Source organism: Mesorhizobium sp. YR577 (assembly GCF_900116595.1).
Lineage (GTDB): Bacteria > Pseudomonadota > Alphaproteobacteria > Rhizobiales > Rhizobiaceae > Mesorhizobium_M.
Map to the genome: position 1 here is coordinate 109,956 of NZ_FPBI01000007.1, position 54,103 is coordinate 164,058.

A 54,103-nucleotide genomic window follows, 5' to 3' on the forward strand; every position below is an offset into this window, starting at 1 on the left:
TACTCAGCGCTGAAGGCGCGGGGCACCGTGCGTCATATTCTGGCGCGTCATGTCGAGGGCGCTTCGCATATGGCGGAAGGCTATACGCGGACCAAGGCCGGCAACATCGGCCTGTGCATCGGCACGTCCGGCCCGGCCGGCACCGACATGATCACCGGGCTTTATTCGGCCTCGGCGGATTCGATCCCGATCCTCTGCATTACCGGGCAGGCGCCGCGGGCGCGTCTCAACAAGGAGGATTTCCAGGCGGTCGATATCGCAGCGATTGCAGCACCCGTCACCAAATGGGCCGTTACCGTCATGGAACCATACCTGGTGCCGATGGCACTGCAGAAGGCGTTTTTCCTGATGCGCTCGGGCCGTCCGGGGCCGGTTCTGGTCGACCTCCCGATCGACGTTCAGCTTGCCGAGATCGAGTTCGACATCGACACCTACGAGCCGATGGTGCCGCACAAGCCGGCGATCAGCCGCGCCCAGGCCGAAAAGGCGCTTTCCATGCTCAACGAAGCGGAACACCCGCTGATCGTTGCCGGCGGCGGCATCATCAATGCCGATGCGTCCGACCTATTGGTCGAGTTTGCCGAGATCACGGGCGTGCCTGTCATCCCAACGCTGATGGGCTGGGGCACGATCCCTGATGATCACCGGTTGATGGCCGGCATGTGCGGGCTGCAGACATCGCACCGCTACGGCAATGCGACGATGCTGGCGTCCGATTTCGTCATCGGCATCGGCAACCGCTGGGCCAACCGCCACACCGGCTCGGTCGAGAAATACACCGCCGGCCGCAAGTTCGTTCACATCGATATCGAGCCGACGCAGATCGGCCGCGTCTTCGCACCCGACTTCGGCATCGTCTCGGACGCAGGCGCTGCGCTGAAAATGCTGCTCGATGTCGCCACCGAGTGGAAGACTGCCGGAAAACTGCGCGACTGGAGTGGCTGGGCCAGGGAATGCCAGGCGCGCAAGAAGACCATGAAGCGCAAGACGCATTTCGACCAGGTGCCGCTGAAGCCGCAGCGGGTCTATGAGGAGATGAACAAGGCTTTCGGCCGCGACACGACCTATGTCACGACGATCGGTCTTTCCCAGATCGCCGGGGCGCAGTTCCTGCATGTCTACAGGCCGCGCAACTGGATCAATTGCGGGCAGGCCGGCCCACTCGGCTGGACGCTGCCGGCAGCCCTCGGCGTGCGCGCGGCCGATCCTGAGCGCGATATCGTGGCGCTGTCAGGCGACTACGATTTCCAGTTCATGATCGAGGAGCTGGCGGTCGGCGCACAGCACAAGCTGCCCTACATCCATGTCGTCGTGAACAATGCTTATCTCGGCCTGATCCGGCAGGCCCAGCGCGGCTTTTCGATGGATTTCGAGGTCAGCCTGGCTTTTGAGAACATCAACACGGTTGGCCATGCCGAGGTCGGCTACGGTGTCGATCATGTCGCTGTCGCCGAGGCGATGGGCTGCAAGGCGGTGCGGGTTCGCAGGCCGGACGAATTCGCGAAGGGCTTTGCCGAGGCGAAGCGGCTAGTGAAGGAGCATCAGGTGCCGGTCGTGCTCGAATTCATCCTCGAACGGGTGACGAATATTTCGATGGGCATGGAAATCGACAACATCGTCGAATTCGAGGAGCTTGCCGAAAAGAACGAAGACGCGCCGACTGCGATCGCGCTGCTGGATTAACATCGCGACTGGGTGCGTCCTTCGCGGCTCGCTCCGCTCGCACCTCAGGATGAGGGAGGTGGGCACTTTCTTGCCAAGCTCTGGAATGCCTGCGCAACAGAACTTGGGTGAATGACTAAAACCACCCTCATCCTGAGGTGCGAGCGGAGCGAGCCTCGAAGGACGCACCGGAAATAAAAGGAACCACCGATGCCAAAATTTTCCGCCAATCTTTCCATGCTCTTTGGCGAGCATGATTTTCTCGACCGTTTCGACGCAGCGGCGCGCGCCGGATTTCAGGGCATTGAGTATATCGGGCCCTATGACCATGCGCCGGACGTCGTGGCTGCACGCCTGAAGAAGAACGGTCTTTCGCAGGTGCTGTTCAACCTGCCGCCCGGCGATTGGGCAAAGGGCGAACGCGGCATTGCGGTCTTGCCGGAGCGGGTCGAAGAATTCCGCGCAGGCGTGGACAAGGCGATCACCTATGCCAAGGCGCTGGGCTGTCCGCAGGTCAATTGTCTGGCTGGCATTGCGCCTGCAGGCGTAGATCGCGCCACGCTTGAGGACGTGTTCGTCGAGAACTTGAAATACGCTGCATCGCGTTTGAAAGAGGCTGGCATCCGCCTGCTGATCGAACCGATCAACACGCTCGATATTCCCGGTTTTTTCCTGACCAATACGAAGCAGGCGCTCGCGCTTATCGAGAAGGTCAGCTCGGACAATCTCTACCTGCAATACGACATCTATCACATGCAGATCATGGAGGGGGATCTCGCCCGGACGATCGAGGCAAATCTCGGCCGCATCGCGCATATCCAGCTTGCGGACAATCCCGGCCGTCACGAACCGGGGACGGGCGAGATCAACTATCCCTTCCTCTACGAACATCTCGACCGCATCGGCTACGCCGGCTGGGTCGGCGCCGAATACAAGCCCAAGGCCGGCACGGATGAAGGGCTTGGGTGGTTTCGGGAGTTTGCCGGCAAGGCGACCGCAGCAGCCTAGCTGATCAGAACAGGAGACATAAAATGGAAAAGATCGGCTTTATCGGCCTCGGCATCATGGGCGCACCCATGGCAGGACATCTTTTGGACGCGGGCTACGAGGTCGTGACCACCGACCACCGCAGCGCACCGTCGGCCGACCTCGTGGCCAAGGGCCTGAAGGTCGTGACGGGCAATGATGCTGTGGCGCGCGCTGCCGACATCATCATCACCATGGTGCCGGATACGCCGCAGGTCGCTGACGTCCTGTTTGGTGAAAATGGTGTCAGTTCAGGACTTTCCAGGAACAAGCTCGTCATCGACATGAGCTCGATATCGCCCATCGAGACGAAGGAGTTCGCCAGAAAGATCAACGAACTCGGCTGCGATTATCTCGATGCGCCGGTCTCGGGTGGCGAGGTTGGTGCAAAGGCCGCATCGCTGACGATCATGGTCGGCGGTTCGCAGGCGGCGTTCGATCGCGCGACACCGGTTTTCGAAAAGCTCGGCAAGAACATCACGCTGGTTGGACCCAATGGCGTCGGCCAGACCACCAAGGTCGCCAACCAGATCGTCGTTGCGCTGACCATCGAGGCGGTTGCCGAGGCGCTCGTTTTCGCATCCAAGGCGGGTGCGGATCCGGCAAAAGTGCGGCAGGCGCTGATGGGCGGTCTCGCCAATTCGCGCATCCTCGAGGTCCATGGCGAGCGCATGGTCAAGCGCACTTTTGCGCCGGGCTTCCGCATCGAACTGCACCAGAAGGATCTGAACCTGGCACTTCAGGGCGCCAAGGCGCTCGGCGTCTCGCTGCCAAACACGTCGATGACTCAAGAGCTTTTCAACTCATGCGCCGCCAATGGCGGGGCGAAGGAGGATCACTCAGCGTTGGTGCGCGCGCTGGAACGAATGGCGAATTTCGAGGTCGGTACCGAAGTGATCGCCACGAAGAGCGAAGCCGCCTGATCGCGGCTAGCCGACGCGTTACTCGCTGGCCGCCAAGAACTTCCGCGCCGCATAAAGCGATATCGCCGCCGCATTCGACACATTGAGCGAGCGGATCGCGCCCGGCATGTCGAGCCGGGCGAGTGCCGTCACGGTTTCGCGCGTCTTCTGGCGCAGGCCCTTGCCCTCAGCCCCAAGGACAAGGGCTATTTTTTGCGCGTCAAAGGATTTTTCCAGTTCCGCCGGACCTTCCGAATCGAGGCCGATGGTCTGGAAGCCGGCTTCGTGCAGCTGGCCGAGCGCGTCAGACAGATTCTTCACCTCGATCATGTCGATGTGTTCCAGCGCGCCGGAGGCGGACTTTGCCAGTACGCCCGATTCGTGCGGGCTATGGCGCTGCGTGGTGATCAGTGCGCCGGCGCCAAAAGCCACTGCCGATCGAATGATCGCACCGACATTGTGCGGGTCGGTGACCTGGTCAAGCACCAGCACCAAAGGTGTGTCGCCAAGCGCGTTGAGCGCCTTGGGCTTCAGGGGTGCGGTCTCGATCAATACGCCCTGATGCACCGCGTCGCTGCCGGTGATCTTGTCGATATCGCGCGGCTCGACGATTTCAACGGCAAAGGGCAGCGCGTCCGAATCCGCGATCTCCAGCCGTTCCAGCGCATTGCGCGTTACCAGCATCCGGCTGATCTTGCGGCGCGGATTGTCGATCGCTGCACGCACCGTATGCAGCCCGTAGAGCCGCAAGATGCCGTCTGGTGCTGCTTCGCCCGGCGGAACGTTCGGTTTTGGCCGGAAAGCCGGCTGGCCGCCACTCTTCTGGTCGCGATAGGCGCGCCGAAGCTTGGCGTAATGGGTATCTTTCGGTGTCTTGGATTTTTTATCGTCGCTCATAAGCGTTCTATAACGGTGCGTTTTCCTTTTGGATATGGCAGCGGCGTGAGGGCATTGCGAATTTCGTTCTGAAATCTCGGGCAGTGCGGTTGACAGTGTTTTGCCTTGCCGCCATAAGGCGCTTCGCAGGTTGGCGGGCAGGGAGTTACCTGGCTGACAATCCGCAGAATGCCTCGTTGCAAGGCTCCTGGCAGCAGTTTGGAGAGGTGCCCGAGTGGTTAAAGGGGACGGACTGTAAATCCGTTGACTCAGTCTACGTTGGTTCGAATCCAACCCTCTCCACCACTGCCGGCCCGGAAGCCTTGAATATAAGACGCGGGTATAGCTCAATGGTAGAGCAGCAGCCTTCCAAGCTGAATACGCGGGTTCGATTCCCGCTACCCGCTCCAGATAAAAGCCACAAAATATGCCGGTCGTTTGAGCGAATTGTCGGTTTCGCTTCAAACCTTTGCGCGATCACAGTCTCACGGTGCCAAATCATGACGCACCTTGATCGCCAGGTGTTTCATTTCGGGAAGAAAATTCTGGCATCAGTCCTGCTTGGTATTGCTTGCCGGCAATAGCCGGCCCTGATCGTGTCTCGATATTGATCAGGGATGTGAAGGCTCGCCGGGGAGGGGCGGGGGCTCTTACCCCGGCGAGCTTCCCACGCCAGCGCGCTCGGTTCCGCCATTGGCCGGCCGAGCATGGCGATGACCGTTCCTATCTTGCCGCGTGTAATCTGCGCACCATATCTCCTGGAGATGGAAACGCAGGAGATGCTGCCATGTCTGCGAAGACTTTATTTGTTGCCGCCGCAATCGGCATTTCCGGCCTGGCCCTGAGCGGTTGCGTCGACACCGGGGCCTATTACGACGATGGCTATTACGACAGAGGCCCGTATGACGGCGGCGGCTATTACGGCGGCGGCGGGTACTATGGCGGTGGTGTGATCTACGAGGACGGCGGCTATTATCGTCGCGATCATCGCAGGCATCGTCCGCACTACGACAATCCCGGCAGGCCGCGGCCGCCGATGGTCGGCGGCGGGCGCCCGCCGAATGTCGGGGGCGGGAGTGGCGGGCGGCCAGATGTCGGTCCGCGCCCGCCGAGGCCCAATCCGGGCAACGGGAGACCTGATGTCCGGCCAAGCCCGGTGCCCAGCGGCCAGCCAATGCCCGCCGTGCTGCGACCTGACTATCACGGCCGCTAGAACTGGGTGATTTTCGTGGATTGCAGTCCGCGTGCTGAATATTGTCGGCGCGCGGACGGCCACTTGGCAGACGAAACAAGCTACTCGATTACCAAGGCTGCGGCAGATATCCCGAAAAAACCAACAGCTCTCTGCCGCCCTTTGAATTGTGGCAGCGCATACCTATATCGGCGTCAACACTAAAATCGGAGCGGTCGTCCCGGCTAGATCGTTGTGCGTCCATTCGGACGCATAAAGGACGATCTAGGACTTAGAATGAGCATCGGACTATTCCGAAAACCGAATCCACTTTTCGGTCCGATGCTCTGGGCCGGCATCGAAAGGTCAAAAGACTCTTGTGTTTTTTGGCCTTTGTCGCTAATCGCCCCGAATTCGAACCCAAACCGAAGCACAGCCGCCAAGGAAAATATCAATGGCTAAGAGTAAATTTGAGCGCAACAAGCCGCATGTGAACATTGGCACGATTGGTCACGTTGACCATGGCAAGACGTCATTGACGGCTGCGATTACGAAGTATTTTGGCGAGTTCAAGGCGTATGACCAGATCGACGCTGCTCCTGAAGAGAAGGCGCGCGGCATCACGATCTCGACGGCGCATGTCGAGTACGAGACGCCGAACCGTCACTATGCCCACGTCGACTGCCCCGGCCACGCCGACTATGTGAAGAACATGATCACCGGTGCTGCCCAGATGGACGGCGCGATCCTGGTTGTTTCGGCAGCTGACGGCCCGATGCCGCAGACCCGCGAGCACATCCTGCTCGCCCGTCAGGTCGGCGTGCCTTCGATCGTGGTGTTCCTGAACAAGGTCGACCAGGTCGATGACGCCGAGCTGCTCGAGCTGGTTGAGCTGGAAGTTCGCGAGCTTCTGTCGAAGAACGAATTCCCGGGCGACGACATTCCGATCGTCAAGGGTTCGGCTCTGGCTGCTCTTGAAGATTCCGACAAGAAGATCGGCGAAGACGCGATCCGCGAGCTGATGGCAGCGGTCGACGCCTACATCCCGACGCCTGAGCGTCCGATCGACCAGCCGTTCCTGATGCCGATCGAAGACGTGTTCTCGATCTCGGGCCGTGGCACGGTTGTGACCGGCCGCGTCGAGCGCGGCATCGTCAAGGTTGGCGAAGAACTCGAGATCGTCGGCATCCGCGCGACGTCGAAGACGACCTGCACGGGCGTCGAGATGTTCCGCAAGCTGCTCGATCAGGGTCAGGCCGGCGACAACATCGGCGCGCTGCTGCGCGGCGTTGACCGTGAAGGCGTCGAGCGCGGCCAGGTTCTGGCCAAGCCGGGTTCGGTCAAGCCGCACAAGAAGTTCAAGGCTGAAGCCTACATCCTGACAAAGGAAGAGGGTGGCCGTCATACGCCGTTCTTCACCAACTACCGTCCGCAGTTCTATTTCCGCACGACGGACGTGACGGGCATCGTGCAGTTGGCCGAAGGCACTGAAATGGTGATGCCGGGCGACAATGTGACGGTCGATGTCGAACTGATCGTGCCGATCGCGATGGAAGAGAAGCTCCGCTTCGCCATCCGTGAAGGCGGCCGCACCGTCGGTGCCGGCGTCGTCGTCACCATCGTCGAATAAGTAATTAACCGATCTGTCGCGGGCGCGGTAAAAGCCCGCGCCGCGCCAGAACAAGGAAGTGACGCATGAACGGACAGAATATCCGCATCCGCCTGAAGGCGTTTGATCATCGGGTGCTCGACGCCTCGACGCGCGAAATCGTGTCGACGGCAAAGCGCACCGGCGCCAATGTTCGCGGGCCCATTCCGCTGCCGACCCGGATCGAGAAGTTCACTGTGAACCGCTCGCCCCACGTCGACAAGAAGAGCCGCGAGCAGTTCGAGATGCGCACGCACAAGCGTCTGCTGGACATCGTCGATCCGACCCCGCAGACCGTCGATGCTCTGATGAAGCTCGACCTCGCCGCAGGTGTCGACGTCGAAATCAAGCTCTAAGAGCTAACATGAGCCGGGCGAGCAGACCCAAACGGCTCCTCTGAAGGAAAACGAACCGATGCGTTCAGGTGTTATCGCACAGAAGTTGGGCATGACCCGCATCTATAATGATGCTGGCGAGCATGTGCCCGTTACGGTTCTCCGCATGGAGAACTGCCAGGTCGTGGCTCAGCGCACGAAAGAGAAGAATGGCTACACGGCCGTTCAGCTCGGCGTTGGTCTGGCCAAGGTCAAGAACACGTCGAAGGCGATGCGCGGTCATTTCGCTGCCGCCTCCGTCGAGCCGAAGTCGAAGGTTGCCGAATTCCGCGTGTCGGACGACAACATGCTCGACGTCGGCGTCGAAATCACCGTTGAGCATTACGTCCCCGGCCAGAAGGTCGACGTGACGGGCACCTCGACGGGTAAGGGTTTCCAGGGTGTCATGAAGCGCCACAACTTCGGTGGTGGCCGCGCGACCCACGGTAACTCGGTTTCGCACCGTGCACACGGTTCGACCGGTCAGCGTCAGGACCCGGGCAAGGTGTTCAAGGGTAAGAAGATGGCCGGCCACATGGGTGCTACCCGCGTGACCACGCAGAACGTTGAGGTCGTTTCGACCGACACGGACCGCGGCCTGATCCTGATCCGCGGCGCCGTTCCCGGCACCAAGGGCGCCTGGATCCTGGTTCGCGACGCCGCCAAGGAAGCACTGCCGGAAAACGCTCCGAAGCCGGCTGGCATTCGTGCCGGGCAGAAGACTGAAGCTTCCGCCAAAGAAGGAGCTGAATAATGGATCTCAAGATTTCAACGCTTGGCGGCGAAGATGCCGGCAAGGTGAAACTCTCCGAGGAGATTTTCGGCCTTGATCCGCGCGAAGACATTCTGCAGCGCGTCGTGCGCTGGCAGCTTGCCAAGAAGCAGCAGGGCACGCACAAGGCCAAGGGCCGCGCCGAAATCGCGCGTACCGGTGCCAAGATGTACAAGCAGAAGGGTACGGGCCGCGCTCGTCACCATTCGGCTCGCGCTCCGCAGTTCCGCGGCGGCGGCAAGGCCCACGGCCCGGTTGTTCGCAGCCATGAGCACGACCTTCCCAAGAAGGTCCGCGCTCTCGGCCTGAAGCACGCTCTTTCGGCCAAGCTGAAGGCGTCCAACCTGATCATCGTCGATGATCTGGCGATGTCCGAAGCCAAGACGAAGGCCCTGGTGACGAACTTCGCCAAGCTCGGCCTGACCAACGCACTGGTGATCGGCGGTGCCGAGCTTGACGTGAACTTCAAGCGCGCTGCGTCGAACATTCCGAACATCGACGTGCTGCCCATCCAGGGCATCAACGTCTACGACATTCTGCGCCGCGGCACGCTGGTCCTTTCGAAGGCCGCCGTCGAGGCTCTCGAGGAGCGCTTCAAATGACGGATCTCCGCCACTACGACGTGATCGTCTCGCCGGCGATCACCGAAAAGTCGACCATGGCTTCCGAACAGAACCAGGTCGTCTTCAATGTCGCCAAGAAGGCGACGAAGCCGGAAATCAAGGCTGCGATCGAAGCGCTGTTCAGCGTCAAGGTCACGGCGGTCAACACGCTGGTCCGCAAGGGCAAGGTGAAGCGTTTCCGCGGCACGATTGGCCGTCAGAGCGACGTGAAGAAGGCGATTGTGACGCTGGCCGACGGCCAGTCGATCGACGTCGCGACGGGTCTCTGACAGGCGCGAGGACAGAACAATGGCACTCAAGAAATTCAAGCCGGTAACGCCAAGCCTTCGCCAGTTGGTCATCGTCGACCGCTCGGCGCTGTACAAGGGCAAGCCGGTCAAGGGTCTGACCGAAGGCCTGACCAAGTCGGGCGGCCGCAACAACTACGGTCGTATCACGGCTCGCTTCATCGGCGGCGGTCACAAGCGTTCGTATCGCATCATCGACTTCAAGCGCCGCAAGTTCGACGTGTCGGCGACTGTGGAACGCCTCGAGTACGATCCGAACCGCACGGCTTTCATCGCGCTGATCAAGTATGACGATGGCGAGCTGAACTACATCCTGGCGCCGCAGCGCCTCGCCGTTGGCGACAAGGTCATCGCCGGCGAGAGCGTCGACGTGAAGCCGGGCAATGCGATGCCACTGGGTTCGATGCCGGTTGGCACGATCGTCCACAATGTCGAGCTGAAGCCCGGCAAGGGCGGCCAGATCGCACGTTCGGCAGGTGCCTATGCACAGCTCGTCGGCCGCGATCAGGGCATGGCTATCCTTCGCCTGAACTCTGGTGAACAGCGCGTCGTGCACGGTTCGTGCATCGCGACTGTCGGAGCGGTCTCCAATCCGGACCACTCCAACATCAACGACGGCAAGGCAGGTCGCACTGTCTGGCGCGGCAAGCGCCCGCATAACCGCGGCGTCACCATGAACCCGGTCGACCATCCGCACGGCGGTGGTGAAGGCCGCACCTCTGGTGGTCGTAACCCGGTTACCCCGTGGGGCAAGCCGACCAAGGGCAAGAAGACGCGGTCCAACAAGGCGACCGACAAGTTCATCCTGCGCTCGCGCCATCAGCGCAAGAGCTAAAGAGAGGTAGTCTGACGTGACCCGTTCAGTTTGGAAAGGCCCGTTCATCGACGGCTTTCTTCTCAAGAAAGCCGAGAAGGTGCGCGAGGGCGGCCGTAGTGAAGTGATAAAGACCTGGAGCCGTCGCTCCACGGTTCTGCCGCAGTTCGTCGGCTTGACCTTCGGTGTCTACAACGGCCAGAAGCATATCCCGGTCTCCGTGTCTGAAGACATGGTCGGCCACAAGTTGGGCGAATTCGCCCCGACGCGGACCTATTACGGTCACGGCGCGGACAAGAAAGCGAAGAGGAAGTAACATGGGCAAGGCCAAAGCTCCGCGCAGGCTTGCTGACAACGAGGCGCGTGCGGTCCTCCGCACCATCCGCGTCAGCCCGCAGAAGCTGAACCTGGTTGCCGCGCTCATCCGCGGCAAGAAGGTCGCGACCGCGCTTTCGGATCTGGAATTCTCGCGCAAGCGCATCTCCGACACCGTCAAGAAGACGCTGGAGTCGGCGATCGCCAACGCGGAAAACAATCACGACCTCGACGTCGATGCGCTGATCGTTGCTGAAGCCTATGTCGGCAAGTCGATCGTCATGAAGCGCTTCCACGCCCGTGGCCGCGGCCGTGCAAGCCGCATCGAGAAGCCATTTTCGCACCTCACGATCGTTGTTCGTGAAGTCGAAGAGAAAGGGGAGGCCGCCTGATGGGTCAGAAAATCAATCCGATCGGTTTCCGCCTCGGCATTAACCGCACCTGGGACTCCCGCTGGTACGCAAACACCGGCGAGTACGGCCAGCTGCTGCATGAAGACATCAAGATCCGCGAGTATCTTAAGGAAGAGCTCAAGCAGGCTGCGATCTCGAAGGTCGTCATCGAGCGTCCGCACAAGAAGTGCCGCGTCACGATCCACGCTGCCCGTCCTGGCCTGATCATCGGCAAGAAGGGCGCGGACATCGAAAAGCTTCGCAAGAAGCTGATGGAGATGACCAAGTCGGAAACGCACCTCAACATCGTCGAGGTTCGCAAGCCCGAGATCGACGCGACCCTGGTCGCGCAGTCGATCGCACAGCAGCTCGAGCGCCGTATCGCGTTCCGCCGTGCGATGAAGCGCGCTGTCCAGTCGGCCATGCGTCTCGGCGCCGAAGGCATCCGCATCAACTGCTCGGGCCGTCTCGGCGGCGCTGAAATCGCACGTATGGAATGGTATCGCGAAGGTCGCGTGCCGCTGCACACGCTGCGCGCTGACGTTGACTACGGCACGGCCGAAGCCAAGACGGCTTATGGCATCTGCGGCGTCAAGGTCTGGGTGTTCAAGGGCGAAATCCTCGAGCACGACCCGATGGCTTCGGAGCGCCGCGCGACGGAAGGCGAGCACGCACATGCAGGCGAGCGTAACGACCGTGGCGGCCGCCGCCGCGAGAACGCCTGAGAAGCATAGGAATTTGGAGTAAGAACGATGCTGCAGCCAAAGCGCACAAAGTTCCGCAAGCAGTTCAAGGGCCGCATCCACGGCGCCGCCAAGGGCGGCACCGACCTGGATTTTGGTGGCTTCGGACTGAAGGCGCTGGAGCCTAACCGCGTCACCGCACGCGAGATCGAGGCGGCACGCCGCGCGATCACGCGTGAAATGAAGCGCCAGGGCCGTGTGTGGATCCGTATTTTCCCGGACGTTCCGGTGACCTCGAAGCCTACCGAAGTCCGCATGGGCAAGGGCAAGGGCGCGGTCGACTACTGGGCGTGCCGTATCAAGCCGGGCCGTGTGATGTTCGAGATCGACGGCGTGTCGGAAGAAGTGGCGCGTGAAGCGCTGCGTCTCGGCGCTGCCAAGCTCTCCGTCAGAACGCGTTTCGTACAGCGTATAGCTGAATAGAAAGGTCACGAGTCATGAAAGCCGCAGAAGCACGGTCCAAGACCGCCGACCAGTTGAATGACGATCTGGCCTCGCTGAAGAAGGAGCAGTTCAACCTGCGCTTCCAGAAGGCGACAGGCCAGCTCGAGAAGACAGCCCGCGTGAAGGAAGTCCGCAGGGACATCGCGCGCATCAAGACCATCGCCGCCGAAAAATCTTCGGCCAAGAAGGCATAAGGACGAAAATCATGCCAAAGCGCATTCTGCAGGGCACCGTCGTCAGCGACAAGAACGAGAAGACGGTCGTCGTCAAGGTCGAACGGCGCTTCACGCATCCGGTCATGAAGAAGACCGTGCGTATGTCGAAGAAGTACAAGGCGCACGACGAAAACAACGCGTGCAAGGTCGGCGATCAGGTCTTCATCCAGGAGTCGGCGCCGATCTCCAAGGATAAGCGCTGGGTCGTCATCACAGACGCCCAGGCGTCGCAGTAAGTAAATTTTTGGACAGACCGGGTAGGGCGAGGGCTCTTCCCAGGAATGAAGAAGGCGGTCAGTCATGATTCAGATGCAAACAAACCTCGACGTCGCGGACAATTCCGGCGCTCGTCGTGTCATGTGCATCAAGGTGCTGGGCGGCTCGAAGCGGAAATACGCTTCCGTCGGTGACATCATCGTGGTGTCGATCAAGGAAGCCATTCCGCGCGGCCGCGTCAAGAAGGGCGATGTGATGAAGGCGGTCGTGGTTCGCACGGCCAAGGACATTCGTCGTCCGGACGGCAGCGTGATCCGTTTCGACAAGAACGCAGCCGTTCTCGTCGACAACAAGAAAGAGCCGATCGGCACGCGTATCTTTGGACCGGTTCCGCGCGAACTCCGCGCCAAGAACCACATGAAGATCATCTCGCTCGCGCCTGAAGTGCTGTAAGGAGCCGGAAAAATGCAAAAGATTCGCAAAGGCGACAAGGTCGTCGTTCTGGCCGGCAAGGACAAGGGCCGTTCGGGTGAAGTCGTCCGGGTCATGCCCAAGGACGACAAGGCAGTCGTTCGCGGCGTGAACATGATCCGCCGTCATCAGAAGCAGTCCCAGTCCCAAGAGGGCGGGATCATTACCAAGGAAGCGCCGATCCATTTGTCGAACATCGCGCTGGTCGACCCCAAGGACGGAAAGCCGACCCGCGTCGGTTTCCAGGTCCAGAAGGACGGGACCAAGGTGCGCGTGGCAAAGCGCTCGGGAGAAGTGATCAATGGCTAAGGCAGAATATCAGGCCCGCTTGCGCTCGGTCTATGACGAGACCATCCGCAAGGCGCTGCTCGAAGAATTCAAATACGACAACGAGATGGAAGTACCCCGTCTCGACAAGATCGTCCTGAACATGGGTGTCGGTGAAGCGACGTCGGACTCGAAGAAGCCTTCGGTTGCCGCCGCTGACCTGGCGCTGATCGCCGGCCAGAAGCCGGTCATCACCTATGCGCGCAATTCGATCGCCGGCTTCAAGGTCCGCGAGAAGATGCCGCTCGGCGCAAAGGTTACCCTGCGCAAGGACCGCATGTACGAGTTCCTGGACCGTCTGGTCACGATCGCGCTGCCGCGCGTCCGCGACTTCCGCGGCCTGAACCCGAAGAGCTTCGATGGCCGTGGCAACTACGCCATGGGCATCAAGGAACATATCATTTTCCCAGAGATCGCCTATGACAAGGTCGACCAGATCTGGGGTATGGACATCATCGTTTGTACGACTGCGAAGACGGACGACGAAGCCCGGGCACTGCTCAAGGCTTTCAACTTCCCCTTCCGCCAGTAACGGCAGCGAGAAAAGGAAAAATCTGAAATGGCAAAGACCAGCTCAGTCGAGAAAAACAACAGGCGTCGTAAGCTTGTCGAGCAGAACGCTGCAAAGCGTAAGGCTCTCAAGGCGACGATCATGGACAAGAGCCTTCCGATCGAAGATCGTTTCCGGGCGCAGCTGAAGCTTGCGGCAATGCCGCGCAACACGTCCAAGACCCGCATTCGCAACCGTTGCGAGATCACCGGCCGTCCGCGCGCCTATTATCGCAAACTGAAGATGTCGCGTATTGCATTGCGCGAACTTGGCTCGCTGGGCGCTGTCCCGGGCCTGGTCAAGTCGAGCTGGTAAGGAGCACACGACATGTCACTAAGTGATCCTCTCGGCGATATGCTGACCCGCATCCGCAACGCCTATGGCCGTAAGAAGTCGAAGGTTTCGACGCCGGCCTCGCGTCTGCGTGCCCGTGTCCTCGACGTTCTGAAGGCGGAAGGCTACATCCGCGACTACAGCCAGGTCGACTATGACAACGGCAAGTCGGAAATCGAGATCGAACTGAAGTATTTCGACGGCGCACCGGTGATCCGCGAGATCGCCCGCGTGTCGAAGCCCGGCCGCCGCGTTTACGTGTCGGTCAAGTCGATCCCGCAGGTGGCCAACGGCCTCGGCATTTCGATCCTGTCGACGCCGAAGGGCGTGATGGCGGACCATGAAGCGCGCGAACAGAATGTCGGCGGGGAAATCCTCTGCCAGATATTCTGATCGGGCGAGCATAAGACAGAAAGAACGAGGACAACAACATGTCTCGTATTGGCAAGAAACCCGTTCCGTTGCCCCAGGGCGTGACCGCTTCCGTCGACGGCCAGACCGTCACGGCAAAGGGCCCCAAGGGCGAACTGAAGTTCGTGGTCAACGACGAAGTGCTGGTCAAGTTCGAGGACGGCCAGATCGCCGTTCAGCCGCGCGACCAGTCGAAGGTCGCCCGCTCCAAGTGGGGCATGTCGCGCACGCAGATCGTCAACATCCTCAACGGCGTTAAGGATGGCTTCGAGAAGAAGCTCGAGATCAGCGGCGTCGGCTATCGTGCGGCCCTGCAGGGCAAGAACCTGCAGCTCGCGCTTGGCTTCAGCCATGACGTGGTCTACCAGACGCCGGAAGGCATCACGATTACCGTGCCGAAGCCGACCGAAATCGTCGTCACCGGCATCGACAAGCAGGCGGTTGGCCAGGTTGCGGCCGAGATCCGCAAGTATCGCGAACCTGAGCCCTACAAGGGCAAGGGCGTGAAATATGCTGGCGAGAAGATCGTCCGCAAAGAAGGCAAGAAGAAGTAATTATAACGCCGCGGTGCGCGGTCGCGGGAGGCGCATTCGCCTACCGCACATGGCCGCACCCGTCCAAGAAGGCAAGGAACAGACATTATGGCTTCCAAGGAAACCACCCAGCGCCGCGCCGCGCGCGTTCGCCGTCAGATCAAGAAGGTCTCCGGCGACCGTCTGCGTCTGTCGGTCTACCGCTCGTCGAAGAACATCCACGCGCAGATCATCGACGATTCGAAGGGCCACACCGTTGCTGCCGCTTCGACCCTCGAAAAGGACATCAAGGGCTCGCTGAAGACCGGCGCCGATGTCGCCGCTGCTGCCGCCGTCGGCAAGCTGCTTGCCGAACGCGCCTCCAAGGCCGGCGTCAAGGAAGTCGTCTTCGACCGTGGCCCGTACATCTATCACGGCCGCGTCAAGGCGCTTGCCGAAGCCGCCCGCGAGGCCGGCCTGAGCTTCTGATCCGATTTGTTGCGAGGCGCGTGGCGCCTCGTCGCATGATCGACAGTTGAAATAAGTCCGGCTCTGTTATAGACGCCGGACTTCAGTTTTTAACCCCCGTGCTTCCGGAAAAAAACAAGGAACAGGATATGGCACAAGAACGTAGGGATGACCGCAACCGCGGCGGTCGTGACCGTGAAGAGCGCGACAGCGAATTTGTCGACAAGCTCGTCCACATCAACCGCGTCGCCAAGGTCGTCAAGGGCGGCCGGCGCTTCGGTTTTGCGGCACTCGTCGTCGTCGGCGACCAGAAGGGCCGCGTCGGCTTTGGTCACGGCAAGGCGCGCGAAGTGCCTGAGGCTATCCGCAAGGCAACCGAATCGGCAAAGCGCGACCTGATTTTCGTGCCGCTGCGTTCGGGCCGCACGCTTCATCACGACGTCGAAGGCCGCCATGGTGCTGGCCGCGTCCTGCTGCGCTCCGCCAAGGCTGGTACCGGTATCATCGCCGGTGGTCCGATGCGCGCCGTTTTCGAGACGCTCGGCATGCATGACGTCGTCGCCAAGTCGATGGGTTCGTCGAACCCGTACAATATGGTGCGCGCGACGTTCGATGCGCTGAAGAACCAGATGCATCCCAAGGATGTGGCTGCTCAGCGCGGCATCAAGTATTCGACCCTTCAGGCGCGTCGCGGCTCTGCCGTCGCCGCCGAAGAATAGTCGGACGGGCAAGGATTACGACCATGGCTAAGAAAGCTACCAAGACGATCACGGTCGAGCAGATCGGCAGCCCGATCCGCCGCCCGAAGGAACAGCGCGCAACGCTGGTCGGCCTCGGCCTCAACAAGATGCATCGCCAGCGTACCCTCGAGGATACCCCCTCGGTGCGTGGCATGATCGCCGCAGTGCAGCATCTCGTCCGCGTCGTGGACGAGAAATAAGCAGAGCGCAGGAGAAAGATCATGAAACTCAACGAACTGCGTGACAAGGACGGCGCAACCCATTCGAAGAAGCGTCTCGGACGCGGCATTGGTTCGGGTTCGGGCAAGACCGGCGGTCGCGGCGTGAAGGGCCAGAAGGCTCGTTCGGGCGTCGCCATCAACGGCTTCGAGGGTGGTCAGATGCCGCTTTACCGGCGTCTGCCGAAGCGCGGCTTCAACAACATCTTCGCAAAGAGCTTTGCGACGGTGTCGCTGGCCCGCATCCAGACCGCGATCGATGCCAAGAAGCTCGATGCCAAGGAAACCATTACGGCTGACGTGCTGGTCAAGGCCGGCGTCATCCGCCGCGCCAAGGACGGCGTGCGCCTGCTCAGCGATGGTGAACTGAAGAGCAAGGTCTCCTTCGATCTCGCCGGCGCCTCCAAGGCTGCCATCGAGAAGGTCGAAAAGGCCGGTGGCTCGGTGAAGGTGCCTGTAAAGGCAGCCGAGGCTGAGTAACAATATCGGATCAAGCGGCTGCCATCATCGGTGGCCGCTTGCATCTTTGCCGTCCGGAGCCTATCTCGTGGCTTCGTCGACACGTGCCGCCCGGCGCGGGCTTTCGAGCGTGACCAAGCGGAGACTTTTGCATGGCATCGGCTGCTGAACAACTTGCATCGAATCTGAATTTCGCAGCCTTCGCCAAGGCCGAGGATCTCAAGAAACGCATCTGGTTTACCCTGGGCGCGTTGCTGGTCTACCGGCTCGGCACCTACATTCCGCTTCCCGGAATCAATCCGGACGCATTCGCCCAGGCGTTCAATTCGCAGTCCGGCGGCGTTCTTGGCATGTTCAACATGTTTGCCGGTGGCGCAGTCAGCCGCATGGCGATCTTTGCGCTCGGCATCATGCCGTATATTTCCGCCTCCATCATCATGCAGCTCATGACGTCGGTCATTCCGTCGCTCGAAGCTCTGAAGAAGGAAGGCGAGCAGGGCCGCAAGGTCATCAACCAGTACACCCGCTACGGCACCGTGCTTCTCGCTCTCGTCCAGGCCTATGGTATTTCGGTCGGACTTGAGGGCGGCAACGGCATCGTCGCCGATCCGGGCCTGTTCTTCCGCGCCTCAACCGTCATCACGCTCGTCGGCGGCACCATGTTCCTGATGTGGCTCGGCGAGCAGATCACCGCGCGCGGCATCGGCAACGGCATTTCGCTCATCATCTTCGCCGGCATCGTCGCAGGCCTTCCGCATGCCATCAGCGGCACGCTGGAACTCGGCCGTACCGGCGCTCTGTCGACCGGCCTGATTCTGGCGATCATCATTCTGGCCATCGTCGTCATCGCGCTGATCGTCTTCTTCGAGCGTGCCCAGCGCCGCCTGCTGATCCAATATCCGAAGCGCCAGGTCGGGAATCGTATGTTCCAGGGCGATACGTCGCACCTGCCGCTGAAGCTCAACACGGCCGGCGTTATTCCGCCGATCTTCGCCTCGTCGCTGCTGCTCCTGCCGGCGACGGTTGCAGGCTTCTCGGCCACGACCAACATGCCTGCCTGGGCAAGCACGATCCTGGCCGCTCTTGGCCACGGACAGCCGCTTTACATGGCTTTCTATGCCGCAATGATCGTGTTTTTCGCCTTTTTCTACACCGCGATCGTCTTCAATCCGAAGGATACGGCCGACCAGCTCAAGAAGCATTCCGGCTTCATTCCGGGCTATCGCCCAGGCGAGCGCACGGCTGAATATATCGACTACGTGCTGACCCGCATCACGGTCATCGGCGCCGTCTACCTCGTGCTTGTCTGCCTATTGCCCGAATTCCTGATTTCGGCCACTGGCGTTCCATTCTATCTTGGTGGAACATCGCTGCTCATCGTCGTCAGCGTCACGCTCGACACGGTTGCGCAGATCCAGGGTCATTTGATCGCCCATCAGTACGAAGGGCTGATCAAGAAATCCAAGCTTCGGGGAGGGAAGAGAACTAAATGAGGTTGATATTGCTTGGGCCGCCGGGAGCGGGCAAGGGGACACAGGCACAGAGGCTGGTCGAGAAGCACGGCATACCTCAACTTTCCACTGGCGATATGCTGCGCGCAGCAGTGCAGGCCGGCACCGAAGTCGGCAAGCGCGCCAAGGCTGTGATGGATGCCGGCGAACTCGTCTCCGACGCGATCGTCAACGCAATCGTCGCCGAGCGTATCGATCAGGCCGATTGCGCAACAGGTTTCATTCTCGACGGCTATCCGCGCACGCTGGCTCAGGCCGATGCGGTTCAGTCGATGCTGTCGGATCGTGGCTTGGCGCTGAATGCGGTGATCGAGCTTGTCGTCGACGACAAGGCGTTGGTCGGCCGCATTGTAAAGCGCGCTGAAGATGCCAAGGCCGCCGGCCAGCCGGTGCGCAAGGACGACAACCCGGAAGTGTTCGAAGAGCGCCTGCGGGAATATTACAAGAAGACAGCACCGCTCATTGGCTACTATTACGCCAAGGGCATGCTGAAGTCGGTCGACGGCATGGCGGAAGTCGAAACCGTCACTTCGCAGATCGAATCTATCCTTTCCGAAACGGTGAAGAGAAATAAAGTCAGCCAACCTGTTGACTGATTGACTCTTCTGGACTATAGCGGCCCGTCTCCCATTCAGGCGTCAGGTTGGCTTGTCCGTTAGGATGAGGCGCTCGCATTGAACCAGGAACACCCGCAAGGGCCGGTCTCCACCGGACGCGGGTCAACAATAACGCCGGCTTGACCGGCCCACATGGAGAAGAAAATGGCCCGTATAGCTGGCGTCAATATTCCGACCAACAAGCGCGTGATCATCGCGCTGCAGTACATCCACGGCATCGGCAAGAAGTTTGCCGCCGAGATCGTTGAGAAGGTCGGCATTCCGGCCGAGCGCCGCGTCAATCAGCTCACCGACGCTGAAGTTCTGGCGATCCGCGAAACCATCGACCGCGACTATCAGGTCGAGGGCGATCTGCGCCGCGAAGTTTCGATGAACATCAAGCGCCTGATGGACCTCGGCTGCTACCGCGGCCTGCGCCATCGCCGTTCGCTTCCGGTTCGTGGCCAGCGCACGCATACCAATGCGCGCACCCGCAAGGGTCCGGCCAAGGCAATTGCCGGCAAGAAGAAGTAATTTAGGGGATTAAGGGAATAGGGGAGTAAGGCGGTAGGTTTTGGGTTCGTCCCTTTTCCCCTACTGCCTTATTCCCTTACTCCCCTCTCTCCTGGTGTAGCCGCTGGTATTACGGCGGTGACGAGATCAACTGAAAGGACCACTATGGCCAAGGAAGCCGCACGAGTTCGCCGCCGCGAACGCAAGAATATCTCGTCGGGTGTCGCTCACGTCAACTCGACCTTCAACAACACGATGATCACCATCACCGACGCGCAGGGCAACACCATTGCCTGGTCGTCGGCCGGTGCTCAGGGCTTCAAGGGTTCGCGCAAGTCGACGCCGTTCGCTGCCCAGATGGCCGCCGAAGACGTCGCCAAGAAGGCGCAGGAACACGGCATGCGCATGCTCGAAGTCGAAGTCTGCGGCCCGGGTTCGGGTCGTGAATCGGCTCTTCGCGCGCTGCAGGCCGGCGGCTTCACCATCACCTCGATCCGTGATGTGACGCCGATCCCGCACAATGGCTGCCGCCCGCGCAAGAAGCGTCGCGTCTAGTTTGTGATTTCATCGCCGCATAAGCGCATTGGGCGCTTGTGCGGTTTTTCCAGATCGCCCGCCACGATTGGATGGTGGCGGGGAACCGGAAGGAAGACAAAATGATCCAGAAAAATTGGCAGGAACTGATCAAGCCGAACAAGATCGAGTTCTCGTCGAAGAAAAAGACTTTGACCACTCTGGTTGCAGAGCCGCTCGAGCGGGGCTTTGGCCTGACGCTCGGCAATGCGCTGCGTCGCGTGCTTCTGTCGTCGCTGCGTGGCGCTGCCGTCACCGCAGTGCAGATCGACGGCGTCCTGCATGAGTTCTCCTCGATCGCCGGTGTGCGCGAGGACGTGACCGACATCGTGCTCAACATCAAGGAAATCGCCATCCGCATGGAAGGCGATGGCCCCAAGCGCATGGTTGTGCGCAAGCAGGGTCCGGGCGCTGTTCTGGCTGGCGACATCCAGACCGTGGGCGACGTCGAAATCCTCAACCCCGACCACGTCATCTGCACGCTGGACGAAGGCGCTGAAATCCGCATGGAATTCACCGTCGACACCGGCAAGGGTTACGTGCCGGCAGACCGCAACCGCGCCGAAGACGCGCCGATCGGCCTCATTCCGGTCGACAGCCTGTACTCGCCGGTCAAGAAGGTCTCCTACAAGGTCGAGAACACCCGCGAGGGCCAGGTTCTCGACTATGACAAGCTGACCATGACGATCGAGACCAACGGCTCGGTTACCGGCGAAGATGCCGTGGCTTTCGCTGCGCGCATCCTGCAGGACCAGCTTGGCCTGTTCGTCAACTTCGACGAGCCGCAGAAGGAAGTTGCCGCCGAGCAGGTTACCGAACTGGCGTTCAACCCGGCGCTGCTCAAGAAGGTCGACGAACTCGAGCTTTCGGTGCGTTCGGCCAACTGCCTGAAGAACGACAACATCGTCTATATCGGCGACCTGATCCAGAAGACCGAAGCCGAGATGCTGCGCACCCCGAACTTCGGCCGCAAGTCGCTGAACGAGATCAAGGAAGTTCTGGCCGCGATGGGTCTCCATCTCGGTATGGAAGTGGCCGACTGGCCGCCGGAGAACATCGAAGATCTCGCCAAGCGTTACGAAGATCAGTATTGAGGCGTAAGGCCTCGTGAACCAGGATTTGAAGGAGTAGGGCCATGCGCCATGGATTCGCCGGACGCCGGCTGGGCCGCAGCTCAAGCCACCGCCAAGCGATGTTTGCCAATCTGGCAGTTTCGCTGATCGAGCATGAGCAGATTACAACGACGCTTCCCAAGGCGAAGGACCTGCGTCCTATCGTCGAGAAGCTGGTGACACTGGGCAAGCGCGGCGACCTGCACGCTCGCCGTCAGGTCATCGCACAGATCGGCAACGAAGCCGTCGTCAAGCGTCTCTTCGACACGCTTGCGCCGCGCTATGCCACCCGCAACGGCGGCTATCTGCGCATCATGAAGGCTGGCTTCCGCCACGGCGACAACGCCGCGATGGCCGTGATCGAGTTCGTCGATCGCGATACGTCGGCCAAGGGTGCAGGCGACCGCGCCCGCGTCGAGGCTGAAGAAGCCAATTCGGAATCCGAAGCCGCATAATCGGCTTTTGCATCACCGAATTTTGCGAAGGGGCCTTGCGGCCCCTTTTGCTTTTTGGCGGGTTGCAGCGTTATCCTTGCCTATGACGATAAGATCGATTGCACCGGCCACAGTATCGATTGCTGTCCGCATGATTGCCGTGATCGCGGCACTCATGATTTCGGTCGCCGCTTTGGCCGCGGGGGAGAGGGACGAGATGCTTTTGGAAGCTGCTGCTGCCGGCCGGGCCGATGAAGTACGCACACTTCTCGCGGAGGGCGCAAAGATCGATGGACGGGATCGTGCTGCGCGGACGCCTCTGTTGCTGGCAACACATGCGAACCACGTCGATGTCGCTAGGGCGCTCATCGAAGCGGGCGCTGACGTGAACGCCAAGGACGTCATCAAAGACACGCCGTTCCTCTATGCGGGTGCGGAAGGTCGCAATGAAATCCTGAAGGCGATACTTGCAAGCGGAAAGGCCAACCTGAAGGACACCAACCGTTATGGCGGCGTCGCCCTCATTCCGGCATCGCACCATGGCTATCCGGAAACAGTGCGCATTCTGCTCGAAACCGACATCGACATCGATCACGTCAACAATCTCGGCTGGACGGCGCTGCTGGAGGCGGTGATCCTCGGCGACGGCGGCCCTATATATCAGGAGATCGTCGGTCTGCTGGTCGATGCCGGCGCAAAAGGCATTCCCGATCGCGACGGAAAGACGCCGCTCGACCATGCGCGTGCGAGCGGTTTTCAGGAAATAGCGGCAAGGATTGAAGCTGGTCCGCGTAAATAAGGCTCTACGGTCGATTTAGATGCTTAAGCCTTTCATTTTGCACATTCATCGTGACAATGGCGCGCGCTTGCCCTGGAGGATTCGTATGGTCGCCAAAAGATTGCCGCTCGCCCTGATTGCCACCTGGCTGTCCGTTGCTTCCGCGTTCGGAGTCGGGACTGTCATGGCGCAGGAAGCACCGGCCCCGCAGGCTGCCCCTGCGCCGCAGGCAGAGCCCGCGCCGGCGCAACCGCCGGCAGCCCAGGCGCCCGAGACAAAGCAGCTGGAGCAGCCGGGCCTGAAGGAAGTGCTGAATGAGCTTCTGAAGAGCGTGGAGGAGCCGGCACCGCCGCCTGCACCGCAAGGACGCCGGCTGCCATTCGGCCGCCCCGAAATCCAGCTTTCCTTCGCGCCGCTGGTCAAGGACACCGCGCCGGCCGTGGTCAACGTCTACGCCTCGCAGCAGGTGCGCGTGCGCTCGCCCTTCGCCGGTGACCCGTTCTTCGAACAGTTCTTTGGCGGCCAGTTTGGCGGTCAGGCGCCGCAGCGCATGCAGTCGTCTCTGGGCTCGGGCGTGCTGGTCGATCCGAGCGGCATCGTGGTCACCAACAACCATGTCATCAACAACGCCGACGAGGTCAAGGTCGCGACATCCGACGGCCGCGAATTCACCAGCAAGGTGCTGCTCAAGGACGAGTCGCTCGATCTTGCCGTGCTGAAGATTGACGACAGCAAGCCGTTCCCATCGATCCCCATCGGCGATTCCGATGCACTGGAAATAGGCGACCTGGTGCTCGCTATCGGCAACCCGTTCGGCGTCGGCCAGACCACGACCAGCGGCATCGTTTCGGCGCTGGCCCGCTCGCACATCGGCGTGTCGGATTTCGGCTTCTTCATCCAGACCGATGCCGCGATCAATCCCGGCAATTCCGGCGGCGGGCTCATCAACATGACCGGCCAGCTCGTCGGCATCAACACCGCCATCTACAGCCGCAGCGGCGGCTCGATCGGCATCGGCTTCGCCATTCCTTCAAACATGGTGCGGGCGGTCGTCGAATCGGCCAAGCAGGGCAGGGACTATTTCGAGCGGCCCTTCATTGGTGCTGCCTTCGAGCCGGTCACGGCAGCGATTGCCGAGTCGCTCGGCATGCCCAAGCCGACCGGCGCGCTCGTTTCCTCGGTGATACCCGATGGACCTGCCGCCAAGGCCGGCCTGAAGCCGGGTGACGTGGTTCTTTCGCTCAATGGTGTTGCTATCGAGCATGTCGATGCGCTGGGCTATCGCCTCGCGACGATCGCCATCGACGCTCCCGCCAAGCTCAGCGTTCTGAGCCAGGGTGCCGAAAAGACGGTGGACATCACGCCGGTGCGGCCGCCGGCAGACGCAACGCCGGCGCAGGTTACCATCGGCGGCCGCAGTCCATTTTCGGGCACGAAGGTGGCGTCGCTATCGCCGCGGCTGGCGCAGCAGCTCGGCCTGCGCGCCGAAACGACGGGTGTCTCCGTCGTCGATATCGACCGCAATTCGCCGGCCGCGCGTTTCGGCCTGCAGCCGCGCGATATCATCCGCGAGGTCAATGGCGAGGTCATAGACACGCCGCAGAAGCTGAAGCAGGTCGCGGAGCAGGACGCCCGCTGGTGGCGTTTCACGATCGAGCGTGACGGGCAACTGCTGCGCCAGATGCTGCGTTACTGACGAGCACCCCATGGCCGACCTGTTCAAGGCCGACGAACCCGAAAAAGCGCCACCGGGACGGCCGCTTGCAGACCGCCTGCGCCCGGCAAGTCTCGGCGAAGTCGTCGGCCAGGAACATCTGACCGGCGAAGATGGCGCGCTGACACGCATGATCCGCTCCGGCTCACTCGGGTCGATGATCTTCTGGGGCCCGCCGGGAACCGGCAAGACGACTGTTGCGCGGCTGCTTGCCGGCGAGACCGGACTGGCTTTCGAGCAGATATCGGCGATCTTTTCGGGCGTCGCCGATCTGAAAAAGGTGTTCGAGACGGCAAGACTGCGTCGCACCAATGGCCGCCAGACCTTGCTCTTCGTTGACGAGATCCATCGCTTTAACCGGGCCCAGCAGGATTCCTTTCTGCCCGTCATGGAAGACGGAACGGTCATCCTTGTCGGCGCGACGACGGAAAATCCGTCCTTCGAGCTGAATGCGGCCCTTCTGTCGCGCGCGCGGGTGCTGGTATTCCAGTCACTCGGCGAGGAGAGTATCGCGAAACTGCTTCTGCGGGCAGAGGAGGCCGAAGGCAAGGCTTTGCCGCTCGATGATGAGGCCAGGGCCGTGCTGATGCGCATGGCCGATGGCGACGGCCGTGCAGCGCTTACGCTTGCCGAGGAAGTCTGGCGCGCCGCCAGGCCGGACGAGGTTTTCGACGCCGAGGGCTTGCAGCGCATCGTCCAGCGCCGCGCGCCGATCTACGACAAGGGCCAGGACGGCCATTACAACCTGATCTCAGCATTGCACAAATCAGTGCGCGGCTCGGATCCTGATGCGGCGCTTTATTATCTCGCGCGCATGTTCGATGCTGGCGAAGACCCGCTCTATCTCGGCCGCCGCCTGGTAAGGATGGCCGTCGAGGATATCGGCCTTGCCGACCCGCAGGCGCTGGTCATCGCCAATGCCGCCAAGGACGCCTACGACTATCTCGGCTCGCCGGAAGGCGAACTGGCCTTTGCGCAGGCCTGCGTCTATCTTGCCACCGCGCCAAAATCCAATGCCATCTACACGGCTTTCAAGGCGGCAACGCGCGCGGCCAAGGAGCATGGTTCGCTTCTGCCGCCCAAGCACATTTTGAATGCGCCAACCAAGCTGATGAAAAGCGAGGATTACGGCGCAGGCTATCGTTACGATCACGATGAGCCCGAGGCCTTTTCCGGCCAGGATTATTTTCCGGAAAAGATGGGCAGGCAGACTTTTTACGACCCGCCCGAACGCGGCTTCGAGCGCGATATCAGAAAGCGGCTCGACTATTGGGCGAAACTTCGGCGGGAAAAATCGGGTCGCGGCGATTGATCGTAATTTTGCCAAAGATTCGGCGCTGCGATGGCGCCGGTTGATCGGCAAGGTTTCAACGACTCGTCATCGACATGTGCTTTGACAGGCTGATTTCGTAGATACTGCGCGCAATTTTTTTTCGGTAAGACTCATGAACAAGAAGTCTCTCAAGACCGCTCGCAAGATCGGCATAGCCGTGCTCATTCTGGCCGTGGCTTTCTATTTCATCCCGATTATCACGGGTTTGTTCCTGCTTTGCGGGCTGATCGACGTGTTGCGCAACGATCGCAAGAACCAGAGATTGTTCAGCCTCTATTTTCTTGGCAACGGCATGTTCACCTGGCTGCTTTCGCCCTTCAACCTCTTCGTGGACCTGCTGTCCTACAAGAACTGGGGCGTGTGGAAGCTGGAGCAGTTTCCGGATGATTACCGCCGCGAGGTGGATCAGGTTCTGGACGTCTTCAAGAGCCGGCAGGCCGAGATCATCGCCGATATCGACGCGAATTTCGAAAGCGGGCGTCGCGGCATGTATGTCTACCAGTGGTACGGCAAGCAGCACATCGACAACGTTCCCGAATTTACCCAGAAATTCAAATATATCAGGACGATAGCGGTGTCCGTTTTCTCGGGACGTGAATCGACCTCATACCATTTCGGCCCGCTGCGGCTGACCTTGCGCGTGCTCTACAATCTGGTTCCGGCAAAGACCGACCAGATCTTCATCGAATGCGGTGACGTCAAGCAGCTCTGGTATCAGAACCCGCTGTTCATCTTCGACGACACGTTGCTGCACCGCTCGGTCAACGAGCATGACGGCCGCCGCTATTGCGTGTTCATGGACATCATCCGCCCGTCTCCGGTGCCGGGCTTCCTGTCGGCAATGCTGTCGGTGATCTCTATCAGCGTCGATCGCATGAAGGCGATGTTCTACAAGAACTGGAAGATGATCGGTTCGCGCAAGCCAAAGGCAGCGGTGCCGGTCAAGTAGCGGTATCTTTCACAGCCGAACCCGATCCGCTATCAAGTCTGCCATGTATAATCTGGTCCTCGTCGCGATAGGCGGCGCCATCGGCGCGTCGCTTCGCCATCTCGTCAATCTCGCAGCACTGAGGCTGGTGGGGGCGACGTTTCCATGGGGCACCATGGCCATAAATATCGCCGGCTCCTTCGCGATGGGCGTGTTCATAGAGCTTCTGGCGCGGCGCTTCGGTGCGTCGAACGAGATCAGACTGTTCGTGGCAACGGGCATTCTCGGCGGCTTCACGACATTCTCGGCATTTTCGCTCGATTTTGCCGTGCTTTGGGAGCGGGGAGCGGCACTTCCGGCGCTTGCATACGTGCTTGTGAGCGTTATCGGCGCTATTCTTGCCCTGTTTCTGGGATTGTGGCTCGTAAGAAGCGTCGGCTGATGCTATTGCGCCGGATTGAAACGGACATGGCACAATGGCAGGCGTAGAGCAGATCAAGGTCGAGGACGGCGAAACGGGCATGAGGCTCGATCGCTGGTTCAAGAACCACTTCCCCGGGCTTGGCTTCGGGCACCTTCAGAAACTGCTGCGCTCGGGCCAGGTTCGTATCGATGGCGGGCGGGCGAAGGCCGACACGCGCGTCGAGCCGGGCCAGATGATCCGCATCCCGCCGCTCGATGTCGACAAGAAGGGCGGCGAGGGCATGCTGACCGGCCACTCCATCCGCAACCAGGATGATGGAGACGTGCTGGCGCAGATGCTGCTTTACGAGGACCCCAAGGTATTCGTCTTCAACAAGCCGGCAGGCCTGGCGGTGCAAGGCGGCTCGGGCGTTTCACGGCATGTCGACGACATGCTGGAGGCCTGGCGCAGCAAGAAGGGCGAAAAGCCGCGCCTCGTTCACCGTCTCGACCGCGACACTTCGGGCGTTCTGGTGGTCGCGCGCACACGGCTTGCGGCGATGAAACTTGCCGAGGCGTTCCGTGGCCGTGACGCAAAGAAGACCTATTGGGCGCTGGTCAAGGGCGTGCCGAAGAAGCGCGAAGACAAGATCTCGACCTGGCTGATCAAGGAACCGACGCCGGACGGTGACCGCGTGCGCGTCGCCCAGCATGGCGAGCGTGGCGCCGACCACGCCGTCTCCTACTACCGCGTGCTGGAGCAGGCAGCGCAGAGCCTGGCATGGCTTGAGATGGAGCCGCATACCGGCCGCACGCACCAATTGCGCGTGCACGCCGCCTATATCGGCTGCCCGATCATCGGCGATCCCAAATATTTCGAGGCCGATACCAACTGGGATTTCCCGGGCGGCATGCAGAACCGGCTGCATCTTCACGCGCGCCGCATCCGCATTCCACATCCCGACAAGGGCGTAATTGACGTCACCGCGCCGATGCCGCCGCATATGCGCCAAAGCTGGAACCTGCTCGGCTTCGACGATGCGAATGGTGAAGAAGGCTAGTCATGCCCGTTTCCCGCCATCATCGATGCCGCCTGGCTGCTAGTTCCCGTCCTGCTGGTGCTATGGGCCATGCATATGCCCGCTAAGATCGGGATGCGGAGGCTTTTCCCGGAGGACAGCAAGGGCATTTCCCAAGCTGAAGGAAAGCAGGCGGGAGAGATCGAATTGCTCCGCGAGAAATCAGAGCAGGATCGTTAGCATTCATGTCCAATCTCGCGATCGATCGCCGCGATGCCATCGACATGGCGGCGGCAGCCATCATGGTTGGGCTCACCTTTTCGTGGGGACTGAACAGTGTCGCCGCGAAAATATCCTATGCAGGTTATGATCCGGTCTTCCTGTCGATTGCCCGCGCGATTATCGGTGGCGCACTCGTGCTGGCCTGGTGTCGCTGGCGCGGCATCGCGCTCTTCGAGAAGGACGGCACGCTCGCTGCCGGAATTCTTGTCGGCGTGCTTTTCGGCCTCGAATTCCTGTTTCTCTATATCGGCCTCGATCACACGACCGTTGCGCGCAATACGCTTCTGGTCAACACCATGCCATTCTGGGTTTTGGTCGGCGGGCACTTCCTTCTGGGCGAGCGCATCACCACGCGCAAGCTGATAGGGCTGGTGCTGGCCTTTGCGGGTCTTGTCGCGGTTTTTTCCGACAAGCTCGGGGCAGGCGGAACATTGATCGGCGATCTGATGAGCCTTGGAGCCGGCATTCTCTGGGCTTTGACCAATATCGTCATAAAGCGTTCGAAGCTGGCGGGTACGGGCGCCGAAAAGCTTCTGCTCTACCAACTTGCCGGCGCGGCCGTGGTCGGCGCGTTTGTGCTACCTTTCGCCGGCCCGTCCGTTCGCGAGTTCGCGCTGGTACCGACCCTGGCACTGCTTTTCCAGGCCGTCTACGTCGTGGCATTCACCTACGTGCTTTGGTTCTGGCTGTTGCGGCGCTATCCCGCATCCGGCCTTTCGAGCTTTGCCTTCCTGACGCCGGCTTTTGGCGTATTATGCGGTGGTCTCATTCTCGGTGAACCGCTCACCGTCAGGATATTTCTGGCGCTCGGACTGATTGCTATCGGCCTGATCGTCGTCAACAGGCCGCCGCGACGGCTGCCTCAGTGAGTGCAAGATGCGTGAAATTCTGAACGATCTCGAAACCAGCGACCTGCTGTCGGACCCCGATCCCATTCGCCGGGCGCAAAGCCAGCTGAAGCGGCAGTTGCCGAAGCGGTTCTATAAAGCCGTCACGGTTGCACCCGTCGAGGACGGTTTTGCCGTGCATCTCGACGGCAAGCCTGTCCGCACGCCCGCCAAGGCGATCCTGACACTGCCGACCGCCAAAGCGGCCGAACTGGTCGCCGCAGAATTTTCAGCGCAGGAGGAAAACATCGACCCGACGACCATGCCGGCAATGCGGCTGGTCAACACGGCGATCGATGGCGTGGCGACCGACCCGCAGGCGGTTCTGGAAGACATCCTGCGCTTTGCATCGTCCGACCTTCTCTGCTACCGCGCCGAGGCGCCGGAAAAGCTGGTCGAACGCCAGGCGGAAGCCTGGGACGGCGTGCTGGATTGGGCGCGTGCTTCGCTTGGCGCGCGTTTCGTTCTGACCGAGGGCGTCATCCATGTTGAGCAGCCACGCGAGGCGATCGGGGCCATCGGCATTCATCTGAGCCAGCGCGCGGAGCCACTGAAGCTTGCCTCGCTTCATGTGATGACGACGCTGACGGGATCTGCCCTGTTGGCGTTGGCGGTCGAGACCGGTGAAATAGACGCCGAGACGGGCTGGAATGCCGCGCATGTCGACGAGGACTGGCAGATCGAGCAGTGGGGCCAGGATTCCGAAGCGGTCGCCCGGCGCAATTATCGCAAGCGCGATTTCATGGCGGCAGTCGCATTGCTTGAAGCGTTGAAAGCTTAAGTCAGCGTTCCGGCGTACCGGAACGCGTTCAATCCCGGATCGGAGGTTCAGCTCTTCAGATCGCGATCTGCGTTCTGAACGGCTTCCTCATGATACCAGGCGCTGCCGCAAGCAATATTGGGCAAACGCTTCGATACGAGCTCTGTAACCGAGCCAGTCTTTCCATGAAAACTATCAGCCGTTGAACGAACCTTCGCTTTGAAGGTGTAGATCTTGGCCGATTCACGATGAATGCCAGTAGTAGTCATTGCCGTGTCTCTCCCTCGACGGCGCGATAGCCGCATCGGATAAAGAGAAGATAGGGCGTGCATCAGTTTTGTGCAATATGAACAGTAAAATATCTTGTTTTGCTCATTTTTTGGGCGATCTTATATTTGCCGGTTCATGCAGCATCTTTGCGTTGTGTGCACTGCGATAGATCGGATCGCATCCGCGTGCGCGGCGGCCCGAAGCATCGCCAGTTTTCACCTCAGACACCTGCATTTCATCGGCCATTTTGTCGCAACGGCGGGCTTTTCGCAGGGATTTTGCGCCGGATTTTACCAAGCCGGCGCAAGTGGCACGCTAATTGCTTTTTCTGCGGTGAGGTACTCGGCCCATGACGGCCGGGCGCATTTCAGCGCTCCCTCAAAGATTAAGCGAACTGGTTACGAGAGGCCGGCATGACAAAATACAAGCTCGAATATATCTGGCTGGACGGTTACACCCCGGTCCCCAATCTCCGCGGGAAGACCCAGATCAAGGAATTCGATTCGTTTCCGTCGCTCGAGCAACTTCCGCTGTGGGGTTTTGACGGCTCATCCACCATGCAGGCCGAGGGCCATTCGTCCGACTGCGTGCTGAAGCCCGTCGCGATCTATCCCGACCCGGCCCGCACCAATGGCGCCCTGGTCATGTGCGAAGTCATGATGCCGGATGGCGTCACCCCGCATGCATCGAACAAGCGCGCCACCATCCTCGACGACGAGGGCGCATGGTTCGGCTTCGAGCAGGAATACTTCTTCTACAAGGACGGCCGCCCGCTCGGCTTCCCGGAATCCGGCTATCCTGCTCCGCAGGGCCCATACTACACCGGCGTCGGCTACAAGAATGTCGGCGACATCGCACGCCAGCTCGTCGAGGAACATCTCGACCTGTGCCTCGCTGCCGGCATCAACCATGAAGGCATCAATGCCGAGGTTGCCAAGGGTCAGTGGGAATTCCAGATTTTCGGCAAGGGCTCCAAGCGCGCCGCCGACCAGATCTGGATGGCACGCTACCTCCTGCTGCGCCTGTGCGAAAAGTACGGCATCGACATAGAGTTCCACTGCAAGCCGCTGGGCGACACCGACTGGAACGGCTCGGGCATGCACTGCAACTTCTCGACCACCTATATGCGCGAAGTTGGTGGCAAGGAGTATTTCGAGGCGCTCATGGCTGCCTTCGACAAGAACCTGATGGACCACATCGCCGTCTACGGCCCGGACAACGACAAGCGTCTGACCGGCAAGCACGAGACCGCGCCATGGAACAAGTTCAGCTACGGCGTGGCTGATCGCGGTGCTTCGATCCGCGTTCCGCACTCCTTCGTCAACAATGGCTACAAGGGCTATCTTGAAGATCGCCGCCCGAACTCGCAGGGCGACCCCTACCAGATCGCTTCGCAGGTGCTGAAGACGATCGCTTCGGTTTCGGCGGAAGCCAAGAAGGCTGCTGCGTAACGCGTTTTACCCGGTTCAATGAAAAGCCCGGCGGGAAACCGCCGGGCTTTTTGTATCTTGCAGCTCGTCACTCACGTCCAGACGAACTCAGATGCGCGATCATGTCGCTTGCGATGGGCGAGAGCTCATCCTCCGATCGAAAGCATATTTTCAAGCGCCGCGTCGCCCAGGCTTCCGTCAAGCGCAGCGAGGCGAGCGACATCGGGCGTTGGCATCTGCGGGCCGTGGTTTCCGGCACGATGCCGAGGCCTGCTCCATGCGCCGCCAGACGGCAGATCCCCTCGAAGGTTCGCACCCGCATCCGAAACTTCAATTTGGTTCCCGTTCGGGCGGCCTGCGCCTCAATGTAATCCTGCAAGGCGCTGCCTTCGGCCAGCCCAATGAACTCGTGCTGCAGGATATCTGCGAACGCGATTTTCCGGGCAGTTGCCAGGGAATGGCCGCGCGGAACGACGACAACCAGCCTGTCGACCGCGAATGGGCGGAGCTCCAATCCGCTTGAATCGACCGCATCGGAAATGATGCCGATATCTGCAAGGCCAGCCGAGATGGCCTTTACGATCTCCGAGCTCTGGCGCTCCTTCAGATCGACATCGATCCGGCGGTGGGCTGCTAGCCAGGGACCGAGCCTGTCGGGCAGAAACTCCGTAATCGCCGCGGTGTTCGCCAGCAGGCGGATCGTTGCCCGGCTCCCGTTGGCGTATTCGCCGAGTTCGCCCTGCATGTGCTCCATCTGGCGAAGGATGAGCCGGGCATGATGAGCGAGCGCATCTCCTGCCTCGGTGGGCGCCACGCCTCTGCGCCCGCGCTCGAGCAGCTTGACGCCGCCGGCCAGTTCCATGCCGCGCAGGCGCTCGCTGGCCGCCGGGAGAGAAAGGTGGGCCTCGGCTGCGCCGTGCGTGATGCTGCCGGCCTGAATGACGGCAAGGAACAGGCGCAGGTCTGTGAGGTCAAAATGCATGGTGGCATGTTAGCGCGCGGTTAGCCTTCGGGCCAGCCGAAGGCTGCCTGCGGATCATCCGCATTGTGACCGGTGAAAAAGATGGCAAGGATGAGCCATGATGGACTCTTCGACATGGCTCATCGGCACTGTTGCCGCGACCTTCTTTCTCGCCGGTATCGTCAAGGGCGTTACAGGAATGGGACTGCCGACGGTTGCCATGGGCGTGCTGGGTGCGCTGGTTTCGCCTGTGGCAGCTGCAACCCTTCTGATCGTGCCGTCATTCGTCACCAATGTCTGGCAACTCTTTACCGGCCCAAGCCTTTGGCCGATGATCGTGCGGTTCTGGCCCATGATGGCGGCAATTGTCGTTGGCACGCTCGCAGGATCGTCGCTGCTGACGAGCGGCGATACGCGGCTTGCGACGAGCGCCCTTGGCGTGGCGCTGTTGGTTTATGCCGCCTACACACTCATCGCCCGTCAGCTTGCAGTGCCGGCCGGATTGGAGCGATGGCTGTCGCCTTTGATCGGGGTGACCACCGGCGTCGTAACGGGCGGCACCGGTGTGTTTGTCATTCCAGCGGTTCCCTATCTACAGGCGCTCGGCCTCGAAAAAGAGGATTTGATCCAGGCCCTGGGGCTTTCCTTCACCGTTTCGACCATTGCGCTTGCAGCCAGTCTTGCCTGGCACGGCGCGTTCCAGTTGGGGAACGTTTGGATGTCGGCGCTCGCTGTAGCGCCGGCTCTTGCCGGCATGTGGGTGGGGCAGATGGTGCGCAAGAAAGTAAGCCCGACAGCATTCCGCCGTTGGTTCCTATGCGGCCTGCTTCTGCTCGGCGCCGACCTGCTGATCAGGCCATTGCTTTGATGCTCGTTCAAAGTGCCCAATTCGTGATTATGCGGATTTCTGTATGGGCAACCGGCGTTGCCGGACAGGTGCGTCAGTCCTGATGCTTTCCACGCGGACCGGTCGGCCGACATGGAAGCCCTGAACCTGATCGATGCCTAGTTCGCGTATCAGTTCCATCTGGTCTTCGACCTCCACGCCCTCGACCAGGATTTTTGGCCCGCGATTCCTGAGCAGGCCGACAATGTCCTGGAGCATCGCCATGCCGCGTGGCGAATTGCAGTCATGCAGGAAAGAGCGGTCGATCTTGACCGTGTCGAAATCGATGAGGCGCAGCCATGACAGGCCGGCAAAACCGGTGCCGAAATCGTCTAGCCAGATCTTGATGCCCAAAAGCTTAAGGTCGGAGATGCAGCGCAAAACATCGGAATGCATCTCCATCTCGAGCCCTTCGGTGATCTCGAAGGCGAGGCGGTTGCCTGCAATGCCTGTCTCGCCAAGTATCGCAGCGACCGAGGTTGCAAAGCCGGGCGCCTTGAGCTGGATGGGCGAGACATTGACGCTGACGATGCGCGTGTGGTCGTTGGAAAGATATTCGCGGCACACCGTCCTTATCGCCCAGCGGCCAAGCTCCAGAATAGCACCTGTCCGTTCCGCGACAGGAATGAACAGGCTTGGCGGGACGGAGGTTCCGTCGAGCATATTGAGGCGCATGAGGGCTTCCAGCGCTTCGACCCGGCCGGTTTTGACGTTCTGGATAGGCTGGTAAACGAGCGAGACGAGATCTTTCTCTATCGCGATCTTCAGGAGGGCCGCGATGTTCTCGCTTTCGTCGCTGCTTTGCGGGTCGTTGGGATCGAAGAGTTTCGCGCAGTTGCGGCCGCTGGCCTTGGCCAGGTAGAGCGCACGGTCTGCCTCGTGGATGATCTTTTCAAGCTTGGCGCCCGTCTGATGCCGGGTGAAGGCGGCGCCGATGCTCACCGTGACGATCTGCATCCCGTCGCGGCGCTGGTCGTGCCTGAGCGCAAGATTCTCGATCGTGCTGCGTATTTCCTCGGCGAAGGCTTCCACCTTTTCCTGCCTGTCGAGCGAGGTGATGACAATGAATTCCTCGCCACCATAGCGGCCGATCGAGGCATTGTTCGCCTCGATCGTCTTGCTGAGCGCGTCGGCCACGAGGATAAGGCAGCGGTCGCCTTCCTGATGGCCGTAGCAGTCATTGTATCGCTTGAAGAAGTCGACATCGATCAGCAGCACGGCAAAGCGGCGGCCTTGCTGCTGCCAGGCGCCCCAATGGTCGCGCAACCGCTCATCCACGGCACGGCGGTTCTCCAGGCCCGTCAGCGGGTCTGTTCGGGAAAGCTTCAGCAGCGCCTTGCCCCGTTCGGTCGCTTCCTTGTGCTGCATCTTCGCTTCCAGCGCATTCAGGAAGACGTGGTATCGCTCCCTGTTCAGTTTCCAGTTCACGTAGGACGTGAAGATGAAGCAGGAGATGTGAAATATGCCGAAGGAAAGCTGATAGATCCGGTTGTGCGGGAACAGATAGAAAAGCACGGACAAGGACGCCAGCAGCATGACGCCCGAGACGAGAATGGAGAACTGAAACCTGAAGCTGAAAAACAGGTTGGCGCTCATCATGAAGATGGCCCCGAATACCAGGTAGTATGAAATCGTCTCCATATGTCGCGTGGTGATGGCCGCGAAGAGCCAGCCGACATAGGCAAGAACCAGGGCCACCGCACAGGTAAGGTCCATACGGGCTGCAGGCGCATTCTCGCGATATTGCAATTCCACCATTATCAATGTGCTGATGCCGATGGTGAAACGCGCTGCGATTGCCGGCAGGGCGGCGTCGGGAATGAGCAGAATGTCCGTAATCGAAAAGAGCAGATAGACGAGGACTGCGGCCCATAGGCCCTGGCGGATACCCACACGCTGCATTTCTTCGGTGTCTTTGCGGTAAAGCGTCCGCAGAAGCGCAGGCGAGGGACGCTCTACTCGTCCTTGCAGATCGCTCTCGATCGGGTCGGCCATCGTTTGTGTCATGCGCTTTCCATCGAAATGCGATGCACCAACGCCCGCCGACTAGGCTGCCTGTTGAACAACGCCTTCGCTGCTTCGAACACTATCCGCAATGCGGGAACCTTCAGACTGCGGGTCATTTTCGCGTCAGGAACACAAGTTTCCGTTAAACGCTGCGCCAATTCCGCGGCAGCGTTAGCAAACCGTGAAGAAAATCACTTCAATGTTATTAACCATGCGGCGGGGTTTGGCTTGAGTTGCGCTCGCGGTCGCCTAACATAGGTTAACAAATCGTAAACGCGGGGGCGTAAATTGCATGAATGAACCGCAGCCGGTACTGGATGGCGAAAGCCTTATCACCCCAACAGCCATCGCAGCCGACATGGCGGCCCTCTATCCTTCCCAAGGCAGTAGCGACCATCTCGCGACCGCGACGGCGGAACTCGGCCTTGTCCTTCATTCGGCACGGCAGTGGTTCGAGGCTGGCAATGATCCCGCGCAGACGATGCGCTGGACCGTCGAGGCGCTACACAAGATGCGGCGCAAGGTCGACCCCGGTGTCTGGCAGGCGCTGATACCGCTGGCACAGGAACATCCCGTCGCCGATTATTTTCACCAGGACCCGTTTACGCGCTGGTCGTTCGAGAAGCCTCGCGGCTATTCGGGAGATGCCCGGCTGCTCGACTTCATCTACCAGCACGAGAATATCCGGGAGGATGTGGCGGAGGCCTCTCCGATCGGCAGCGCGCTTTACGCCTACAGCAAATATTACCCCTCATGCGTGGCGGTGCGCGAGCGGCGCGATCTCCTGGCGCAGTATGTTGATGAGATTGCCGAGGAGAGGGGCGACGGCACGGAAGTGCTGGCGATCGCCTCGGGCCATCTGCGCGAGGCCGGCAGCTCGGTCGCCCTGGAGCAGGGGCGCATTGCACGCTGGGTCGCGCTCGATCAGGATCCGCTGAGTGTCGGATCGGTGGCGCGCGACTATGCCGGAACGCCCGTCGAGGCCATTGACGGCTCCGTACGCGGTCTGCTGACTGACGCCTACAAGCTGGGCTCGTTCGATTTCGTCTATTCCGCCGGCCTCTACGATTATCTCACCGACGCCGTGGCGATCAGGCTCAACAGGCGATGCCTGCGCATGCTCAAGCCCAAGGGCACCTTGCTGTTCGCCAACTTCTCGCCGGAGCTGACCGACGACGGCTACATGGAAACCTTCATGAATTGGGCGCTGTTGCTGCGTACCGAAGCCGATATGTGGAAGATCATCAACGCCAGCGTTGACCGCAACACGGTCGATGCGGAGGTGTTTTTCGGCGAAAACCGCAACATCGTCTACGGCGTCATCCGCAAGCGGGACTGATATTCCACGGCGCGGCTGTGCCGGAAGCCTGATCAAGCCGCCGGCATTGCAGCAAGCCTGTCAAACAAAAAACCCCGGCGTTTCCGCCGGGGTTTTTGTTTTCAGCAAACTGAGTTCGCCTTACACCGAATAGTACATGTCGTATTCGACCGGGTGCGGGGTCATTTCGAAGCGCATCACCTCGGCCATCTTCAGTTCGATATAGGCGTCGATCTGGTCGTCGTCGAAGACGCCGCCGGCCTTGAGGAAGCCGCGGTCCTTGTCGAGGCTCTGCAGGGCTTCGCGCAACGAGCCGCAGACGGTCGGGATCTTCTTCAGTTCCTTCGCCGGCAGGTCGTAGAGATCCTTGTCCATCGGCTGGCCGGGGTGGATCTTGTTCTTGATGCCGTCGAGGCCAGCCATCAGCAGGGCTGCGAAAGCGAGGTAGGGGTTCGCGCCCGGATCGGGGAAGCGGATTTCGACGCGCTTCGACTTCGGCGACGAGCCGAAGGGGATGCGGCAGGAGGCCGAGCGGTTGCGCGCTGAATAGGCGAGCAGAACCGGCGCTTCATAGCCCGGAACCAGACGCTTGTAGGAGTTGGTCAGCGGGTTGGTGAAGGCGTTGATGGCCTTGGCGTGCTTGATGATGCCGCCGATGTAGTAGAGGCAGTTTTCCGACAGGCCGGCATATTCGTTGCCCGCGAAGGTCGGCTTGCCGTCCTTCCAGATCGACATATGGACGTGCATGCCCGAGCCGTTGTCACCGAAGATCGGCTTCGGCATGAAGGTTGCCGTCTTGCCATAGGCGTTGGCGACTTGGTGCACGACATACTTGTAAAGCAGCATCTTGTCGGCGTTGCGCACCAGCGCGTCGAACTTCACGCCGAGCTCGTGCTGGGCGGCAGCCACTTCGTGGTGGTGCTTTTCAACGCGCACGCCCATTTCGGTGAGCACGGTCAGCATTTCCGAGCGCATGTCCTGGCACGAATCGATCGGCGGAACCGGGAAGTAGCCACCCTTGACGCGCGGACGGTGGCCGAGGTTGCCGGTTTCATAGTCGGTGTCGTCGTTGGACGGCAGTTCGGTCGAGTCGAGCTTGAAGCCGGTGTTGTAAGGGTCGGCCTTGTACTTCACGTCGTCGAAGACGAAGAATTCTGCTTCCGGGCCGACGAAGATGGTGTCGCCAATGCCTTCAGCCTTCATGTAGGCTTCGGCCTTCTTGGCGGTGCCGCGCGGATCGCGGTTGTAGGACTCGCCCGAGACCGGATCGAGAATGTCGCATAGGATGACCATGGTCGACTGCGCGAAGAACGGGTCCATGTGGACGGTTTCCGGATCGGGCATCAGGACCATGTCGGATTCGTTGATGGCCTTCCAGCCGGCGATGGACGAGCCGTCGAACATGACGCCATCGGCGAACATGTCTTCCTCGACCTCGGAGATATCCATCGTCACATGCTGGAGCTTGCCCTTGGGGTCGGTGAAGCGCAGATCGACGAACTTTACGTCGTTGTCCTTGATCTGCTTGAGAATGTCCTTGGCTGTCGTCATGTCGCGTTTCCTGTGATTTTAATGATGGCGTTGAAACGAAATTCCGTCGGCGAGGCCGATCAGATGGCGTCGATGCCGGTTTCGCCGGTGCGGATGCGCACCACTTCCTCGATGTTGGAGACGAAGATCTTGCCGTCGCCGATACGGCCCGTCTGGGCCGCCTTGCGAATGGCCTCGATCGCCGCTTCGACGGATTCGTCGCCCAACACAACCTCGATCTTCACCTTGGGAAGGAAGTCCACGACGTATTCAGCGCCGCGATAAAGCTCGGTATGGCCCTTCTGGCGCCCAAAACCCTTTGCTTCGGTGACGGTAATGCCTTGCAGGCCTGCTTCCTGAAGCGCTTCCTTCACTTCGTCGAGCTTGAAAGGCTTGATGATCGCTTCGATCTTTTTCATAAAAAATGCGGCCTCCGCTAGGGACTGTACGGGTGTCGCCCCGCTTGCGCATCACAAAGCAGGAAGCGTGCCAGATGCCCGCAGGCGCAACAAACCTTCTTCGAATCCGCAAAGATCGAAAAAATTTGCGTTTTTCAGGCAAAGCGCAGGGCGCTTAAGCGATACCCTGAATATCGCTTATCGGAGTGCTTTTGCAACGGGGTAAAATCTGTGCAATTCGCCTAAACTTTAGGCATTTGCTTTTTGTTTGCGCCGGTTTTCACACGCTGTACTGAGCATCTATCTTGTCGTCCTACATTTCGACGCGCCGGCGCGGTGTGCTAATCATAATCTCCCCAAGGGCCGGACGGGCTGCTCGCATGTCGCATGAAATCCTGACACCCGATGAAATGGCCAAGGCCGACCGCCTCGCGATCGAAAGTGGGCCTCTCGATGGGTATGCGCTGATGCGCAACGCCGGTGCGGCCGTGGCCGCGCTCGTCCTGGCGCGGTTTCCGTCAGCTTCCACCGTTCACGTCCTTTGCGGGCCGGGCAACAATGGCGGTGATGGCTATGTCATCGCCCGATTGCTGGCCGAGGCCGGATGTGCGGTAGCATTGTGGACTGAAGGAATGCCGAAACCAGGAAGTGACGCAGCGCTGGCGGCCGCAGATTGTCCGGTAATTCCAAAATCATTAGCCGGCTTTGAAATCGAGCGACGCGCGGTTGTGGTCGACGCGCTTTACGGGGCAGGGCTGTCGAAACCGCTTTCCGCGGAGGCGGCACGAGCCACGCAGATCGCTGCGGACATGAATATCCCGGTCGTTTCGGTCGATCTGCCGTCAGGCGTTTCCGGCGAAAGCGGCATAGCACTTGGCGAGGCATTTCAGGCGACGGTTACGGTCACCTTCGCGCGCAAGAAGCCCGGCCATTTGCTTCAGCCGGGGCGCAACCTCTGCGGCGAGGTCGTCGTTGCCGATATCGGCATCAGCGATGAGGTGATTGGCGAAGTTGGCGCGCGCTGCTTTGAAAACACGCCGGCACTTTGGCTGGATCAATTTCCGATGCCTGCGACGGACGCCTACAAATACAGTCGCGGCCATGTCGGCGTCTTTTCGGGCGGACCTTCTGCGACGGGTGCTGCCCGGCTGGCGGCCATGGCTGCGGCGCGGATCGGGGCAGGGGCGGTCACCGTGCTGTCCCCGTCGCTATCGCTCTCCATGAACGCCAGCCATCTGACGTCGATCATGCTGCGCAAGGCCGACACGCTGGAGGAAGTGTTCGGCTTCCTCGATGCGCGCCACCCGGAAGCACTCGTTTACGGGCCCGGACTGGGACCGGAACCAGGGGTCGGAAATTTTCTCCTCGACTTGCTGGCAGCGGCGGAAAATTCGCCAAAAGGTCTCGTTCTGGATGCCGATGGGCTGACTTCACTCGCTTCGCAGCCGGAGGCATTGTTTGCCGCCTTGCATCGCCCCGGCGCGCCGCATGCGATCCTAACGCCGCATGAAGGCGAGTTTCGCCGGCTGTTTCCCGGCATTGCCGGCGACGAAAAACTGTCGAAGCTGGAGAAGGCCCGTGCAGCGGCGGCACTCTCCAACGCTGTTGTCATCTATAAGGGACCGGACACAGTGATCGCAGCGCCTGATGGGCGAGCCGCGATCAATTCCAACGGCACGCCTTTGCTGGCAACGGCAGGTTCCGGCGACGTGCTGGCCGGAATCTGCGCCGGCCTGCTGGCACAGGGCATGCCTGCATTCGAAGCGGCTTGCGCCGCTGTCTGGATGCACGCTGATGCTGCGCAGCGATTTGGACCGGGACTGATCGCCGAGGATCTGCCGGTGGCACTGCTTTCTGTGCTTCGGAATTTGCGGGAGCCCGGCGCATTGCCTGTACCACCAGGCTCCCTAGCTGCGGGGTAAACCCTGAGCTAACACCGGAAAATCCGCATGCGCGCCTCAACGCCGTGGGCGCTCTTTCGTTCCGCTGCCTATCAAGAAGGAGGGGCAACTCCTGGCGGGCGGCAATCGGGATTCGACCATTCCTCGCAAGGAGAGCCCGGATCTTCTCCATTATTGTGCTTGGCCAGTTTGGAGAAGGCAAACGCAAAGCCCGCCAGAAGCACAAGCACCAGTGTCAGGCGTATTGCCATCATTCATCCTGGTTGGGTGGTATCCCCGCCACTCACCGGTTCGCGGCAAGTCTAGACGTTGTGAGATGAATTAAAACCCCGAGCCGTACACTTTTGATGCCTGAAGTTCGCCGCGGTCTCTGCGCCGTTGGCCTTGTCGCGCGAAAAGCGACGTTTTCGGAATCAGGCGTTGGCGCCGCCATCGATGGTCAATGCGGCTCCTGTCATGAAGCGGCCCTGCGGGCCGGCCAGCCAGGCGACCAATCCGGCGATGTCATCCGGGGAGCCGTATTCCGGTATCGCCATCCGGCTGCGCTGGGCGTCGGCATGGTCGCTGTCGGCGGGGTTCATGTCGGTGTTGGTGGAGCCGGGATGCAGGACATTGACGGTGATGCCACGCGGGCCGAGATCGCGCGCCAGGCCCTTGGTCAGGCCGACGAGTGCCGCCTTGCTTGCCGAGTAGAGGCCGATGCCTGCATCCGGCACGCGTTCTGCAAGATTGCTGCCGATCGATATTATGCGTCCGCCTTCGGGCATGACAGCTGCGGCTGCCTTCGATGCGATGAAGGGAGCGCGGAAATTGACCGCCATCGTTTCATCCAACTGTTCCAGCGTTACCGTGTCCAGGGGGCCGGCGTGCCAGATGCCGGCGCTGTTGACGAGGATGTCGAGGCGTCCAAGCTGCGCGATGGTGGTCGCCACTGATGCCTCGACCGCCTGCGCGTCGGTGTTGTCCGCCTGTATCGCCAGGCCAAGCCGGCCGAGAGCTTCGATCTCCTTTACGACGGCTTCGGCTTTTTCGGCCGAGCGCACATAGGTCAGCGCGACATCGGCACCGGCGCGGGCCAACTGCCTTGCGATCGCGGCGCCAATGCCGCGGCTGCCGCCGGTCACCAGTGCGACCTTACCCCGGAGTTCGACCGTAGACATTTTGTTCACTGCCTTTCTGTATCAATCAATACAGAATAGTTGTCAGGCTTGCCGGCAGCGGTCAAGTGATTTATGTATCGATCATAACAGAAAGGTATTCGATGTCTCAGAAAGGCCGGCCACGCAGCTTCGATCGCGATGCAGCCTTGAGCCAAGCGATGCGCGTGTTCTGGCAGAAGGGCTATGATGGTGCGTCGCTGTCGGATTTGACGGCAGCCATGGGCATCAACTCGCCCAGCCTGTATGCGGCCTTCGGCTGCAAGGAGGCGCTGTTTCGCGAGGCGGCCGATCTCTATAGCGCAACCGAAGGCATCGATATCTGGAAAGCATTCGAAAGCCCGAGCACGGCGCGGGAAGCGATGGCGAATTTCCTGCGCGCCTCGGCGATCGCGTTCAGCGAGCCCGGTGATCCGAAGGGATGCCTGATCGTGCTTGGCGCGCTCAATCCCAGCGACGGCAATCTGGAGGTCTTCCGCGATCTGAGCCACAGGCGGCAGGCCAACGTGGAAGACTTCAAGAATCGCCTGAAGCTTGCAATCGAACAGGGCGAACTGCCGGCAACGGTTGATTGCGAGGCGGTCGCCGTCTTCTATCTCGCCGTCCAGCAGGGCATGTCGATCCAGGCGCGCGACGGAGCTTCGCGCGAAAGGCTGCTTTCGATCGGCGAGGGAGCAATGGCTGCGTGGGACGGCCTGACGTCAGGCTCGGCCGGCCTTAGCCCTTCACACGCTCCATGAAAGCCATCGCGCCATGCGGCGCATGGACCTTGCCGGAAGTGATGAAATAAACGAACACGTCGCGCGGCTTGACCGGCGCTTCGCTGGCCGGGTCGGCGCGCGGCAGATCGGCAGGCACGCCGCCCTGCGCCCATACTTTTGCGCGCGCAAGCCATTCGTCCAGCGCCTTCGGCGCGTAGCAGGTCGGAATATCGTCGGAACCAGTCTGCAGCCGTGCATAGACGAAATCGCCGGTGACGTCCGCAATGGCCGGGTAGGTTTCGTGGTCTGCAAAGACGATGGCGACATCGTGCTTGCGCGCCAGCGCGACGAATTCCGGCACGACGAAGCTAGGATTGCGCACCTCGACGCAGTGGCGCAATTTCACGCCGTCCTGCTTTTCCGGCAGCAGTTTCAGGAACGCGCCGAAATCATCCTCGTCGAACTTCTTGAACGGTGCGAACTGCCACAGGATCGGCCCGAGTTTCTCGCCGAGTGCTGCAACGCCGGACTCGAGGAACCGCATCATGGATTCGCCGGCCTCACCGAGCACCTTGCGGTTGGTGACGAAGCGGTTGCCTTTCAGCGCGTAGACAAAGCCGTCCGGCGCCTCATTGGCCCATTTGACAAAGGTCGGCTCCTTGAAGCTGGAATAATAGGTGCCGTTGACCTCGATTGTCGGTACCTGCCGGGTGGCGAATTGCAGTTGCTTCGCCTTGGACAGTTTTTCCGGATAGAAGGATGTGTCCCACGGCTCGAACGTCCAGCCGCCCATGCCGGCGCGGATTTTTCCGGAACTGCTCATTGCTTCTCCTCCGTTTCTTCATTCGGTCAAGCGACGTCAGTCGCCTTGGCGGTGCATCTTATGTCGGCGCAACGAAGGGCTGCGAGATCTCCTGAAAGACCGGCAGCGCTTCCAGCCGCTCGCAATGGCTTGAGAGTGAGGGAAATGCCTCGAGGCCGGCGAGCTCAGGGTGCGAGTCCCGCATGTGCCTGATGGACGCCGCAACCGCGATGTCGGCGTGGCCGATGCGCTCGCCGAACCAGTATTCGCTGTCGCTTGCCGCACGATCTTTCTCCAAAGCCGCGAGCGTCCCCTGGATCTGCTTCAGGCAGCGCGCTTCCCAGAGCGGGGAGACGGTTTCATGCAGGCGGCGCTCGTAGAACAGACTGACGGCCTTGTCGGCGAGGCCAGCCGCCAGTGTGGATATCCTGAGAGAATGCCGGCGCGCGGGTTCCGTGCGCGGATGCAGCGTGCGCTGGTCCGGCATCAGGCCGTCGAGATAATCGAGTATGCTGACACTGTCGACGAGCACGTCGCCATCGTCGAGCACAAGCGTTGGCACCCGGGTCAGCGGATTGTATTCGGCGATCTTGTCGGCATCGCCGAACACCGACCACGGCCTATGCTCGAAGGGAAGGCCGTAAAGCCTGAGCGCAATGCCGACGCGGCGGACGAAGGACGAGTCATACTGCCCGATCAGGATCATTTCATCGTCCTCGAACAGCCATAGCCTGTCCGGCATCTTCCGCCGGGGCCACGTCCTTCGCCATATCGACGACTATCCAGCCGGGCCGAACGGGATTTGGCCGACGGCCCGTTTCGTGAAAACCATAGGCCAGATAAAGCGCGATGTTTCGTTCCATCCTGGCATTGGTATAGAGCCGTATTTCCGGCAAGTCCGCCGCGCGCGTTCTGTCTTCCAGCCAACGCAGCAGAGTGAGGCCGAGGCCCTTGCCCTGGAAAGCAGGGGAGACTGCGATGCTGAAGATCAGCAAATGGTCTTCATGCATTTCGAAGACGGCAAGCCCTGCCAGTTCTCCATCGCTTTCCAGCAGCCAGACCTCGCCGTTCTCGACCCGCGGCGCGTAGTCCTCGGTAACCGGGATAGGCGGCGCGCCGAGCAACGCCGTGTAAGGCGCGTAGGCCTGCTCGGTGAGCGCTACGACGGCCGATAAGTCGCCGGAAAGTGCTCTTCTGATCTGCATAGAGGCCCTTTCCGAAACGACTACTCGCTTGATACGCGTGTTCTATTCCGCCGCCTCAGCCTTCCGGCCCGGACGCCGCCCCAAAAGCTCCTTGAGAAACTGTCCGGTGTAGCTGCGCGGTTCTTCGGCAATATCCTCGGGCCTGCCTGAGGCCACCAGTTCGCCGCCGCCGTCGCCGCCTTCGGGGCCGAGGTCGAGCACCCAGTCGGAGGTTTTTATGACTTCGAGATTGTGCTCGATGACGACGACCGTGTTGCCCTGGTCGACAAGCTCATGCAGCACTTCAAGAAGCTTCGCCACGTCATGGAAATGCAAGCCGGTTGTCGGCTCGTCGAGAATGTAGAGCGTCTTGCCGGTTGCCTTCCGCGACAGTTCCTTGGCCAGCTTGATGCGCTGCGCTTCGCCGCCGGACAGCGTGTTTGCCTGCTGGCCGACATGGATGTAGCCGAGGCCGACCTTGGCCAGCGTTTCCAGCTTGTCGCGCACGCCCGGCACGGCGGCAAAGAACTCGACGCCTTCCTCGACCGTCATTTCCAGCACGTCGGCGATCGACTTGCCCTTGAAGGTGACGTCCAGCGTCTCGCGGTTATAGCGCTTGCCGTGGCAGACGTCGCAGGTGACGTAGACGTCGGGCAGGAAGTGCATCTCGATCTTGATGACGCCGTCGCCCTGGCAGGCTTCGCAGCGGCCGCCCTTGACGTTGAAGGAGAAACGGCCGGGCGCATAGCCGCGCGCCTTGGCTTCCGGCAGGCCGGCGAACCAGTCGCGGATCGGCGTGAAGGCGCCGGTATAGGTCGCCGGGTTCGACCGCGGCGTGCGCCCGATCGGCGACTGGTCGATGTCGATGACCTTGTCGAGGAATTCCAGCCCTTCGATGCGGTCATGATCGGCCGGATGCTCGCGCGAACCCATGATGCGGCGCGAGGCGGCCTTGAACAGCGTCTCGATCAGGAAGGTCGACTTGCCGCCGCCCGAAACGCCGGTGACGGCCGTGAAGGTGCCGAGCGGGATTTCGGCGGTGACGTTCTTCAGATTGTTGCCGCGCGCGCCGACGATTTTTATGCGCCGGCCCTTCTTCATCTCGCGACGATGCCGCGGCATGGAGATTTCGAGCTCGCCGGTCAGATATTTGCCGGTGATCGAATTGGGGTTGGCCATGACTTCGGCCGGCGTGCCTTCGGCAATGACATTGCCGCCATGGATGCCAGCGGCAGGGCCGATATCGACGACATAATCGGCGGTCAGGATCGCGTCCTCGTCATGCTCGACGACGATGACTGTGTTGCCGAGGTCGCGCAGGTGCTTGAGCGTGTCGAGCAGGCGGGCATTGTCGCGCTGGTGCAGGCCGATGGACGGCTCGTCGAGCACATAAAGCACGCCGGTGAGGCCCGAGCCGATCTGCGAGGCCAGGCGGATACGCTGGCTTTCGCCGCCCGACAGCGTGCCCGAATTGCGCGCCATGGTCAGGTAATCGAGGCCGACATCGTTGAGGAAGCGCAGGCGCTCGCGGATTTCCTTGAGGATGCGCACCGCGATCTCGTTCTGCTTGTCGTTGAGAGACGCCGGCAGGTCCTCGAACCAGCCGTTGGCCTTGCGGATCGACAGCGCGGTCACTTCGCCGATGTGCTTGCCGGCGATCTTCACCGCCAGCGCTTCCGGCTTCAGGCGAAAGCCGTTGCAGGTCGGGCAGGGTGTGGCCGACATGAAGCGCTCGATTTCCTCGCGCATCCAGGCCGATTCCGTTTCCTTCCAGCGGCGCTCGAGGTTCGGGATGACGCCTTCAAAAGTCTTCGTCGTCTTGTAGGACCGCAGACCGTCGTCATAGGTGAAGGCGATTTCGCGCTCACCGGTGCCGCGCAGGATGGCTTCCTGTGCTTCCTCGGTCAGGTCCTTGAACTTGTCGCCGAGCTTGAAGCCATAAACCTTGCCCAGCGCTTCCAGCGTCTGCGAATAATAGGGCGATGTCGATTTCGCCCACGGGCTGACGGCGCCGTCGCGCAGCGAGACATTGTCGTCGGGCACGATCAGGCTGGCGTCAATGGCGCGCTGGTTGCCCAGGCCGTCGCAGGCCGGGCAGGCGCCGAACGGATTGTTGAAGGAGAAAAGCCGCGGCTCGATCTCCGGAATGGTGAAGCCGGAAACCGGGCAGGCGAATTTTTCGGAGAACAGGATGCGCTCATGCGTCTCGTTCTTCGACTTGTTGACGGAATCCTCGCCGGTCTGGCTGGCGTCCAGCGGCCGGTCAGCGAATTCGGCGACCGCAAGTCCGTCGGCGAGCTTCAGCGCCGTCTCGATGGAATCCGCCAGGCGCGTTGCCAGATCGCCGCGCACGACGACGCGGTCGACCACGACGTCGATGTCGTGCTTGTACTTCTTGTCGAGCGCTGGAACATCGGCGATCTCGTAGAAGACGCCATCGACCTTGACGCGCTGAAAGCCCTTCTTCAGGAGCTCTGCCAGTTCCTTGCGGTACTCGCCTTTGCGGCCGCGCACCATCGGCGCCATGATGAACAGGCGCGTGCCTTCTTCCAGCGCCAACACGCGGTCGACCATCTGCGAAACCGTCTGGCTCTCGATCGGCAGGCCGGTCGCCGGCGAATAGGGAACGCCGACGCGCGCGAACAGCAGGCGCATATAGTCGTAGATTTCGGTGACGGTTCCGACCGTCGAGCGCGGATTGCGCGAGGTCGTCTTCTGCTCGATCGAGATAGCTGGAGACAGACCGTCGATCTGGTCGACATCCGGCTTCTGCATCATCTCGAGGAACTGACGCGCATAGGCCGAAAGGCTCTCGACATAGCGGCGCTGGCCCTCGGCATAGATCGTGTCGAACGCCAGCGACGACTTGCCCGAGCCTGAGAGGCCGGTCATGACGATCAACGAATCCCGGGGAAGGTCGAGATCGATGTTTTTCAGATTGTGTTCGCGCGCACCGCGAATGGAAAGATATTTATGATCGGCCATGCCGGTCCGCCGCCTCAATTCAAGAAAACTGTTGGATTGGCCCGTCTGTCCGGCCATCCCGTCATGTAGGTATTTTTGCCGCTCTGTCGAGGGACGCCCAACCCTCTCCGTCAGCAGGGTTTAGCCGCCTTTGCCCGCGGGGAGCAAGCGAAAAGAACAAAGGCCGAACACGCTCCTGACATATTGTGCATAAGCCATATGGCTTTGTTACAGGCCGATCACATTTTTGCCGGCAAGGCTTCGCGTGGTTGACGCCGAAAAATCGAAGGAGCAGACTTCCTATGTCATCTGGAGCCGAGCATCCTTCGATGTTCTTCGCAGCCGGTAGGCGGTTTGCGAGACGCCGCAAACCAGCGAATAAGCGCTTTGGAAGACTTTGGAGAAACTGACAGAGGAGCGAGGTATGACCCCACCTGACAGTCCCAAATGGCTCTGCAAATGCGCGGAGCCGCGCCAGGCATAAGTGCCCGGGCTTGCCCGGCAGACTGTGACCTGCCGTCCCCAAAAAAGAAAATCAGAGACCACTAGTCGGATCGTTGGCTGAAGCCGCGTAGCATCCGAAAGCAAAGCCGGTAAAACACTCCCGGCAGTTGGCAAAAATGTCATCAAAGCCTCGACCGCTCTTGAATGAGCGGCGAGGCTGTTTTCATGATCCCGACAGACATCCCGTCGAAAACGCCGTTTGACGCCACAATAACAAATCTCCGCCGCCGTGCCGCCTCACGGCTAACCGCGATTTGCCGCAATCGCTGGGGAAATTGGCGCTCGCCAATGCCGACGTCCTTTTTCATCAAGACGAGGCATCGCCCGGTTTCGCGAGGCCTTGAGTATGACGGTGTTTGGGAAGCGGTCGGTGCCTGCGCGAGCGGGTGTCTGGATTGCGGGGGCTCTCGCACTGCCTCTGTTGGCGCTTGGTGCATTCCTTTGCGATCTGCAGCTTTCCGGAAACTTCCATACGGTCGTGCCCGGCGAACTCTATCGCGCGGCGCAGCCGACGCCGCGCCAGCTGCAAGAATACGCCGACAAATACGGCGTAAAGTCCGTCATCAACCTCAGGGGACCGCATGATGGCTTCGCATGGTACGAAGCGGAGAAGGCGGAAAACGCGAGGCTCGGGATCAAGCAGATCGATTTTCGCGTCAGTTCGATCACCGAGATGGACAGCAAGGAGATCGCCAGGCTTGTTGCGATAATGCGCCAGGCGAGGAAACCGCTGCTCGTTCATTGTCAGTCGGGCGCTGATCGCAGCGGATTGGTTTCGGCGCTCTATCTGGCCGCGGTCAGCGGTGTAGATATCAAAGAGGCGGCGCGCCAGCTTTCAATCAGGTACGGGCATTTTTCGATGCCTTTCAGCCGTACCTACGCCATGGACCTGACTTTGGAGGCATTTGGTGCCGCATCCGCTCAACCCAGCAGCTAAGTTTCGATAATTGCGGCTTTCGGTTGAAAAAGACGTGAAATCGGATGGCGGCGCTTGAAATACGGTGAATTGCTGTATAGAACAAAATGAGAACAAACAACTTGTGGACAGAGCCTGAATTTCATCCCCGTTGTGGCCGGGATGGTGTCTATGGGCTAAGGTGTACCGGCAAATTTGCCGATTTTGTTAGGATAAGCGCGGAGCGGTGTCATGGCGGGTAGCGTCAATAAAGTCATTCTGGTTGGTAATCTCGGCGCGGATCCGGAAATCAGGCGGTTGAACTCGGGTGAGCCGGTCGTCAACATTCGTGTCGCCACCTCCGAAAGCTGGCGCGACAAGAATTCCGGCGAGCGCAAGGAAAAGACCGAGTGGCACAATATCGTCATCTTCAATGACAACCTCGCCAAGGTCGCCGAGCAGTATCTGAAGAAGGGCATGAAGGTCTATGTCGAGGGTCAGTTGCAGACCCGCAAATGGACGGACCAGACCGGCAATGAGCGCTACACGACCGAAATCGTGCTGCAGAAGTTCCGCGGCGAATTGCAGATGCTCGACGCGCGCGGGCAGGGCGGCGACGGCGGGCAGGTGAGCTATGGCGGCGGCGGTGGCCGTGGATCGGATTTCGGCCAGTCCGGCCCGAACGATGATTTCAACCGTGGCGGTGGCGGCGGTGGTGGAAACCGAGGCGGCGGTGGCGGTGGTTCGTCACGCGATCTCGACGACGAAATCCCGTTCTGAGTGACTTTTTCGCGGGGGCGTTCAACGCTCCCGCGAACCCGTTTTCTGTCTAGAAAGACTTTGCCGATAGTCTTTACGGCTGCCTTTGAAATCGATCAGCCTGCCGCCACCATTGCCTTGATGCCATCGGCAACGAACTGGACGGCCAGTGCCGCCAGGATGACGCCGAGAAGTCGCGTCAGGATCGAACGGCCGGTCTGGCCAAGCAGGCCGTCGATGCGCTCCGCCAGGATGAAAACGAGGTAGGTGAGGGCAAGGCACAGGAAGATGATGCCGACCAGTGCTGCCTGCGCGGCCCACCCCGGAAATGAGCCTGACAGCAGCACCGTCGCCGAGATGGCGCCTGGCCCCGCGATCAGCGGGATCGCCAGCGGAAATGCCGCAATGTTGTGGATGTGATCCTTGGTGATCGCCACGTCCGAAATCTTCTCCTTGCGGTCCTGCCGTTTCTCGAAAACCATCTCGAAGGCAATGAAAAACAACAGGAAACCGCCTGCGACGCGGAAGGCAGGCAGGGTGATGCCGAACACCGACAGGATCGACGCGCCGGCAATCGCAAACAGCGCCATGACGCCGAAGCCGATGATGCTGGCGCGGATCGAAACCTGACTGCGCTGCGCGCGTGTCATGCCCCGCGTAACCGCAAGGAAGATCGGCGCCAGCCCGGGCGGATCGATGGTCACCAGGAGCGTCACGAAGGCGTTGAAAACACTGTCGAAATTCGGCATTCCGTGTCCTCCTGCAGGCAGGCTACATTGCCGGCTTTCCGCGCGCCAGTCCCCTCACGGCAAGATCAGGGCAAAGGCCTCCTGATTTCTTGGGAGGCATATTTTCGACATGGTGTCGCAGGATTGCCCGAATCGTCGGTATCCATTTGAATTTGTGGCGAAAAACAGTTCTGGAAAAAAGCGCTCGGTATTGGTGAAATCGGTATCGTTCCTATATAAGAGGGCAGTGATTCTCCTAGTTTAAGTGATCCGATTTGACCGACCAGAAATTACCGGGTGGACCCGGCGGCCCCTCCGATATCGAGCCTATCTCGATCATCGAGGAGATGCAGCGTTCCTATCTCGACTATGCGATGAGCGTCATCGTCAGTCGTGCGCTTCCGGACGTTCGCGACGGGCTGAAGCCGGTTCACCGGCGTATCCTTTTTGCCGCCCATGAAAGCGGCTACCACTGGAACCGCAAATATGTGAAGTCGGCGCGCCCGGTCGCCGACGTCATGGGTAAATACCATCCCCACGGCGACGCCTCGATCTATGACGCCTTGGTTCGCATGGCGCAGGATTGGTCGCTGCGCGTTCCGCTGATCGACGGGCAGGGCAATTTCGGCTCCATCGACGGCGATCCGCCTGCGGCGATGCGCTATACGGAATCGCGCCTGACCAAGGTCGCGCACGAGCTTCTGGAGGATATTGACAAGGATACCGTCGATTTCCAGGAAACTTACGATGCGTCCGGTCGCGAGCCCCGCGTTCTGCCTGCGCGCTTCCCCAATCTTCTGGTCAATGGCTCCGGCGGCATCGCCGTCGGCATGGCGACCAACATCCCGCCGCACAATCTGACCGAGGTCTGCAACGGCGCCATCGCCATCATCGACAATCCGGCGATCGATCTGCCTGCGCTGATGGAAATCATTCCCGGTCCGGATTTCCCGACCGGCGGCATCGTTCTCGGCCGCTCCGGCATCTATAATGCCTATTCGACCGGGCGCGGCTCCATCGTCATGCGCGGCAAGGTCGCCATCGAAGATATCCGCAACGACCGCGAAGCCATCATCATCACCGAAGTTCCCTATCAGGTGAACAAGTCGACGATGATTGAGAAGATGGCCGAGCTCGTGCGCGACAAGCGCATCGAGGGTATTTCCGATATTCGCGACGAATCCGACCGACAGGGTTACCGCGTCGTCATCGAATTGAAGCGTGACGCGGTCGCCGACGTCATCCTCAACCAGCTTTATCGCTTCACGCCGCTTCAGACGTCGTTTGGCGCCAACGTGGTTGCCTTGAACGGTGGCAAGCCGGAAATCCTGACCCTGATCGACATGCTGAAGGCCTTTGTGTCCTTCCGCGAGGACGTCATCAGCCGCAGGACGAAATTCCTGCTGCGCAAGGCGCGCGATCGCGCCCATGTCTTGGTCGGCCTAGCGATTGCCGTCGCCAATATCGACGAGGTCATCCGGGTGATCCGGCAGGCGCCAGACCCGCAGACGGCGCGCGACCAGTTGATGGAGCGCCGCTGGCCGGCCCGCGATGTCGAGTCGCTGATCCTGCTGATCGACGATCCACGCCATCGCATCAACGATGACGGCACCTACAATCTTTCCGAGGAACAGGCGCGCGCCATTCTGGAACTGCGTCTGCAGCGCCTGACCGCCCTTGGCCGCGACGAGATCTCGGACGAACTCAATACCATCGGCGACGAGATCAAGGATTACCTCGACATCCTGTCGTCGCGCGCGCGCATCCAGCAGATCGTCAAAGACGAGCTTGCTGCGGTTCGCGACGAGTTCGGTACTCCGCGCCGCACCGAGCTTAGCGATGGCGGCTCGGACATGGACGACGAGGATCTGATCCAGCGCGAGGACATGGTCGTCACCGTCAGCCATTCCGGCTACATCAAGCGCGTGCCGCTTTCGCTCTACCGGGCGCAGCGCCGCGGCGGCAAGGGCCGCTCCGGCATGTCGACCAAGGACGAGGATTTCGTCACGCGGCTGTTCGTGGCCAATACGCATACGCCGGTGCTGTTCTTCTCCTCGCGCGGCATCGTCTACAAGGAAAAGGTCTGGCGCCTGCCGATCGGCAATCCGCAGTCTCGCGGCAAAGCGCTGATCAATATGCTGCCGCTGGAGCAGGGCGAGCGCATTACCACGATCATGCCGCTGCCCGAGGACGAGACGAGCTGGGGCGAGCTCGACGTGATGTTCGCCACCACACGCGGCACCGTCCGCCGCAACAAGCTCAGCGATTTCGTCCAGGTCAACCGCAACGGCAAGATCGCGATGAAGCTGGAGGAGGCGGGCGACGAGATTCTCGGCGTCGAGACCTGCACCGACAATGACGATGTGCTTCTGACCGCGGATACCGGCCAGTGCATTCGCTTCCCGGTGGGTGACGTTCGCGTCTTCCAGAGCCGTAACTCTGTCGGCGTTCGCGGCATCAGCATGGGCGAGAAGGACCGCGTCATCTCGATGGCGATCCTCGAACATGTCGATGCGGATGCGCCCGAACGTGCGGCTTATCTCAAGCGTTCGGTTGCCGAGCGGCGGTTGGCTGCGGATGCGGCTGCCGGCGAAGAGGAAGAGATTGCTCTGACCAACGAGGAGGTCGGCGAGGAAGCCGATATCTCCGAGGAGCGTTATCAGTTCCTGTCGCAGCATGAGCAGTTCGTGCTGACAGTCACGGAATATGGCTACGGCAAGCGCTCGTCTTCGTACGATTTCCGTCTGACCGGGCGTGGCGGCAAGGGTATTCGTGCCACCGACGTGTCGAAGGTCGCTGAAATCGGCCGCCTCGTCGCGACCTTCCCGGTCGGCAACGAGGACCAGATCATGCTGGTTTCCGATGGTGGGCAGGTCATCCGCGTGCCGGTCAACGGCATACGCTTCGCCAGCCGTGCCACCAAGGGCGTCACGATCTTCAATACGGCAGATGGTGAGAAAGTCGTCTCTGTCGAGCGCATTTCCGAGCCGCAGGGCGACGAAGAGGCTGACGAGATCGTTGCTTCAGACGGAACGGTTGTCGAAGGTGTTACGGAAAATGCGCCCGAAGACCAGGGGCCGACAGAGTAATACCAGGAAATCCTGAAGTATTGCTCCCGCGTTCAACCACCTCGCCGGAATACGGTGAGGTGGTGGTTCCAAGAGATCAGCGGGGACCGAAACCGTTCGAGCGAGCCTTCTGCTCCTGAAGGCGCATGCGCTCCGACTCCTGATGGATGCCGAAAGCGGTTGCGATCAACATGGCGATAGTCATTGCAGCAGCGAGCATGTAAATCATCATGGTCTTGTTCTCCTGACCTCGATAACGATGATGTGGCGATTTGGTTTCATGTTTTCCAGATCACGCTACTTCGCATTGCTTGAACTTGTCGTGATCGCTCCGTTCATCAGGCGTTCATTCTGCAGTCCGCGGCAGATTGCCTTTGCTCACGCTGCCCGCTAGAACCACGCCATGACAGAGCGCATCGCCATCTATGCTGGGTCGTTCGACCCTTTGACCAACGGCCATCTCGACGTGCTGAAGGCCTCGCTTGCCATCGCCGACACGGTGTTTGCGGCAATCGGCATTCAGCCTGCGAAGAAGCCGCTGTTCTCCTTCGAGGAGCGCGTCGACCTGATCGAGCGCTCGACCGCGACCGAATTCGGCAAGGATGCCAAGCGCATCAAGGTCGTTGCCTTCGAGGGGCTGGTCATCGATGCGGCGAAGAAAAACGGCGCTTCGATCATGATCCGCGGCCTGCGCGACGGTACCGATCTCGACTACGAGATGCAGATGGCCGGCATGAATGAGACCATGGCGCCCGATCTGCAGACCATATTCCTGCCGGCCAGCCCGTCGGTTCGCACGATTACCGCCACACTTGTCCGCCAGATAGCG

The 54,103-nt window shown here is 60.6% G+C and carries 62 protein-coding genes and 2 tRNA genes (2 of these 64 only partly in view); 51 read left to right on the forward strand and 13 right to left on the reverse strand.

Translation table 11 applies throughout. The features are described 5' to 3' along the window. The 3 genes from gcl to BM413_RS11965 form a co-directional block, all read left to right on the forward strand. Window positions 1-1,683, forward strand: partial view of a glyoxylate carboligase gene (gene gcl / locus BM413_RS11955; protein WP_091913556.1) — the 3' portion only. The gene continues 99 nt to the left of window position 1, outside the view; only the last 1,683 of its 1,782 coding nucleotides appear in the window; its start codon lies off the left edge, out of view; it ends in the stop codon at window positions 1,681-1,683. Between the two features lie 189 nt (window positions 1,684-1,872). Further along, window positions 1,873-2,670, forward strand: a complete 798-nt coding sequence (gene otnI, locus BM413_RS11960; protein WP_091913557.1) for a 2-oxo-tetronate isomerase — start codon at window positions 1,873-1,875, stop codon at window positions 2,668-2,670. A 23-nt stretch (window positions 2,671-2,693) separates the two neighbouring features. Then, window positions 2,694-3,611 (forward strand): 2-hydroxy-3-oxopropionate reductase, encoded by a 918-nt coding sequence (locus BM413_RS11965; RefSeq protein ID WP_091913558.1) that lies wholly within the window; start codon window positions 2,694-2,696, stop codon window positions 3,609-3,611. An 18-nt stretch (window positions 3,612-3,629) separates the two neighbouring features. Here the strand turns inward: BM413_RS11965 and rlmB are convergent, their stop codons facing one another. Beyond that, window positions 3,630-4,487, reverse strand: a complete 858-nt coding sequence (gene rlmB / locus BM413_RS11970; protein ID WP_091913559.1) for a 23S rRNA (guanosine(2251)-2'-O)-methyltransferase RlmB — start codon at window positions 4,485-4,487, stop codon at window positions 3,630-3,632. 200 nt (window positions 4,488-4,687) lie between these two features. Here rlmB and BM413_RS11975 point away from each other — a divergent pair. From BM413_RS11975 to BM413_RS12165, 39 genes are all read left to right on the forward strand, one after another. After that, window positions 4,688-4,772: transfer RNA gene (locus BM413_RS11975), tRNA-Tyr, on the forward strand. Window positions 4,773-4,802: 30 nt separating this feature from the next. Then, window positions 4,803-4,876, forward strand: a tRNA-Gly gene (locus tag BM413_RS11980). Window positions 4,877-5,253: 377 nt separating this feature from the next. Continuing rightward, on the forward strand, window positions 5,254-5,679 hold the full coding sequence (locus BM413_RS11985) for a hypothetical protein (protein WP_175544310.1): 426 nt from the start codon (window positions 5,254-5,256) through the stop codon (window positions 5,677-5,679). Window positions 5,680-6,091: 412 nt separating this feature from the next. Continuing rightward, complete coding sequence (gene tuf, locus BM413_RS11990) at window positions 6,092-7,267, forward strand: elongation factor Tu (protein ID WP_091913560.1); 1,176 nt, start codon at window positions 6,092-6,094, stop codon at window positions 7,265-7,267. 65 nt (window positions 7,268-7,332) lie between these two features. Next, on the forward strand, window positions 7,333-7,641 hold the full coding sequence (gene rpsJ / locus BM413_RS11995) for a 30S ribosomal protein S10 (protein WP_006205468.1): 309 nt from the start codon (window positions 7,333-7,335) through the stop codon (window positions 7,639-7,641). 58 nt (window positions 7,642-7,699) lie between these two features. Beyond that, the gene (gene rplC, locus BM413_RS12000) at window positions 7,700-8,413 is read left to right on the forward strand and encodes a 50S ribosomal protein L3 (protein ID WP_091913561.1); all 714 of its coding nucleotides are present in this window, start codon (window positions 7,700-7,702) and stop codon (window positions 8,411-8,413) included. Then, entirely contained in the window at window positions 8,413-9,033 is a 621-nt protein-coding gene (gene rplD, locus BM413_RS12005) for a 50S ribosomal protein L4 (protein WP_091913562.1), read from the forward strand. The genes rplC and rplD overlap by 1 nt, the downstream gene beginning before the upstream one ends. Then, window positions 9,030-9,323, forward strand: a complete 294-nt coding sequence (locus BM413_RS12010; RefSeq protein WP_091913563.1) for a 50S ribosomal protein L23 — start codon at window positions 9,030-9,032, stop codon at window positions 9,321-9,323. The genes rplD and BM413_RS12010 overlap by 4 nt, the downstream gene beginning before the upstream one ends. Window positions 9,324-9,342: 19 nt before the next feature. After that, window positions 9,343-10,176: a 50S ribosomal protein L2 gene (gene rplB / locus BM413_RS12015; protein ID WP_091913564.1), complete on the forward strand. Its 834-nt coding sequence runs from the start codon at window positions 9,343-9,345 to the stop codon at window positions 10,174-10,176. Between the two features lie 16 nt (window positions 10,177-10,192). Continuing rightward, a complete protein-coding gene (rpsS, locus tag BM413_RS12020; RefSeq protein WP_091913565.1) occupies window positions 10,193-10,471 on the forward strand; it encodes a 30S ribosomal protein S19 in 279 nt (92 codons plus the stop codon). Window position 10,472: 1 nt separating this feature from the next. After that, window positions 10,473-10,862, forward strand: coding sequence for a 50S ribosomal protein L22 (gene rplV / locus BM413_RS12025; protein WP_091913566.1), 390 nt, complete (start codon window positions 10,473-10,475; stop codon window positions 10,860-10,862). Then, window positions 10,862-11,587: a 30S ribosomal protein S3 gene (gene rpsC / locus BM413_RS12030; RefSeq protein ID WP_091913567.1), complete on the forward strand. Its 726-nt coding sequence runs from the start codon at window positions 10,862-10,864 to the stop codon at window positions 11,585-11,587. Before rplV ends, rpsC begins: the two co-directional genes overlap by 1 nt. Before the next feature lie 27 nt (window positions 11,588-11,614). Further along, window positions 11,615-12,028 carry a 50S ribosomal protein L16 gene (gene rplP / locus BM413_RS12035; protein WP_091913568.1) on the forward strand — a complete coding sequence of 138 codons (414 nt, stop codon included), beginning with the start codon at window positions 11,615-11,617 and terminating at the stop codon, window positions 12,026-12,028. Between the two features lie 14 nt (window positions 12,029-12,042). Further along, window positions 12,043-12,243: a 50S ribosomal protein L29 gene (rpmC, locus tag BM413_RS12040; protein WP_091913569.1), complete on the forward strand. Its 201-nt coding sequence runs from the start codon at window positions 12,043-12,045 to the stop codon at window positions 12,241-12,243. Window positions 12,244-12,254: 11 nt separating this feature from the next. After that, a complete protein-coding gene (gene rpsQ / locus BM413_RS12045; RefSeq protein ID WP_091913570.1) occupies window positions 12,255-12,500 on the forward strand; it encodes a 30S ribosomal protein S17 in 246 nt (81 codons plus the stop codon). A 64-nt stretch (window positions 12,501-12,564) separates the two neighbouring features. Continuing rightward, window positions 12,565-12,933, forward strand: a complete 369-nt coding sequence (rplN, locus tag BM413_RS12050) for a 50S ribosomal protein L14 (RefSeq protein WP_006205457.1) — start codon at window positions 12,565-12,567, stop codon at window positions 12,931-12,933. 12 nt (window positions 12,934-12,945) lie between these two features. Continuing rightward, entirely contained in the window at window positions 12,946-13,260 is a 315-nt protein-coding gene (rplX, locus tag BM413_RS12055; protein ID WP_091913571.1) for a 50S ribosomal protein L24, read from the forward strand. Further along, window positions 13,253-13,810, forward strand: coding sequence for a 50S ribosomal protein L5 (gene rplE / locus BM413_RS12060; protein ID WP_091913572.1), 558 nt, complete (start codon window positions 13,253-13,255; stop codon window positions 13,808-13,810). The genes rplX and rplE overlap by 8 nt, the downstream gene beginning before the upstream one ends. 27 nt (window positions 13,811-13,837) lie before the next feature. Continuing rightward, the gene (gene rpsN / locus BM413_RS12065; RefSeq protein ID WP_091913573.1) at window positions 13,838-14,143 is read left to right on the forward strand and encodes a 30S ribosomal protein S14; all 306 of its coding nucleotides are present in this window, start codon (window positions 13,838-13,840) and stop codon (window positions 14,141-14,143) included. 12 nt (window positions 14,144-14,155) lie between these two features. Then, on the forward strand, window positions 14,156-14,554 hold the full coding sequence (gene rpsH / locus BM413_RS12070; protein WP_091913574.1) for a 30S ribosomal protein S8: 399 nt from the start codon (window positions 14,156-14,158) through the stop codon (window positions 14,552-14,554). A 38-nt stretch (window positions 14,555-14,592) separates the two neighbouring features. Next, the gene (gene rplF / locus BM413_RS12075; RefSeq protein WP_091913575.1) at window positions 14,593-15,126 is read left to right on the forward strand and encodes a 50S ribosomal protein L6; all 534 of its coding nucleotides are present in this window, start codon (window positions 14,593-14,595) and stop codon (window positions 15,124-15,126) included. Window positions 15,127-15,213: 87 nt separating this feature from the next. Continuing rightward, window positions 15,214-15,573 carry a 50S ribosomal protein L18 gene (gene rplR, locus BM413_RS12080; protein WP_091913576.1) on the forward strand — a complete coding sequence of 120 codons (360 nt, stop codon included), beginning with the start codon at window positions 15,214-15,216 and terminating at the stop codon, window positions 15,571-15,573. A gap of 128 nt (window positions 15,574-15,701) precedes the next feature. Then, entirely contained in the window at window positions 15,702-16,271 is a 570-nt protein-coding gene (gene rpsE, locus BM413_RS12085; RefSeq protein WP_091913577.1) for a 30S ribosomal protein S5, read from the forward strand. 23 nt (window positions 16,272-16,294) lie between these two features. Next, a complete protein-coding gene (gene rpmD / locus BM413_RS12090) occupies window positions 16,295-16,492 on the forward strand; it encodes a 50S ribosomal protein L30 (protein WP_091913578.1) in 198 nt (65 codons plus the stop codon). A gap of 21 nt (window positions 16,493-16,513) precedes the next feature. After that, a complete protein-coding gene (gene rplO / locus BM413_RS12095) occupies window positions 16,514-16,990 on the forward strand; it encodes a 50S ribosomal protein L15 (RefSeq protein ID WP_091913579.1) in 477 nt (158 codons plus the stop codon). Between the two features lie 131 nt (window positions 16,991-17,121). Beyond that, the gene (gene secY / locus BM413_RS12100; RefSeq protein ID WP_091913580.1) at window positions 17,122-18,462 is read left to right on the forward strand and encodes a preprotein translocase subunit SecY; all 1,341 of its coding nucleotides are present in this window, start codon (window positions 17,122-17,124) and stop codon (window positions 18,460-18,462) included. Continuing rightward, entirely contained in the window at window positions 18,459-19,076 is a 618-nt protein-coding gene (locus BM413_RS12105) for an adenylate kinase (RefSeq protein ID WP_091913581.1), read from the forward strand. The genes secY and BM413_RS12105 overlap by 4 nt, the downstream gene beginning before the upstream one ends. A 165-nt stretch (window positions 19,077-19,241) precedes the next feature. Further along, window positions 19,242-19,610, forward strand: coding sequence for a 30S ribosomal protein S13 (gene rpsM / locus BM413_RS12110; protein ID WP_091913582.1), 369 nt, complete (start codon window positions 19,242-19,244; stop codon window positions 19,608-19,610). A gap of 144 nt (window positions 19,611-19,754) precedes the next feature. Continuing rightward, entirely contained in the window at window positions 19,755-20,144 is a 390-nt protein-coding gene (rpsK, locus tag BM413_RS12115; RefSeq protein WP_091913583.1) for a 30S ribosomal protein S11, read from the forward strand. Between the two features lie 101 nt (window positions 20,145-20,245). Then, window positions 20,246-21,256, forward strand: coding sequence for a DNA-directed RNA polymerase subunit alpha (locus tag BM413_RS12120; protein ID WP_091913584.1), 1,011 nt, complete (start codon window positions 20,246-20,248; stop codon window positions 21,254-21,256). A gap of 41 nt (window positions 21,257-21,297) precedes the next feature. Continuing rightward, complete coding sequence (gene rplQ / locus BM413_RS12125) at window positions 21,298-21,729, forward strand: 50S ribosomal protein L17 (RefSeq protein WP_091913585.1); 432 nt, start codon at window positions 21,298-21,300, stop codon at window positions 21,727-21,729. A 196-nt stretch (window positions 21,730-21,925) separates the two neighbouring features. Further along, window positions 21,926-22,507, forward strand: coding sequence for an ankyrin repeat domain-containing protein (locus BM413_RS12130; RefSeq protein ID WP_348272901.1), 582 nt, complete (start codon window positions 21,926-21,928; stop codon window positions 22,505-22,507). Between the two features lie 85 nt (window positions 22,508-22,592). Next, a complete protein-coding gene (locus tag BM413_RS12135; protein WP_244537848.1) occupies window positions 22,593-24,182 on the forward strand; it encodes a DegQ family serine endoprotease in 1,590 nt (529 codons plus the stop codon). 10 nt (window positions 24,183-24,192) lie between these two features. After that, window positions 24,193-25,512, forward strand: a complete 1,320-nt coding sequence (locus BM413_RS12140) for a replication-associated recombination protein A (protein ID WP_091913587.1) — start codon at window positions 24,193-24,195, stop codon at window positions 25,510-25,512. 133 nt (window positions 25,513-25,645) lie between these two features. After that, window positions 25,646-26,482: an aspartyl/asparaginyl beta-hydroxylase domain-containing protein gene (locus BM413_RS12145; RefSeq protein ID WP_091913588.1), complete on the forward strand. Its 837-nt coding sequence runs from the start codon at window positions 25,646-25,648 to the stop codon at window positions 26,480-26,482. Between the two features lie 43 nt (window positions 26,483-26,525). Beyond that, entirely contained in the window at window positions 26,526-26,903 is a 378-nt protein-coding gene (gene crcB, locus BM413_RS12150) for a fluoride efflux transporter CrcB (protein ID WP_091913589.1), read from the forward strand. Between the two features lie 34 nt (window positions 26,904-26,937). After that, on the forward strand, window positions 26,938-27,924 hold the full coding sequence (locus tag BM413_RS12155) for an RluA family pseudouridine synthase (protein WP_091913590.1): 987 nt from the start codon (window positions 26,938-26,940) through the stop codon (window positions 27,922-27,924). 203 nt (window positions 27,925-28,127) lie between these two features. Next, window positions 28,128-29,033, forward strand: a complete 906-nt coding sequence (locus tag BM413_RS12160; protein WP_091913591.1) for a DMT family transporter — start codon at window positions 28,128-28,130, stop codon at window positions 29,031-29,033. A gap of 7 nt (window positions 29,034-29,040) precedes the next feature. After that, window positions 29,041-29,832: an ATP12 family chaperone protein gene (locus BM413_RS12165; RefSeq protein WP_091913592.1), complete on the forward strand. Its 792-nt coding sequence runs from the start codon at window positions 29,041-29,043 to the stop codon at window positions 29,830-29,832. Window positions 29,833-29,879: 47 nt separating this feature from the next. Here the strand turns inward: BM413_RS12165 and BM413_RS12170 are convergent, their stop codons facing one another. Continuing rightward, a complete protein-coding gene (locus BM413_RS12170) occupies window positions 29,880-30,080 on the reverse strand; it encodes a DUF2735 domain-containing protein (RefSeq protein WP_162931619.1) in 201 nt (66 codons plus the stop codon). 414 nt (window positions 30,081-30,494) lie between these two features. Between BM413_RS12170 and BM413_RS12175 the strand changes: the two genes are divergently transcribed. Further along, window positions 30,495-31,532 carry a glutamine synthetase beta-grasp domain-containing protein gene (locus BM413_RS12175; protein WP_091913594.1) on the forward strand — a complete coding sequence of 346 codons (1,038 nt, stop codon included), beginning with the start codon at window positions 30,495-30,497 and terminating at the stop codon, window positions 31,530-31,532. A 67-nt stretch (window positions 31,533-31,599) separates the two neighbouring features. Here BM413_RS12175 and BM413_RS12180 read toward each other — a convergent pair whose 3' ends face one another. Further along, window positions 31,600-32,493, reverse strand: coding sequence for a LysR family transcriptional regulator (locus BM413_RS12180; protein ID WP_091913595.1), 894 nt, complete (start codon window positions 32,491-32,493; stop codon window positions 31,600-31,602). Window positions 32,494-32,590: 97 nt separating this feature from the next. Between BM413_RS12180 and BM413_RS12185 the strand changes: the two genes are divergently transcribed. Further along, a complete protein-coding gene (locus BM413_RS12185; protein ID WP_091913596.1) occupies window positions 32,591-33,340 on the forward strand; it encodes a sulfite exporter TauE/SafE family protein in 750 nt (249 codons plus the stop codon). Between the two features lie 27 nt (window positions 33,341-33,367). Here BM413_RS12185 and BM413_RS12190 read toward each other — a convergent pair whose 3' ends face one another. Next, window positions 33,368-35,365, reverse strand: coding sequence for a putative bifunctional diguanylate cyclase/phosphodiesterase (locus tag BM413_RS12190; protein ID WP_091913597.1), 1,998 nt, complete (start codon window positions 35,363-35,365; stop codon window positions 33,368-33,370). 292 nt (window positions 35,366-35,657) lie between these two features. On the opposite strand from BM413_RS12190, the gene BM413_RS12195 reads away from it, so the two are divergent. Then, entirely contained in the window at window positions 35,658-36,704 is a 1,047-nt protein-coding gene (locus BM413_RS12195; protein ID WP_091913598.1) for a class I SAM-dependent methyltransferase, read from the forward strand. A 120-nt stretch (window positions 36,705-36,824) separates the two neighbouring features. Here the strand turns inward: BM413_RS12195 and glnA are convergent, their stop codons facing one another. Then, on the reverse strand, window positions 36,825-38,234 hold the full coding sequence (gene glnA / locus BM413_RS12200) for a type I glutamate--ammonia ligase (protein ID WP_091913599.1): 1,410 nt from the start codon (window positions 38,232-38,234) through the stop codon (window positions 36,825-36,827). Between the two features lie 59 nt (window positions 38,235-38,293). Continuing rightward, window positions 38,294-38,632 carry a P-II family nitrogen regulator gene (locus tag BM413_RS12205; protein WP_091913600.1) on the reverse strand — a complete coding sequence of 113 codons (339 nt, stop codon included), beginning with the start codon at window positions 38,630-38,632 and terminating at the stop codon, window positions 38,294-38,296. Window positions 38,633-38,991: 359 nt separating this feature from the next. Here BM413_RS12205 and BM413_RS12210 point away from each other — a divergent pair, with 359 nt between their 5' ends. Next, window positions 38,992-40,533, forward strand: a complete 1,542-nt coding sequence (locus BM413_RS12210; protein WP_091913601.1) for an NAD(P)H-hydrate dehydratase — start codon at window positions 38,992-38,994, stop codon at window positions 40,531-40,533. Window positions 40,534-40,925: 392 nt separating this feature from the next. Here the strand turns inward: BM413_RS12210 and BM413_RS12215 are convergent, their stop codons facing one another. Next, the gene (locus BM413_RS12215; protein ID WP_091913602.1) at window positions 40,926-41,672 is read right to left on the reverse strand and encodes an SDR family NAD(P)-dependent oxidoreductase; all 747 of its coding nucleotides are present in this window, start codon (window positions 41,670-41,672) and stop codon (window positions 40,926-40,928) included. Between the two features lie 101 nt (window positions 41,673-41,773). Between BM413_RS12215 and BM413_RS12220 the strand changes: the two genes are divergently transcribed. Further along, complete coding sequence (locus tag BM413_RS12220) at window positions 41,774-42,409, forward strand: TetR/AcrR family transcriptional regulator (RefSeq protein WP_091913603.1); 636 nt, start codon at window positions 41,774-41,776, stop codon at window positions 42,407-42,409. Here BM413_RS12220 and BM413_RS12225 read toward each other — a convergent pair. Genes BM413_RS12225 through uvrA form a run of 4 tightly spaced genes read right to left on the reverse strand, consistent with a single transcriptional unit; the run spans window position 42,387 to window position 47,341 of the window. Beyond that, window positions 42,387-43,193, reverse strand: a complete 807-nt coding sequence (locus tag BM413_RS12225; RefSeq protein ID WP_091913604.1) for a DUF72 domain-containing protein — start codon at window positions 43,191-43,193, stop codon at window positions 42,387-42,389. The genes BM413_RS12220 and BM413_RS12225 overlap by 23 nt on opposite strands. Window positions 43,194-43,251: 58 nt before the next feature. Continuing rightward, window positions 43,252-43,878: a glutathione S-transferase family protein gene (locus tag BM413_RS12230; protein WP_091913732.1), complete on the reverse strand. Its 627-nt coding sequence runs from the start codon at window positions 43,876-43,878 to the stop codon at window positions 43,252-43,254. A 1-nt stretch (window position 43,879) separates the two neighbouring features. Next, the gene (locus tag BM413_RS12235) at window positions 43,880-44,377 is read right to left on the reverse strand and encodes a GNAT family N-acetyltransferase (protein ID WP_091913605.1); all 498 of its coding nucleotides are present in this window, start codon (window positions 44,375-44,377) and stop codon (window positions 43,880-43,882) included. A gap of 42 nt (window positions 44,378-44,419) precedes the next feature. Beyond that, window positions 44,420-47,341, reverse strand: coding sequence for an excinuclease ABC subunit UvrA (gene uvrA / locus BM413_RS12240; RefSeq protein WP_091913733.1), 2,922 nt, complete (start codon window positions 47,339-47,341; stop codon window positions 44,420-44,422). A gap of 961 nt (window positions 47,342-48,302) precedes the next feature. On the opposite strand from uvrA, the gene BM413_RS12250 reads away from it, so the two are divergent. Both BM413_RS12250 and ssb read left to right on the forward strand, forming a co-directional pair. After that, the gene (locus tag BM413_RS12250; RefSeq protein WP_244537849.1) at window positions 48,303-48,761 is read left to right on the forward strand and encodes a dual specificity protein phosphatase family protein; all 459 of its coding nucleotides are present in this window, start codon (window positions 48,303-48,305) and stop codon (window positions 48,759-48,761) included. Between the two features lie 210 nt (window positions 48,762-48,971). Then, on the forward strand, window positions 48,972-49,499 hold the full coding sequence (ssb, locus tag BM413_RS12255) for a single-stranded DNA-binding protein (RefSeq protein ID WP_091913608.1): 528 nt from the start codon (window positions 48,972-48,974) through the stop codon (window positions 49,497-49,499). 95 nt (window positions 49,500-49,594) lie between these two features. Here the strand turns inward: ssb and BM413_RS12260 are convergent, their stop codons facing one another. Continuing rightward, the gene (locus tag BM413_RS12260; protein WP_091913609.1) at window positions 49,595-50,227 is read right to left on the reverse strand and encodes a MarC family protein; all 633 of its coding nucleotides are present in this window, start codon (window positions 50,225-50,227) and stop codon (window positions 49,595-49,597) included. Between the two features lie 254 nt (window positions 50,228-50,481). Between BM413_RS12260 and gyrA the strand changes: the two genes are divergently transcribed. Then, window positions 50,482-53,295 carry a DNA gyrase subunit A gene (gyrA, locus tag BM413_RS12265; protein WP_091913610.1) on the forward strand — a complete coding sequence of 938 codons (2,814 nt, stop codon included), beginning with the start codon at window positions 50,482-50,484 and terminating at the stop codon, window positions 53,293-53,295. A gap of 76 nt (window positions 53,296-53,371) precedes the next feature. On the opposite strand, the gene BM413_RS33995 is transcribed toward gyrA, so the two are convergent. Continuing rightward, complete coding sequence (locus BM413_RS33995) at window positions 53,372-53,506, reverse strand: hypothetical protein (RefSeq protein WP_091913611.1); 135 nt, start codon at window positions 53,504-53,506, stop codon at window positions 53,372-53,374. A 171-nt stretch (window positions 53,507-53,677) separates the two neighbouring features. Between BM413_RS33995 and coaD the strand changes: the two genes are divergently transcribed. Continuing rightward, on the forward strand, window positions 53,678-54,103 hold the 5' portion of the coding sequence (gene coaD, locus BM413_RS12275; RefSeq protein WP_091913612.1) for a pantetheine-phosphate adenylyltransferase. 75 nt of this gene lie beyond the right edge of the window; only the first 426 of its 501 coding nucleotides appear in the window; it begins with the start codon at window positions 53,678-53,680; its stop codon lies off the right edge, out of view.

Excerpts from the sequence above, each read along its gene's own strand:
- otnI (WP_091913557.1), top strand. The coding sequence starts at position 1,873 with ATGCCAAAATTTTCCGCCAATCTTTCCATGCTCTTTGGCGAGCATGAT.
- BM413_RS11965 (WP_091913558.1), top strand. The coding sequence starts at position 2,694 with ATGGAAAAGATCGGCTTTATCGGCCTCGGCATCATGGGCGCACCCATG.
- rlmB (WP_091913559.1), bottom strand. The coding sequence starts at position 4,487 with ATGAGCGACGATAAAAAATCCAAGACACCGAAAGATACCCATTACGCC.
- BM413_RS11985 (WP_175544310.1), top strand. The coding sequence starts at position 5,254 with ATGTCTGCGAAGACTTTATTTGTTGCCGCCGCAATCGGCATTTCCGGC.
- tuf (WP_091913560.1), top strand. The coding sequence starts at position 6,092 with ATGGCTAAGAGTAAATTTGAGCGCAACAAGCCGCATGTGAACATTGGC.
- rpsJ (WP_006205468.1), top strand. The coding sequence starts at position 7,333 with ATGAACGGACAGAATATCCGCATCCGCCTGAAGGCGTTTGATCATCGG.
- rplC (WP_091913561.1), top strand. The coding sequence starts at position 7,700 with ATGCGTTCAGGTGTTATCGCACAGAAGTTGGGCATGACCCGCATCTAT.
- rplD (WP_091913562.1), top strand. The coding sequence starts at position 8,413 with ATGGATCTCAAGATTTCAACGCTTGGCGGCGAAGATGCCGGCAAGGTG.
- BM413_RS12010 (WP_091913563.1), top strand. The coding sequence starts at position 9,030 with ATGACGGATCTCCGCCACTACGACGTGATCGTCTCGCCGGCGATCACC.
- rplB (WP_091913564.1), top strand. The coding sequence starts at position 9,343 with ATGGCACTCAAGAAATTCAAGCCGGTAACGCCAAGCCTTCGCCAGTTG.
- rplV (WP_091913566.1), top strand. The coding sequence starts at position 10,473 with ATGGGCAAGGCCAAAGCTCCGCGCAGGCTTGCTGACAACGAGGCGCGT.
- rpsC (WP_091913567.1), top strand. The coding sequence starts at position 10,862 with ATGGGTCAGAAAATCAATCCGATCGGTTTCCGCCTCGGCATTAACCGC.
- rplP (WP_091913568.1), top strand. The coding sequence starts at position 11,615 with ATGCTGCAGCCAAAGCGCACAAAGTTCCGCAAGCAGTTCAAGGGCCGC.
- rpmC (WP_091913569.1), top strand. The coding sequence starts at position 12,043 with ATGAAAGCCGCAGAAGCACGGTCCAAGACCGCCGACCAGTTGAATGAC.
- rpsQ (WP_091913570.1), top strand. The coding sequence starts at position 12,255 with ATGCCAAAGCGCATTCTGCAGGGCACCGTCGTCAGCGACAAGAACGAG.
- rplN (WP_006205457.1), top strand. The coding sequence starts at position 12,565 with ATGATTCAGATGCAAACAAACCTCGACGTCGCGGACAATTCCGGCGCT.
- rplX (WP_091913571.1), top strand. The coding sequence starts at position 12,946 with ATGCAAAAGATTCGCAAAGGCGACAAGGTCGTCGTTCTGGCCGGCAAG.
- rplE (WP_091913572.1), top strand. The coding sequence starts at position 13,253 with ATGGCTAAGGCAGAATATCAGGCCCGCTTGCGCTCGGTCTATGACGAG.
- rpsN (WP_091913573.1), top strand. The coding sequence starts at position 13,838 with ATGGCAAAGACCAGCTCAGTCGAGAAAAACAACAGGCGTCGTAAGCTT.
- rpsH (WP_091913574.1), top strand. The coding sequence starts at position 14,156 with ATGTCACTAAGTGATCCTCTCGGCGATATGCTGACCCGCATCCGCAAC.
- rplF (WP_091913575.1), top strand. The coding sequence starts at position 14,593 with ATGTCTCGTATTGGCAAGAAACCCGTTCCGTTGCCCCAGGGCGTGACC.
- rplR (WP_091913576.1), top strand. The coding sequence starts at position 15,214 with ATGGCTTCCAAGGAAACCACCCAGCGCCGCGCCGCGCGCGTTCGCCGT.
- rpsE (WP_091913577.1), top strand. The coding sequence starts at position 15,702 with ATGGCACAAGAACGTAGGGATGACCGCAACCGCGGCGGTCGTGACCGT.
- rpmD (WP_091913578.1), top strand. The coding sequence starts at position 16,295 with ATGGCTAAGAAAGCTACCAAGACGATCACGGTCGAGCAGATCGGCAGC.
- rplO (WP_091913579.1), top strand. The coding sequence starts at position 16,514 with ATGAAACTCAACGAACTGCGTGACAAGGACGGCGCAACCCATTCGAAG.
- secY (WP_091913580.1), top strand. The coding sequence starts at position 17,122 with ATGGCATCGGCTGCTGAACAACTTGCATCGAATCTGAATTTCGCAGCC.
- BM413_RS12105 (WP_091913581.1), top strand. The coding sequence starts at position 18,459 with ATGAGGTTGATATTGCTTGGGCCGCCGGGAGCGGGCAAGGGGACACAG.
- rpsM (WP_091913582.1), top strand. The coding sequence starts at position 19,242 with ATGGCCCGTATAGCTGGCGTCAATATTCCGACCAACAAGCGCGTGATC.
- rpsK (WP_091913583.1), top strand. The coding sequence starts at position 19,755 with ATGGCCAAGGAAGCCGCACGAGTTCGCCGCCGCGAACGCAAGAATATC.
- BM413_RS12120 (WP_091913584.1), top strand. The coding sequence starts at position 20,246 with ATGATCCAGAAAAATTGGCAGGAACTGATCAAGCCGAACAAGATCGAG.
- rplQ (WP_091913585.1), top strand. The coding sequence starts at position 21,298 with ATGCGCCATGGATTCGCCGGACGCCGGCTGGGCCGCAGCTCAAGCCAC.
- BM413_RS12130 (WP_348272901.1), top strand. The coding sequence starts at position 21,926 with ATGCTTTTGGAAGCTGCTGCTGCCGGCCGGGCCGATGAAGTACGCACA.
- BM413_RS12135 (WP_244537848.1), top strand. The coding sequence starts at position 22,593 with ATGGTCGCCAAAAGATTGCCGCTCGCCCTGATTGCCACCTGGCTGTCC.
- BM413_RS12140 (WP_091913587.1), top strand. The coding sequence starts at position 24,193 with ATGGCCGACCTGTTCAAGGCCGACGAACCCGAAAAAGCGCCACCGGGA.
- BM413_RS12145 (WP_091913588.1), top strand. The coding sequence starts at position 25,646 with ATGAACAAGAAGTCTCTCAAGACCGCTCGCAAGATCGGCATAGCCGTG.
- crcB (WP_091913589.1), top strand. The coding sequence starts at position 26,526 with ATGTATAATCTGGTCCTCGTCGCGATAGGCGGCGCCATCGGCGCGTCG.
- BM413_RS12155 (WP_091913590.1), top strand. The coding sequence starts at position 26,938 with ATGGCAGGCGTAGAGCAGATCAAGGTCGAGGACGGCGAAACGGGCATG.
- BM413_RS12160 (WP_091913591.1), top strand. The coding sequence starts at position 28,128 with ATGTCCAATCTCGCGATCGATCGCCGCGATGCCATCGACATGGCGGCG.
- BM413_RS12165 (WP_091913592.1), top strand. The coding sequence starts at position 29,041 with ATGCGTGAAATTCTGAACGATCTCGAAACCAGCGACCTGCTGTCGGAC.
- BM413_RS12170 (WP_162931619.1), bottom strand. The coding sequence starts at position 30,080 with ATGACTACTACTGGCATTCATCGTGAATCGGCCAAGATCTACACCTTC.
- BM413_RS12175 (WP_091913594.1), top strand. The coding sequence starts at position 30,495 with ATGACAAAATACAAGCTCGAATATATCTGGCTGGACGGTTACACCCCG.
- BM413_RS12180 (WP_091913595.1), bottom strand. The coding sequence starts at position 32,493 with ATGCATTTTGACCTCACAGACCTGCGCCTGTTCCTTGCCGTCATTCAG.
- BM413_RS12185 (WP_091913596.1), top strand. The coding sequence starts at position 32,591 with ATGATGGACTCTTCGACATGGCTCATCGGCACTGTTGCCGCGACCTTC.
- BM413_RS12190 (WP_091913597.1), bottom strand. The coding sequence starts at position 35,365 with ATGACACAAACGATGGCCGACCCGATCGAGAGCGATCTGCAAGGACGA.
- BM413_RS12195 (WP_091913598.1), top strand. The coding sequence starts at position 35,658 with ATGAATGAACCGCAGCCGGTACTGGATGGCGAAAGCCTTATCACCCCA.
- glnA (WP_091913599.1), bottom strand. The coding sequence starts at position 38,234 with ATGACGACAGCCAAGGACATTCTCAAGCAGATCAAGGACAACGACGTA.
- BM413_RS12205 (WP_091913600.1), bottom strand. The coding sequence starts at position 38,632 with ATGAAAAAGATCGAAGCGATCATCAAGCCTTTCAAGCTCGACGAAGTG.
- BM413_RS12210 (WP_091913601.1), top strand. The coding sequence starts at position 38,992 with ATGTCGCATGAAATCCTGACACCCGATGAAATGGCCAAGGCCGACCGC.
- BM413_RS12215 (WP_091913602.1), bottom strand. The coding sequence starts at position 41,672 with ATGTCTACGGTCGAACTCCGGGGTAAGGTCGCACTGGTGACCGGCGGC.
- BM413_RS12220 (WP_091913603.1), top strand. The coding sequence starts at position 41,774 with ATGTCTCAGAAAGGCCGGCCACGCAGCTTCGATCGCGATGCAGCCTTG.
- BM413_RS12225 (WP_091913604.1), bottom strand. The coding sequence starts at position 43,193 with ATGAGCAGTTCCGGAAAAATCCGCGCCGGCATGGGCGGCTGGACGTTC.
- BM413_RS12230 (WP_091913732.1), bottom strand. The coding sequence starts at position 43,878 with ATGATCCTGATCGGGCAGTATGACTCGTCCTTCGTCCGCCGCGTCGGC.
- BM413_RS12235 (WP_091913605.1), bottom strand. The coding sequence starts at position 44,377 with ATGCAGATCAGAAGAGCACTTTCCGGCGACTTATCGGCCGTCGTAGCG.
- uvrA (WP_091913733.1), bottom strand. The coding sequence starts at position 47,341 with ATGGCCGATCATAAATATCTTTCCATTCGCGGTGCGCGCGAACACAAT.
- ssb (WP_091913608.1), top strand. The coding sequence starts at position 48,972 with ATGGCGGGTAGCGTCAATAAAGTCATTCTGGTTGGTAATCTCGGCGCG.
- BM413_RS12260 (WP_091913609.1), bottom strand. The coding sequence starts at position 50,227 with ATGCCGAATTTCGACAGTGTTTTCAACGCCTTCGTGACGCTCCTGGTG.
- BM413_RS33995 (WP_091913611.1), bottom strand. The coding sequence starts at position 53,506 with ATGATGATTTACATGCTCGCTGCTGCAATGACTATCGCCATGTTGATC.